This window comes from Micromonospora sp. ATLC20 (assembly GCF_057196585.1).
Genome location: NZ_JBXUOV010000037.1, coordinates 1 through 41,751, shown reverse-complemented (window position 1 = coordinate 41,751; position 41,751 = coordinate 1). Strand labels below are relative to the sequence as shown.

At 71.4% G+C, this 41,751-nt stretch carries 29 protein-coding genes; 9 read left to right on the top strand and 20 right to left on the bottom strand.

Annotated elements, in window-relative coordinates:
• Positions 1-2,234: putative bifunctional diguanylate cyclase/phosphodiesterase (locus AC2CHG_RS11235; RefSeq protein ID WP_484524685.1), on the bottom strand; the 2,234-nt coding region annotated here is incomplete at its 3' end.
• A gap of 128 nt (positions 2,235-2,362) precedes the next feature.
• Here AC2CHG_RS11235 and ilvD point away from each other — a divergent pair.
• Positions 2,363-4,210: a dihydroxy-acid dehydratase gene (gene ilvD, locus AC2CHG_RS11230; RefSeq protein ID WP_262014723.1), complete on the top strand. Its 1,848-nt coding sequence runs from the start codon at positions 2,363-2,365 to the stop codon at positions 4,208-4,210.
• 61 nt (positions 4,211-4,271) lie between these two features.
• Positions 4,272-4,994, top strand: a complete 723-nt coding sequence (locus AC2CHG_RS11225; RefSeq protein WP_281600558.1) for a hypothetical protein — start codon at positions 4,272-4,274, stop codon at positions 4,992-4,994.
• Here the strand turns inward: AC2CHG_RS11225 and AC2CHG_RS11220 are convergent.
• From AC2CHG_RS11220 to AC2CHG_RS11200, 5 genes are read right to left on the bottom strand one after another with little or no spacing between them, the layout of a single operon-like run.
• Positions 4,991-5,290, bottom strand: a complete 300-nt coding sequence (locus AC2CHG_RS11220; RefSeq protein ID WP_484524684.1) for a hypothetical protein — start codon at positions 5,288-5,290, stop codon at positions 4,991-4,993. The genes AC2CHG_RS11225 and AC2CHG_RS11220 overlap by 4 nt on opposite strands.
• 60 nt (positions 5,291-5,350) lie before the next feature.
• Positions 5,351-8,281, bottom strand: a complete 2,931-nt coding sequence (locus AC2CHG_RS11215; protein WP_281600556.1) for a type I restriction endonuclease subunit R — start codon at positions 8,279-8,281, stop codon at positions 5,351-5,353.
• Positions 8,278-9,450 carry a restriction endonuclease subunit S gene (locus tag AC2CHG_RS11210; RefSeq protein WP_484524683.1) on the bottom strand — a complete coding sequence of 391 codons (1,173 nt, stop codon included), beginning with the start codon at positions 9,448-9,450 and terminating at the stop codon, positions 8,278-8,280. Before AC2CHG_RS11210 ends, AC2CHG_RS11215 begins: the two co-directional genes overlap by 4 nt.
• Positions 9,440-10,936 carry a type I restriction-modification system subunit M gene (locus AC2CHG_RS11205; RefSeq protein WP_281600554.1) on the bottom strand — a complete coding sequence of 499 codons (1,497 nt, stop codon included), beginning with the start codon at positions 10,934-10,936 and terminating at the stop codon, positions 9,440-9,442. The genes AC2CHG_RS11210 and AC2CHG_RS11205 overlap by 11 nt, the downstream gene beginning before the upstream one ends.
• Positions 10,933-12,492 (bottom strand): type I restriction-modification system subunit M, encoded by a 1,560-nt coding sequence (locus AC2CHG_RS11200; protein ID WP_281600553.1) that lies wholly within the window; start codon positions 12,490-12,492, stop codon positions 10,933-10,935. The genes AC2CHG_RS11205 and AC2CHG_RS11200 overlap by 4 nt, the downstream gene beginning before the upstream one ends.
• Before the next feature lie 328 nt (positions 12,493-12,820).
• Between AC2CHG_RS11200 and AC2CHG_RS11195 the strand changes: the two genes are divergently transcribed.
• Positions 12,821-14,140 (top strand): AAA family ATPase, encoded by a 1,320-nt coding sequence (locus AC2CHG_RS11195; protein ID WP_281600552.1) that lies wholly within the window; start codon positions 12,821-12,823, stop codon positions 14,138-14,140.
• Positions 14,121-14,711 carry an RloB family protein gene (locus tag AC2CHG_RS11190; protein ID WP_281600551.1) on the top strand — a complete coding sequence of 197 codons (591 nt, stop codon included), beginning with the start codon at positions 14,121-14,123 and terminating at the stop codon, positions 14,709-14,711. Before AC2CHG_RS11195 ends, AC2CHG_RS11190 begins: the two co-directional genes overlap by 20 nt.
• A gap of 39 nt (positions 14,712-14,750) precedes the next feature.
• Here AC2CHG_RS11190 and AC2CHG_RS11185 read toward each other — a convergent pair whose 3' ends face one another.
• The 6 genes from AC2CHG_RS11185 to AC2CHG_RS11160 all read right to left on the bottom strand — a co-directional run bounded on the left by AC2CHG_RS11185 (position 14,751) and on the right by AC2CHG_RS11160 (position 22,544).
• A complete protein-coding gene (locus AC2CHG_RS11185; protein ID WP_484524682.1) occupies positions 14,751-16,463 on the bottom strand; it encodes a SulP family inorganic anion transporter in 1,713 nt (570 codons plus the stop codon).
• Positions 16,460-16,798, bottom strand: a complete 339-nt coding sequence (locus AC2CHG_RS11180; protein ID WP_013284484.1) for an ArsR/SmtB family transcription factor — start codon at positions 16,796-16,798, stop codon at positions 16,460-16,462. The genes AC2CHG_RS11185 and AC2CHG_RS11180 overlap by 4 nt, the downstream gene beginning before the upstream one ends.
• A gap of 77 nt (positions 16,799-16,875) precedes the next feature.
• Complete coding sequence (locus tag AC2CHG_RS11175) at positions 16,876-19,323, bottom strand: glycoside hydrolase family 2 protein (protein WP_484524681.1); 2,448 nt, start codon at positions 19,321-19,323, stop codon at positions 16,876-16,878.
• On the bottom strand, positions 19,320-20,180 hold the full coding sequence (locus tag AC2CHG_RS11170; RefSeq protein ID WP_262014719.1) for a carbohydrate ABC transporter permease: 861 nt from the start codon (positions 20,178-20,180) through the stop codon (positions 19,320-19,322). Before AC2CHG_RS11170 ends, AC2CHG_RS11175 begins: the two co-directional genes overlap by 4 nt.
• The gene (locus tag AC2CHG_RS11165) at positions 20,177-21,190 is read right to left on the bottom strand and encodes a carbohydrate ABC transporter permease (protein ID WP_484524680.1); all 1,014 of its coding nucleotides are present in this window, start codon (positions 21,188-21,190) and stop codon (positions 20,177-20,179) included. The genes AC2CHG_RS11170 and AC2CHG_RS11165 overlap by 4 nt, the downstream gene beginning before the upstream one ends.
• Positions 21,191-21,260: 70 nt before the next feature.
• A complete protein-coding gene (locus AC2CHG_RS11160) occupies positions 21,261-22,544 on the bottom strand; it encodes an ABC transporter substrate-binding protein (RefSeq protein WP_262014717.1) in 1,284 nt (427 codons plus the stop codon).
• Between the two features lie 339 nt (positions 22,545-22,883).
• Between AC2CHG_RS11160 and AC2CHG_RS11155 the strand changes: the two genes are divergently transcribed.
• Complete coding sequence (locus AC2CHG_RS11155; protein ID WP_484524679.1) at positions 22,884-23,909, top strand: LacI family DNA-binding transcriptional regulator; 1,026 nt, start codon at positions 22,884-22,886, stop codon at positions 23,907-23,909.
• A gap of 11 nt (positions 23,910-23,920) precedes the next feature.
• Here the strand turns inward: AC2CHG_RS11155 and AC2CHG_RS11150 are convergent, their stop codons facing one another.
• Complete coding sequence (locus AC2CHG_RS11150) at positions 23,921-26,263, bottom strand: EAL domain-containing protein (RefSeq protein WP_484524678.1); 2,343 nt, start codon at positions 26,261-26,263, stop codon at positions 23,921-23,923.
• 549 nt (positions 26,264-26,812) lie between these two features.
• On the opposite strand from AC2CHG_RS11150, the gene AC2CHG_RS11145 reads away from it, so the two are divergent.
• Positions 26,813-27,196, top strand: coding sequence for a PH domain-containing protein (locus AC2CHG_RS11145; RefSeq protein ID WP_318332824.1), 384 nt, complete (start codon positions 26,813-26,815; stop codon positions 27,194-27,196).
• Between the two features lie 8 nt (positions 27,197-27,204).
• Here the strand turns inward: AC2CHG_RS11145 and AC2CHG_RS11140 are convergent, their stop codons facing one another.
• Positions 27,205-28,131 carry a 2-hydroxyacid dehydrogenase gene (locus AC2CHG_RS11140; protein ID WP_366625264.1) on the bottom strand — a complete coding sequence of 309 codons (927 nt, stop codon included), beginning with the start codon at positions 28,129-28,131 and terminating at the stop codon, positions 27,205-27,207.
• 143 nt (positions 28,132-28,274) lie between these two features.
• Between AC2CHG_RS11140 and AC2CHG_RS11135 the strand changes: the two genes are divergently transcribed.
• The 3 genes from AC2CHG_RS11135 (at position 28,275) to AC2CHG_RS11125 (ending at position 33,009) form a co-directional block, all read left to right on the top strand.
• Complete coding sequence (locus AC2CHG_RS11135; protein WP_366625266.1) at positions 28,275-30,080, top strand: SpoIIE family protein phosphatase; 1,806 nt, start codon at positions 28,275-28,277, stop codon at positions 30,078-30,080.
• An 86-nt stretch (positions 30,081-30,166) separates the two neighbouring features.
• Positions 30,167-31,342, top strand: coding sequence for a PQQ-dependent sugar dehydrogenase (locus AC2CHG_RS11130; protein WP_366625268.1), 1,176 nt, complete (start codon positions 30,167-30,169; stop codon positions 31,340-31,342).
• 53 nt (positions 31,343-31,395) lie between these two features.
• Positions 31,396-33,009, top strand: a complete 1,614-nt coding sequence (locus tag AC2CHG_RS11125) for a metallophosphoesterase family protein (RefSeq protein WP_135243676.1) — start codon at positions 31,396-31,398, stop codon at positions 33,007-33,009.
• Between the two features lie 389 nt (positions 33,010-33,398).
• Here AC2CHG_RS11125 and AC2CHG_RS11120 read toward each other — a convergent pair whose 3' ends face one another.
• From AC2CHG_RS11120 to AC2CHG_RS11095, 6 genes are all read right to left on the bottom strand, one after another.
• Positions 33,399-35,756 carry a transketolase-like TK C-terminal-containing protein gene (locus AC2CHG_RS11120; RefSeq protein WP_484524677.1) on the bottom strand — a complete coding sequence of 786 codons (2,358 nt, stop codon included), beginning with the start codon at positions 35,754-35,756 and terminating at the stop codon, positions 33,399-33,401.
• A gap of 96 nt (positions 35,757-35,852) precedes the next feature.
• A complete protein-coding gene (gene gatB, locus AC2CHG_RS11115) occupies positions 35,853-37,346 on the bottom strand; it encodes an Asp-tRNA(Asn)/Glu-tRNA(Gln) amidotransferase subunit GatB (protein ID WP_366625272.1) in 1,494 nt (497 codons plus the stop codon).
• Between the two features lie 122 nt (positions 37,347-37,468).
• On the bottom strand, positions 37,469-38,620 hold the full coding sequence (locus tag AC2CHG_RS11110) for a putative Ig domain-containing protein (protein WP_484524676.1): 1,152 nt from the start codon (positions 38,618-38,620) through the stop codon (positions 37,469-37,471).
• A gap of 191 nt (positions 38,621-38,811) precedes the next feature.
• Positions 38,812-40,287 (bottom strand): Asp-tRNA(Asn)/Glu-tRNA(Gln) amidotransferase subunit GatA, encoded by a 1,476-nt coding sequence (gatA, locus tag AC2CHG_RS11105; RefSeq protein WP_366625276.1) that lies wholly within the window; start codon positions 40,285-40,287, stop codon positions 38,812-38,814.
• Between the two features lie 76 nt (positions 40,288-40,363).
• Positions 40,364-40,669: an Asp-tRNA(Asn)/Glu-tRNA(Gln) amidotransferase subunit GatC gene (gene gatC, locus AC2CHG_RS11100; RefSeq protein WP_135243672.1), complete on the bottom strand. Its 306-nt coding sequence runs from the start codon at positions 40,667-40,669 to the stop codon at positions 40,364-40,366.
• Positions 40,670-40,774: 105 nt separating this feature from the next.
• The coding region (locus AC2CHG_RS11095) for a putative bifunctional diguanylate cyclase/phosphodiesterase (RefSeq protein ID WP_484524675.1) at positions 40,775-41,751 on the bottom strand (977 nt) is incomplete at its 5' end.

Below are 41,751 nucleotides of genomic sequence, written 5' to 3'. Positions count from 1 at the left end.
GGCGCGGGCGGCGGCGCCGGCGGCATCGCGGTATACCGGTTGCCCGGCGCGGTGGCCGCCTCCAGCATCGCCTCCAGGTGCTCGGCCGGTACGCCCCAGCCGAACAGCGCGCCCTGGCCGAACCGGCACCCGGCGGCCACCACCGCGGCCAGCTCGGTCGGGTTGGTGACGCCCTCGGCGATCACCTCCAGCCCGAGCTGGTGACCCAGGCGCATGACGATGTCGACCATCGGGGCGAACGCCGGGCCGTCCCGCCCGACCGGCCGGACCGGCTCGTGCTCGGCGACCAGACTGTGGTCGATCTTCAGGATGTCGATCGGCAGCCGCCGCAGCTGGCCGAGCGACGAGTAGCCGGCGCCGAAGTCGTCCAGCGCGATCCGCACCCCGGTCAGCCGCAGCGCGGTGAGCCGCCGGATCAGCTCGTCCAGGTCGGTGGCGACCGCGTGCTCGGTCACCTCCAGCACCAGCCGCTGCGGCGGCACGTGGTGCGCGCGCAGCGCGTCGGCGACCTGGACCACGTACTCCGGGGCGTGCAGCTCGCGCGGCGACACGTTCACCGACACCCAGACGTCGTGCCCGTCGGCCAGCCAGCGGGAGAGCTGGAAGCAGGCCTGGTGCAGCACCCACGCGCCGAGCTTGGCGATCATCCCGCACTCCTCGGCGAGCGGGATGAACTCGTCCGGCCGGACGTTGCCCAGCTCCGGGTGCCGCCAGCGCAGCAGCGCCTCCGCGCCGACCGGCCGCACCGACGGCAGCGAGGCCACCGGCTGGAAGACCAGCCGCAGCTCGTCGCGCTCGATCGCGCCGCGCAGCTCGTGCTCCATCCGGGTGCGCCGGCTCAGCAACTGGTCGTACGTGGCGTCGTAGCGCTCGATCCGGTTCTTGCCCCGCTGCTTGGCGTAGCGCAGCGCCAGGTCGGCGTTGCGCAGCAGCAACTCGACGTCCTGCTCCCGCTGCCCGGCGGCCACCCCGATGCTCACCGACAGGAAGACCGGCCCGTCCCCCTGCTCGTACGGGCGGCCGAGCACCCCGAGCAGGCGGTCGGCGACCGGGCCGGGGTCGGCCGCACCGTGCATCAGCACCGCGAACTCGTCACCGCCGAGCCGGGCGGCCAGGTCGCCCGGGCGCAGGTTGCCCCGCAGCCGCCGCCCCACCTCGACCAGCACCGCGTCGCCGACGTCGTGCCCGCGCATGTCGTTGACGTTCTTGAAGCCGTCGAGGTCGAGCCCGAGCAGCACGCACGGCACGCCCGCCTCGGCGCTGCGGTGCAGGGCACGCAGCAGTCCGCGCCGGTTCGCCAGCCCGGTCAGCGGGTCGGTGTGCGCCAGCTCGCGGAAGTGCGCCTCGCGCTCGGCGAGCCGGATCGCGTAGCCGCGGACGTCGTTCAGGGCCAGATATTGCCGGGTCACCAGCGCGAACCCCTCGACCGTGCCGGCCACGATCGCGTACCCGTCGAACCCGCCGCCCTGCACCAGGTGGTACATCGCGGAGGCCGCCATGGCGAACATCGGCACGAAGGCGTACTCGCCGTCGCGGCGGATGAAGTCGACGTCGAGCTGCGTCAGGTCGGCGCGGCGCCCGGCCACGGCCGTGGCCATCAGCCCGGCGGCGGTCAGCACCGCGCCGGTGAGCACCATGCCCGGGCCGGCCTGGCAGAGCCCGGCGGACACGGCCAGCCCGCCGGCCGTCACCGCTGTCGCGCCGGCCGCGAGCAGCGTGAGCCACCCGCGCGGCGGCGCGACCCGCAGCACGACGATCACGGTGAGCCCGGTGGTGAGCGCCGCGCTGACGGTGGCCAGCACGATCGGCAGGCAGGCGACCGGGGTGGCGTCGCCGAGCAGCCGGGTCGGCTCGCTGATCGCCACCCAGCCGACGAACCAGAGCGCGCTGCCCATGATCAGGCCGTCGAGCAGCAGCCGGGCGGTGGCCGCCCGGGACGCGGCGGCGCCGGGCAGCCGCAGTACGGCGGCACCGAGACCGAGCGCGGCGAGCGTCGTGCCGACGGCGACCAGGATCGCCCATCCGGTCCGCTGGCCCTGCCGGTGCGCCCAGTGGTCACCGGCGGCCAGCAGACCGCCGAGGCCGACCAGGAGGCTGAACAGGGCGGCCCCGGCGGCGACCGCGAGCAGCAGGTGAGCCGGTCGGCGGGGGCCGGTGCGGCGCCGCACCGAGGCGGCGAGCAGCACGGCGGCGCCGGCCGCGGCGATCCCGCTCAACACCGCGACGGTGACCATCCCCGGGGACGACTGCACGCGTCAACTCTGCCGGATGAGCGCCTCCCGTGGGGCACCGGGTGTGCAACTGTTGGGACACAGGGTGCGCGCGGCGGGGTCGCCGCGCGGATGGTGTCAGACTGGTTGTCATGCCTGAGCTGCGGTCGAGGACCTCCACCCACGGTCGGACGATGGCCGGCGCCCGGGCCCTCTGGCGGGCCACCGGGATGACCGACGACGACTTCGGCAAGCCGATCGTCGCCATCGCGAACAGTTTCACCCAGTTCGTACCCGGTCACGTCCACCTCAAGGACCTCGGCGGCCTGGTCGCCGACGCGGTGGCCGAGGCCGGCGGCGTCGGCCGGGAGTTCAACACGATCGCCGTGGACGACGGCATCGCCATGGGCCACGGCGGCATGCTCTACTCGCTGCCCAGCCGGGAGCTGATCGCCGACGCGGTGGAGTACATGGTCAACGCGCACTGCGCGGACGCCCTGGTCTGCATCTCCAACTGCGACAAGATCACGCCGGGGATGCTGCTCGCCGCGCTGCGGCTCAACATCCCCACCGTCTTCGTCTCCGGCGGCCCGATGGAGGCCGGCAAGACGGTGGCGATCGAGGGCGTGGTGCACTCCAAGATCGACCTGATCGACGCGATGATCGCCTCCTCGAACGAGGCGGTCACCGACGACCAGCTCGGCGAGATCGAGCGCTCCGCGTGCCCGACCTGCGGCTCCTGCTCCGGCATGTTCACCGCCAACTCGATGAACTGCCTCACCGAGGCCATCGGCCTGGCGCTGCCCGGCAACGGATCCACGCTCGCCACCCACGCCGCGCGGCGGTCGCTGTTCGTCGAGGCCGGGCGCACCGTCGTCGAGATCGCCAAGCAGTGGTACGAGAACGACGACGCCTCGGTGCTGCCGCGCTCGATCGCCGGCCGGGAGGCGTTCGAGAACGCGATCGCCCTCGACGTGGCGATGGGCGGCTCCACGAACACCGTGCTGCACCTGCTCGCCGCCGCCCGCGAGGCGGAACTGGACTTCGGCGTCGCCGACATCGACGCGATCTCCCGCCGCGTGCCGTGCCTGGCCAAGGTCGCGCCGAACTCCCCGAACTACCACATGGAGGACGTGCACCGGGCCGGCGGCATCCCGGCCATCCTCGGTGAGCTGGACCGCGCCGGGCTGCTGCACCGCGACGTGCGGTCGGTGCACTCCCCCAGCCTCGACAAGTGGCTGGCCGACTGGGACGTGCGCGGCGGCGCGGCCCGGCCGGAGGCGATCGAGCTGTTCCACGCCGCCCCGGGCGGCGTGCGCACCACCGAGCCGTTCTCCACCACCAACCGCTGGTCGTCGCTGGACACCGACGCGGCCGGCGGCTGCATCAGGGACCGGGAGCACGCGTACAGCGCGGACGGCGGCCTGGCCATCCTGCACGGCAACCTCGCGCCGGCCGGCTGCGTGGTGAAGACCGCCGGTGTGCCCGAGGAGTGCCTGACGTTCCGCGGCCCGGCCAAGGTCTACGAGTCGCAGGACGACGCGGTGACCGCGATCCTCGCCAAGGAGATCGTCGCCGGGGACGTGGTGGTGATCCGGTACGAGGGCCCGAAGGGCGGCCCCGGCATGCAGGAGATGCTCTACCCCACCTCGTTCCTCAAGGGCCGTGGGCTGGGCCGTTCCTGCGCGCTGCTGACCGACGGCCGGTTCTCCGGCGGCACCTCCGGCCTGTCCATCGGGCACGTCTCCCCGGAGGCGGCGTCCGGCGGCCTGATCGCGCTGGTCCGCGACGGCGACGAGATCGTCATCGACATCCCGGGCCGGTCGATCGAGCTGAACGTGCCCGCCGACGAGCTGGAGGCACGCCGGGTGGCCGAGGAGAAGCGGGACCGCCCGTACACGCCGGTCGACCGGCAGCGCCCGGTGTCGGCGGCGCTGCGCGCGTACGCGTCGATGGCGACCTCGGCCAGCGACGGCGCCTACCGCCGCGTCCCGGAGTGAGCAACGCGGGGCTCTGCGGCAGGGCCCCGCGCGACGCCCGCCGCCGGTAGGGTCCGGCGGCGTGGAGACGACGGTGAGCTACGCGCGACTGGTCCGGCCCGCGATCGACCGGGTGTACGTGGGCGCCCGCTGGGGAGCCCGCGCCCGGATGGAGGCCTTCTACGCCGAGCGGGGCTGCACACTCGGCGCGGAGAACAGCTTCTTCTCCGGTGTGCTGGCCCGGCCGATGCCCGCCGAGGCGCTGGCCGACGGCCTGATCTACACGTCCGGCAGCATGGACGAGGAACTGGAGCAGGGCATCGTCGTCCGGGACGCCGACGGCGCCTGGCACCTCACCGACCTGGGCCGCGAGCTGACGCTGTTCGCCCAGCGGGCCAGCGGTGAGGCAGCCGAGGAACTGTGGTCGACGCTGCCCGGCGTGCTGCCCGGCCTGAGCATCGTGCCCCGCCTCGCCGACCTGGTCGGCCGGGTGCTGACGCACGCGCATGCCACCGGCGGGCCGGTGTTCCGGGCGATGTCCCCGCCGTACGAGCCGGAGGGCGCCTCCCCGGCGCTGCTGCTCGTCACCCGGCTGGGCTCGCTGCGCCACCACCGCGCCGACGCGCACCGGGCCGCGTGGCGGGCCGCCGGGCTGACCGCCGACGAGATCCGGACGCTGCCGGACGGGCCGGAGCGCGCGGCGATCGAGGCGGACACCGACCGCCGCGACGAGCCGGCGTACGCGGTCCTCACCGAGGCCGAGCGGTGGGAACTGCTGGCCGGCCTCGCCGCCCTGCCCAACTAGGCGTCCACCGGGCGTACGTCGTCGTGGCGGTCCACGGTGTGGCCGGCGCGGGTTACGCGCAGCGTCACCGCCCGGCCGGCGTGCGCGGCAGCCAGCCGGACCAGCGCGGGCACCGGGTCGGTGAGCGGCTCGCGGGCCGCCGAGGCGGGCACCGGCAGCGGCTCGTGCGCGTCGGTCGGGACCAGCTCGCTCAGGTCGTCGGCCAGGTGGGTGAGGCAGTCGTCGAGCGCCGCCGCGAGGCTTGGCCGGTCGGGCAGCTCGTCCGGGTGCACCGGGGCGTCGCGCAGCCGGAGCACCACCGACCACCACCGACCGTCCGGCCAAAACGGATGACCGCCGCACCCGGCGGCGGTCGTTCAGTAGTACTCGCGGATGTAGCCGAGCGCGCGCTCGTACACGTCGTTGTCACGGATTTTGAACTTGATGTAGAGCGTCTTGCGCAGGGACTGCTGGACCTCGCGGTCGCCGTCGCGGGTGTCCTGCCAGCCGGCGAAGCGCACCGCCCGCACGACCTCGTCCACCTCCTCGACGACCTTCTCCACGATGATCGGCGTTCCGTTGCCCTTGAGCGACTGGAACAGTTCGGTGAGCGCCGCCTTGCCCTGGTCCTCACGGGGGATCTGCGCGGCGGCTTTCTCCGCGGCAACGGTGTCCCGGGCGAGGGCGAATAGTTCCTTGAGGAACTCCAGGCTGGCCTGCTGGGCGTGGGCGTACTTCTCCCGCAGCGCCGCGAGCCGCTTGCCGAGTTCGACGAAGGCCGGGTTGCCCTTATGCTTGGCGATGCGGGCGGTGATCCACTTCTCGACCTCGACCGGGTCGATGTCCGGCCGCCGGCCGGACATGAGGTCCTCGATCACCTGGGCGTCGAGCACGATTGTGTCGAGGTCGGTGCGGGGCACCTCGACGGTGACGTGTTCGTTGATGAGTTCCAACGTCTTGGCGCCGAGGGTGTGCCAGACCAGCCGGCCGGCGATGTCCGAGGGCCGCACCGACTCGTACACGTCGGTGAGCCACCGGTAGTCGGCCGCGTAGGGCGAGACGATCGGGTCCGGGCTGAGGGTTTCCCAGAGCTGGGCGACGAGGCTGTAGGCCGCGCCGAAGGCGTCGCGGGCCTCGTCGCTGCTGATCGCGGTCTGCGCGGCGATGAGCCCCTCGTAGCCGCCCACGGTCCGGTCGACGCCGGGGAAGAAGGCCAACGCCGCCTCGATGGCCGGGCGGAGCTGATTCTTCAGCACGGCGATGTTGCTGATCACCTGCTGGACGCTCTTCTCGTCGAAGGCGAACGCCTTGGCGACGTTGTCGAAGATGCCCAGGTAGTCGACGATCAGGCCGTGCGTCTTGCTCGGCGGATAGACGCGGTTGGTGCGGGTGATCGCCTGGAGCAGGTTGTGTTCCTTGAGCGGCTTGTCGACGTACTGCGCGTAGAGGATGGGCGCGTCGAAGCCGACGAGCAGCTTCGCCGTCACAATGATGATTTTCAGGGGATCGGCCGGGTCGTTGAACCGGGCGGTGATGCGCTCCAACTCGTCCCGGTCAGGCGTGTATTCCTTCCAGTCCTCGGGGTCGCGAGCGGTGCGGCTCATGACGACCGTGGAGGCGTCAGGGCCGAGGATGTCGTCGAGTTCCGCCTTGTAGGCGACGCAGGTTTCCTTGTCATAGACGACCACCTGCGCCTTGAACCCCTGCGGCTCGACCTTGGCCCGGAAGTGTTCGGCGATGTCCTCGGCGATCCTGCGGACCCGCCCGGGAGACTTGATCAGCGACTCCAGCGAGGCGGCCCGCCTGGACAGCGTGGACTTGTCGGCCTCGGTGAGCCGGTGCTGCTCGGCCAGCTCCGCGAAGGCGGCGTCGATCGCGGCCTCGTCGAGGTGGATCTCCGACAGGCGCGGCTCGAAGTGCAACGGCAGCGTCGCCCCGTCCCGGATCGAATCCTGGAACGAATACCGTGACAGGTAGCCGCCTTCATCCTTTGTGGACCCGAACCACATGAACGTGTTGCGGTCGCGGCGGTTGATCGGTGTGCCCGTCAGGCCGAAAAGAAACGCGTTCGGCAGGGCCTCGCGCATCTTGCGACCGTAGTCGCCCTCCTGGGAACGGTGGGCCTCGTCGACCATGACGATGATGTTGTCGCGGGCGTCCAGCACGCCCGGCGCCTCACCGAACTTGTGAACCGTGGTGATGATGACCTTCCGCGCACCGGTGCTGAGCAGATCCTGAAGCTCCCGGCGGCTGTTGGTCGAGACGAGGTTCGGCACGTCCGAGGCGTTGAACGTGCCGGTGATCTGGGTGTCCAGGTCGATCCGGTCCACCACGATGATCACGGTGGGGTTGGTCAGGCCCGCCGAGGCGCGCAGCTTCTGCGCGGTGAACACCATGAGCAGTGACTTGCCCGAACCCTGGAAGTGCCAGATCAGGCCCTGCTTGATCCGCCCGTGCAGCACCCGCTCGACGATCAGGTTCGTCGCCTGGAACTGTTGGAATCGCGCGATGATCTTTATCTTGCGGTGCTTCTTGTCGGTGGCGAACACCGTGAAGAAGCGCAGGAAGTCCAGCACCGCCGCCGGTGACAGCACACCCTCGGCCGCCTCGTGCACCACCGCCAGACCGGACCGCGCCGGGGCGTCGTCGTCCGACTCCTCACGCCACGGCCCCCACAGGCCGACCGGCATGCCGACCGAGCCGTACCGGAAATCCTTGCCCTCGGTGGCGAAGCTGAACACGTTCGGCACGAAGAACGCCGGTACGTTGACCTCGTAGTCCTCGTTGATCTGCGCCGCCGCGTCGATCCAGGAGTACGCCGGCCGGACCGGCGACTTCGCCTCACCCACCACCAGCGGGAAGCCGTTGCACCAGAGCACCAGGTCGAAGCGGCGCTCGACCCGTCCGACCTGGTAGGTCACCTCCGTCGAGACGATCCACTGGTTGGTGCTCGGCTCCGGGTTGTCGAAGTCGATCAGACGAACGGTGACGTGCTCACCGACGGGGCCGAACGGCATCGACTTCTGGCCGGTCAGCCAGGCGGCGAACTGCTCGTTGGCGATGACCGGGTTTGGGGTCCGCCGCGCAGCCAGGATGACCGCCTGAAGCTGGTAGATGACCTCGTCGGCGCGCCGGGGGTCGGCTTCGATGGCAGGATTTAGCCGGATGAGGGCCTCTTTGAGCGGCCCCTCAAGCAGGACCTCGTCCTCCCGTCGAGGCAACTGCTTGCCGGCAATGAACTGGGTGTCACGCGAAGCAACAAGGTCACGGACGAAGTCCCGAACCGCATTCGCCTCATTAAATTTCAACTAAGTCCCCCGAAGACCTCACGTCTAAGCGTCGCGCTCAGTTCGCTAATAGCTGAAACCCGACTAGCTGCCGCACGCCGCGATTGACGAAGGGCGTCGATCCGGCTAACGATGGCGCGCTGGATTTCGATTGCAGGTATTGGAATCCGCACCATCTTGAGCTTGGTCGCACTGATATTCGCTTGCTGCACTCCCTTTGAGAGATGCACACGGATACGCCTCTGCCCGAGCCTTGAGTTAATGAAATAATTCAGATACTCGGAATCTAGAATACCGAACCGAGGCCTAAGTCTCACCAAGTACGAGGCAAAGACGAAATCCCCCTCAAGGTCAAACAAGCCCGACCGACCAACATGCTCGACGCTATTCGTGCGATTGAACAACACGTCGCCTGGCAACAATCGGTAAGCCTCGAGGTCTTCGGCGGAGATCTCGCAGTATTTGAGGTCCTGGCCAACCACAGCGCCCGCAAGCAAGTTTGTCATTCGAAGCAGTGGATATGGACCTTCTTCGTCAGCAGGTATCGAAAGGCCATACTGGCACACCTCAAGGACGTCAGCTAGAGGTCGTTCGGAGGCGCCTGATCGAGCGAGCGACGTGTCGGTTAAATCCTTGACCGCGTCATCTAATGCCACCACCACACGCTTTGCTGCCTGCCGATCCCGCTCAACGGCCCAGAAGAGGTCAGCGATTCGCCGTTGTTCGTCGACAGGCGGCAAATCGAACTCGTATCGCGCAACATCAGACCAGTTGAGATACGGGTTGACCGAACCTTTCGATTCTTGAATTGCGAAGGCATGAAACAGCTCGGTTGTCATCACGAAAGGCAAGAATTCTTGCAGCATTCGGTCACGGTCTTTAGTCTCGAGCACGTACGTGGTGTTAGCAGTCACACCGTCAAATTCTGCAACCGCAACCTTTCGCAGATAAGCCCTACGAGAACCATAGAGGACTTGACCAGGACGGAAGCGGCGATGGAAGGCGGGACCGAGGTAGCCGTCTCCCACTTGACCCCAGCGGTGAACCTTGAGATCGTCCGATTCCATATGTTCGCCGGCAACGTAGCGGTCGATCTTGCCAGAATTAGGATCCACTCTTTCTCTAGATGCCACCGCAGTGTCACCTAGCGCCACACGCTTCCATGCACTTCGGTCAAGGTCAGGAATCACGACTCACCTCCCGGCGCAGAAGTTCAAGAACATGTTCAATCGCAGCATCGGCTCCGACAGCCGCAACTCTCCACGCGTCGATCGCTTCAGCCCCGTTCATCCCTTGGGCGCGACTAGTCACAGAGGCCCTGGTAACGTATAGGGGAATCGCAAGACTGTACTGCTTTTCAGCAATCTGATCATGGCTGGCAGTGGCGGCGAATCCGTCAATACCGATGAACGCTTCATAGGCACGGCAAATTTTTCCCTGATGCTGCTCACGCAAGAACGATTGCGCCTGCTCGCGAGCAACCTCGTTGAGCGCGTCAATAAAGAGAACTTTACCGCACCGCTCGGCCGGCTTTTGGCTTCGGAGTGTTATTACGACGGCTTCCATCGGAGAATTGTAAAAAAGACCTGCTCCGAGCCCTATGACAGCCTCAAGCAGATCGGATCTGATCAGCTTCTCGCGAAGACCAGCCTCCTCGCGGCGGAAGAGGACCCCGTGAGGAAATAGAATCGCGGCCCTTCCGGTCTGCGGATCGAGGCTGGCGGCGATGTGTTGGAAGAACGCGTAGTCAGCGCGCCCCTGCGGCGGCACCCCCCACATGTTGCGGCCGTACGGGTCGTTGGTGAAGGCGGTCCGGTTCCATGCCTTGATGGAGTACGGCGGGTTGGCGAGCACCACATCGAACGTACGCAGCCGGTTACCGTCGAGGAAGGCGGGCTTGGTGAGCGTGTCGCCGTACGCGATCTCACCGTCGACGATGCCGTGCAGGAACAGGTTCATCCGGGCGATGGCCGACGTCCCGTAGTTCAGTTCCTGCCCGTACAGCCGCAGGTTGCGCCACTCCTTGCCCTGCCGGCGCAGCTCGGCGGCGGTGGAGATGAGCATCCCCCCGGTGCCGCAGGTCGGGTCGTAGACCGACTCCCCCGGCTCGGGCTTGAGCATCATCGTCATCAGGTGGACGAGCGTGCGGTTGGTGTAGAACTCCTGGGCGGTGTGGCCGGAGTCGTCGGCGAACTTCTTGATCAGATATTCGTACCCCTGACCTAGTTCGTCCTCCGGCAGGTTCGCCACCGACAGTGTCTTGGTGGAGAAGTGCTCGATGAGTTCCTTGACGGTCCGGTCGGGCAGCAGGCTCTTGTTGCCCCACTCGCCGTCGCCGAACACGCCGGTCAGCGTGTCCGGGTTGGCCGCCTCGATCGCCCGCATGGCGGCCAGGACCGCCGCGCCGACGTCGGTGCCGGCCGCGCGGATGTCCTTCCAGTGGGCGCCGTCGGGGATGGCGAACCGGTGGTTCTCCGGCAGGTCGGCCAGTTCCTCTTCGCCGTAGGTGGCCAACGCGGCGGCACGCTCCTCGTCGTAGACGTCGGAGAGCCGCTTGAGGAAGACCAGCGGGAAGATGTACTGCTTGTAGTCCCCGGCGTCGATGAGGCCGCGCAGCACGACTGCCGCGCCCCACAGGTAGGACTCCAGCTCGCGCTGGGTGATGCGGGTGCTCATGCCGTCACCTCTTTCGGCCCGAGGCCCCACTTGGTCAGTTCGGCCTCCAGCGCGGCGCGCGTCTCGCGGGCGGCGGCGTGGGCCGCTTCGAGGTCGGCCAGGGCCTGCTCCAGCGTGCGTTGTTCGCCGTCGTCGACGGGCGCGACGTACAGCGGGATGTTGAGGTTGAATCCGTTGGCCTTGATGTCGTTGAGCGTGGCGACCGCCGCCAGGCCCGGTGCGTCGGTGAATTCCTGGACGGTCCGCAGCAACGTGTCGGCGTGCTCGGGTTCGAGCGTGTTCTGGTTACGGCCACGCCGGAACAGCGTCTCGCCGTTGACGAACAACACCCGGCCCGCGCGCTCCTCGGCCTTACGCCGCCGCAGGATCAGCACGGACGCGGCCAGGCCGGTGCCGTAGAAGAGATTCGGCGCGAGGCCGATCACGGCTTCGACCAGGTCGGCCTTCAGCACGAACTCGCGGATGTGCCCCTCGGCGCCCTGGCGGAACAGCGCACCCTGCGGGAGGACGACGGCCACCCGGCCGGTGCCGGGCGCCGCGGATTCGATCATGTGCTGGACCCATGCCCAGTCGGCGTACCCCTTGGGTGGCACGCCCCCGAGCCGGTTGCGGCCCCACGGGTCGGTGCCCCACGCCACGTCACCCCAGTTCTTGAGCGAGAACGGCGGGTTGGCGATGACGCAGTCGAACCGGGTGAGGCGACCGCCGTCGAAGAAGGCCGGCGCGCGCAGCGTGTCCTCGTGCTCGATCTTGAAGTCCTGCACGCCGTGCAGAAGCAGGTTCATCTTGGCGAGGCCGGAGGTGGCGAGCACCTTCTCCTGGCCGAAGAGCTTGCCCCGGAGGGTCTGCGGTCGGCCGCCCTGGCGCTTCACGTGCTCGATGACCTCGATGAGCATGCCGCCCGTGCCGCAGGCCGGGTCGTAGACCGTCTCGCCCTCCTGCGGGTCGAGGATGTCAACGAGCAGCCGCACCACCGGACGCGGGGTGTAGTACTCGCCGGCCTTCTTGTTCGACTGGTCCGCGAACCGCTTTATGAGATATTCGTACGCCTGCCCGAACACGTCCGGTGCAACGACGGCGTTACTCAGCGTCCGGGTGGAGAAGTGCTCGATGAGATCGCGCAGCTTGGCGTCGGGCAGCTTGTCCTTGTTGGTCCAGGCCGCACTGCCGAAGATGCCGTACAGCACGTCCGGGTTGACCTTCTCTATCGCCCGGAACGCGGTCACCAGGGCCTGACCGATGTTCTCGGTACGGGCGCGCACGTCCTCCCAGAGGCTGCCGGCAGGAATGCCGAAGCGATGGTTCTCCGGGAACGACGCATACGCGTGGTCGCCGTCCGACTCCGCCAGCGCCCGCTCGTACTCCTCGGTGTAGACGTCGCTGATCCGCTTGAAGAACATCAGCGGGAAGATGTACGCCTTGAAGTCCGCCTGGTCGATGCTGCCGCGTAGCAGGTCGGCGGCGCGGGCCAGATATTGCTCCAGCTCCGAGAGGCTGAGCGGGATGGCGAGCGTGTCACGGGGTGTCGCGGAAGCCCGCGCATAACGCTCGGTCATGTCGCGGTCCGGTCATGGGTCATGCTTGGTGCTGTCTCCTCGTGCGCGGGCGGTCACGAATCCGTGCCGGTCCACCGTAGTCGCATGTGCGACTGGCAAGGATTCCCGGCACCGGGATGTTCCCGGCGTGCCATCCGACGCGTTGCTCACCCGATCGTGCGAGAGATCGGCCCGCAGTCAGCTACCGGACAGAAGCGCCGCAGGGCCCGAACCGATGACGTGGACCTCTCCGTCCGGCCAACTCCCGGCGGGGCGGCAGCTTCAGGCCGTTCCGCGTGGTTTACTCGCATGGAACGGCCGCAAGGCCCGGAAATCAGAGGGCACAGCAATGCTGTTGAGTTTCCGCTTCGCCAACCACCGATCGTTTCGGGACGAGCAGCACCTCAACCTGACGCCGGCCTATCGCAGCGCCGAACACGACCAGGCGGTCCGGGTGGTCGGCATCTTCGGCGCGAACGCCTCCGGCAAGTCCAACTGCCTGCATGCCCTGGGGTTCATGCGCCGCTTCGTGATCTTCTCCGACCGGGAGGTCGAGCCGGGCCTCGGTGTGGCCCGCGAGCCGTATCGAATGACGGCCGACTCGCTTGAGGCACCGTCCCACTACGTCGTCGACCTCGAACTGAATGGCATTCGGCACACCTACGGCTACACCGTGGACAACGACGGCGTCCTGGACGAGTGGCTATACCACTATCCGCTCAGGCGGAAGCGGCGGGTCTTCGAGCGCAACGGCGACTCCTTCGCCTGGGGCGATGAGTCAGGCCAGCGCGCCCTGCTGGAACGGATCGCCGAAGTCACCGCTCCCACTGCTCTGTTCCTCAGCACCATCGCCCGCTTCGACCACCGGCAGGCCGCACCGGACAGGGTCGAGCCCGAGCCGCTCCGCGATGTCTACCGCTGGTTCCAGCGAATGAGGAACCGGAGCCAGCCTCAACTGAGTGGTGGGTACCGATCGGGGTGGCCCGACAGCGATGCCGGCAGGCGGGCCTTGGTCGAGCTGCTGAGGGCAGCGGATGTCGGAATCGTCGACGTGGTAGAGGTGACCAGCACGGTGACCGACGAGCAGCCCTTGCTGTTCCGCCTCGAGGATCCGAGCATCGGACGGGGGATGCGCAGAAACGCCCGTAACCGGGTGGGCCAGGAGCGGAAGCGGCTGAAGTTCGCCCATCAGGGGCCGGCTGGCGAGGTGCAGTTCGAGCTGGCCGAGGAGTCGACCGGTACGCAACAGCTACTTGGCCTCGCGATCGAAGCAGCCGAGATCCTCGGCGAGGGCGGCACCATGTGCGTCGACGAGATCGACGCCAGCCTGCATCCGCTGCTCACGGCGCGGCTCATCGCTCTCTTCCGGTCCACCACCTCGAACCCTCGGGGTAGCCAGCTCATCTTCACCAGTCACGATGCGGCTCTCCTCGGCACCATCGACACCGAGGAAATCCTCCATCGGGACGAGATCTGGTTCACCGAGAAGGACGCCGATGGCGCATCCACGCTGTATCCGCTGACCGACTTCAAGCCCCGCAAGGAAGGCGAGAACCGGCAGCGCCGCTACCTGAACGGCAACTACGGCGCGGTGCCGGACCTTTCGGCATATCTGTTCGAGCAGGCTCTGGCGGCACGAGGACCGGTGGATGACGAAGCGGCGGACTGACCAGCAGCGCAAGAGCGCCACGAACCGCGAAACCGACCTTCGCCGTCGGCTCCCCACCCGGGAGCAGCGACGAACCGTCCTCGTCGTCACCAACGGTGAGTCGACCGAGCGCGCATATCTCGACGGGCTCCGGCGGGAGCGGTGGCTTGCACACCGTCTCGTCGTGGCCGTGGAAAAGGGGTCACCGGTCGACGCGGTGCGAGGCGCCGCTCGCCGCCGCGACGACAACGACTTCGACGAGGCGTACGTCGTCTGTGACGTCGACCATTACGCGCCGGCGGAGTCGGAGCGGGAAGCCCGGCGGCACGAGGTCACCCTGCTGTGGTCGAATCCCTGCTTCGAGGTCTGGCTGATTCTGCACCGCGACGCGTGCACCCGGCACCTGGATAACGCGGAGAAGGCCAAGGAACTGCTACGCCGATACGTACGTAACTGGGACAAGACCCGGCTCGACTTCGACGACTTCCGCGACGGGCTCGACTCCGCCATCGAACGGGCGCGAACGCTGAGTGAACCCCCCGACGCGAACCCCTCCACGGCGGTCTGGCGGTTGGTGCTGGCGCTTCGCTGACCTGGCGGGAGAACAAGACTCCGCTGGCGGGCTTGCCCCTCACAGGCGAGTAGGAGCGGGGCTTGCGGCGAGGGCGATGCCCCGGGCGTACCTGATGGCGGCCGGGGTGTCCGCGAACACCAGGCCCTCGCGGCGCAGCTCGTCGGCGACGCCGAGCGTGCTGAGCACCTGGTCGTGGCCCGGGGTGATGCCGGAGAGCAGCACCGTGATCCCCCGGGCGCGCAACCGGGCGATGGCGTCGCCGAGCACCTGCGCGCCCGTCGCGTCGACGGTGGAGACGCGGGACATCCGCAGGATCACCACCCGCACGTCGGCCACCTCGGCCAGTTCCAGCAGGAAGGTGTGCGCGGCGGCGAAGAACAGCGGCCCGTCCAGCCGGTACGCGACGATGTGCTCGGCGAGCAGCGCGTGCTCCTCGGCGCTGTGCTCGCCGGTGTCCAGCGGCACCTGTTCCAGCTTGGCGCTGCGGGCCACCGCGCGCAGCGCCAGGACCGCCGCGACGGCGAGCCCGACGACCACCGCCGTCACCAGGTCCCAGATGACAGTGACGGCGAACGTCAGCACCAACACCACCGCGTCGGCGCGGGTGGCCCGCATCAGCGCGAGCAGGGAGGCCGCCTCCACCATCCGTACCGTGGTGGCGAGCAGCACCCCGGCCAGGGCGGCCAGCGGGATGCGGCCGACCAGCGGGGCCGCGGCGAGCACGATCGCGGCGAGGGCCACCGCGTGGGTGAGCGCGGCGAGCTTCGAGGACGCCCCGGCGCGGACATTCACCGCGGTACGGGCGATGGCGGCGGTCGCCGGGATGCCGCCGAAGACCGGGGAGGCGAGGTTGGCCAGGCCCTGGCCGAACAGTTCCCGGTCCGGGTCGTGCCGCTCGCCTATTGTCATGCCGTCGGCCACCGTGGCGGAGAGCAGGCTCTCCAGGGCGGCGAGCGCGGCCACGGCCAGGGCGCTCGGCAGCAGTACGCCCAGCGCGCCGAGGTCCACGAAGTCCAGCGACGGCGCGGGCAGCCCCTGCGGCAGCTCGCCGATCCGGGCCAGGTCGATCGGGGTCAGCTCGGCGAGCAGCGTCGCAGCGGCCACTCCGACCAGGGAGAACGGCACGGCGGGCCGCCACCGGCCGCCGAGCAGCATCAGCGCCGCCACGCCGAGCGCCACAGCGATCGCGGCGGGCCGGGGCTGCGCGGCGAACCGGGCGACCGCGTCGGCTGCGACCGCCCACACCTTCTCGCCGTGCGCGCCGGTGACGCCGAGCGCGGCCGGTACCTGTTGCAGCGCGATGACCACGGCGATGCCGGCGGTGAAGCCCTCGATCACCGGGGACGGCAGGTAGCGGACGTACCGGCCGAGGCGGGCCACTGCGAGCGCGATCAGGATCAGCCCGGCCAGCGCGCCGACCATCAGCACGCCACCGGCGCCGAACTGCTGCACCACCGGCACCAGCACCACAGTCATGGCCCCGGTGGGACCGGAGACCTGGAGGTTGGAGCCGCCGAAGACCGCCGCGACGGCTCCGGCGACGACGGCGGTGACCAGGCCGGCCTGCGCGCCGAGCCCGGAGGTGACGCCGAAGGCGAGCGCCAGGGGCAGCGCCACCACGGCGACGGTGAGCCCGGCGAGCAGATCGCGCCGGGGTGAGCGGCGCGCTGCCGCCCAGTCGGCCCGGCCGGGCAGCAGCCCGCGGAACAGCCGGCCCGCCTGCCGGACGACGTCACCGGCCAGGAGGCGGCCGGACGCCGCCGCGCTCACCGGTCCGTCCCGGAGGCCCGCAGCTCGTCCAGCAGTGCGTCCCGGTCGGTGAGGACCGCACCGAGGATGCGTCGTCCGGCGGCGAGCAGGTCGGCCACGTCGGGGGTGCTGAGGGCGTACATGACCAGCGGACCGTCCCGGTACGAGGTGACCATGCCGGCGCGGCGCAGCACGGCGAGCTGCTGGGAGAGGTTCGACGCCTCCACGTCGATGGCGGCCAGCAGGTCGCGTACCGGCTTCGGCCCGTCCTGGAGCAGTTCGAGCACCCGGATGCGCACCGGGTGCCCGAGGGTGCGGAACAGCTCCGCCTTGGCCTGGTACAGCGGCACCGACATGACTCACCCCTCCGACGACTCTGAAGACTTTAGCACTTGCAGAAATCTTCAAATCGACGGAGATGGGGTGTGACCCCTCAGACGAGGTCGTTGACGCAGCGCAGCACCGGGCGGCGGGTGAGCGCGTCGGCGTCGAGCGGGCCCGGCGCGTGCACGGTGAACGTCGCGCTCTCCCCCGGCAGCAGCGTCACCAGGGCCCGGTCCACCTGCGCGGCCGGATCGAGGCGATCCGGGAACAGCGTCAGGTCGCGCAGCACGGTCCGGGCGGTCACCCTGACCCGCCGGCCGCCGTCGACCGGCTCGGCGGTCGCGTCCCACTGCGCCGCCGGCCACCGCACGTCGCGGTCCTCGGCGAAGAACCACAGCGCGCGCTCCGCGGCGTCCCCGGCGTCCGCGACGAGCAGTTCCGCGCGGCCGTCGTCCGGCCGCGCCAGCTCCGCCGGGAGTTCCACCACGACCGAGGAGTACGCGGGGACGTCGAGGTCGACCGAGGTCTTCGCCCTCGGCTCCCCGGTGAGGGCCAGCCGGGTGACGGTGGCCGGCCCGCTCCACGCATGGGCGGTCTCGTTCACCGCCACCAGCGCCAGCCCGCCGTCGCGCGGCTGCACGGTGAGCAGCCGGTCGGCGTAGGCGCGGCGCAGCGCGTGCCAGAGGGGTTTGCGGCGGCCGTCGCCGTCGATCGCCGACCACGACGTGACCGGCCAGCAGTCGTTCAGCTGCCACACGACGGTGCCGGTGCAGACCGGCCGGTGCGAGCGGAAGTGCTCGACGCCGAGCTGGATGGCGCGGGCCTGGTTGAGCTGGGTGAGGTAGTGCCAGTCGTCGAAGTCGGCGGGTGGCGGCAGGTGGGCGTCGAGCCCGCGCCGGAGCTTGCCGTCCCCGTCCGCGGCCTTCTGGTGGTGCGCCATGCCCGGCGAGTCGTGCGCGAGCGGGTCGTCGGACAGGGCCCGGCGCAGCGTCGCGTACGCGGGCGGCGCCTGGTAGCCGAACTCGGCCACGAACCGGGGCACGTAGTCCCGGTAGCGCGTGTAGTCGTCGGTGTTCCACACGTCCCAGATGTGCGTGGTGCCGTGCGCCGGGTCGTTGGGATGCACGTCCTCGCTGCCGGACCAGGGGCTCCCCGGCCAGTACGGGACCGTCGGGTCCAGCTCCCCGACGATCCCCGGCAGCAGGTCCAGGTAGTAGCCGCGCCCCCAGGTACGCCCGGCCAGGGGCTCCTGCCAGTCCCAGTCGTGCCAGCCCCAGATGTTCTCGTTGTTGCCGGTCCAGAGCACCAGCGACGGGTGCCCGGCGAGGCGGGTCACCTGCTCGCGCGCCTCCGCCTCGACCTCGGTGCGGAACGGTTCCTCCTCCGGGTACGCCGCACAGGCGAACAGGAAGTCCTGCTGCACCAGCAACCCGATCTCGTCGGCAAGGTCGTAGAAGTCGTCCGACTCGTACCGGCCGCCGCCCCAGACGCGCAGCAGGTTGACGTTCGCGCCGGCCGCCTGGCCGAACCGCTCGGCGAGGCGCTCCCGGGTGACCCGGTTTCCGAACGCGTCGTCGGGGATCCAGTTGACGCCCTTGACGAACACCGGCACGTCGTTGACGTGCAGCGTGAACGGGGTGCCGTGCGCGTCGGGTGTGGTGTCGAGCCGGACCGAACGGAACCCGATCCGCCGGGCGGCGGCGTCCAGCTCCCGGCCGTCGGCGCCGTGCAGGGTGACGTCGAGGTCGTAGCGCGGCTGGTCGCCGTACCCGATCGGCCACCACAGCGCGGGGTCCGCGACGGTGAGCGTCACGACGGCGGTCCGCTCCCCCGCCGGTACGACGACCTCGCCGCTGACGCCGGCGACGGCGGCGCGGACGGTCAGCGGCTCGTCGCCGGCCCGCTCGACCTGCACGTGCAGCTCGACCCGGCCGACTCCGTCGGCCACCGTCACGAGCGGCCGGACCGACGCGAACCGGGCGGTGGACCAGGCGTGCAGGCCGATGTCGCGCCAGATTCCGGCGGTGACGAGCGTCGGTCCCCAGTCCCAGCCGAAGTTGCAGGCGGTCTTGCGGATGAAGTGGAACGGCTCCGGGTACGCGTTGGGCCGGTCACCGAGCCGGTCCCGGTGCGCCTCGGCATACCGGTACGGGGAGGCGAAGCGTACGGCCAGGGTGTTGCCGTCCGGGCGCAGCAGCGCGCGGACGTCGAAGCGGTACGAGCGGTGCTGGTTCTCGGTGCGGCCGACCTCGACGCCGTTGAGCGTCACGGTGGCGACGGTGTCGAGCCCGGCGCAGACCAGGTCGACCCGGTCGCCGTCACCGGGTCGCCCGGTGAACGTGGTCTCGTAGACCCAGTCGGTGCGGCCGATCCAGGTGAGGCGGTTCTCGTTGTCGTCCAGGTACGGGTCGGGGATGAGGCCCGCCGCCAGCAGGTCGGTGTGCACGCAACCCGGGACCGTGGCCGGCACGGCCGTCCCGGCGATCTCCGGCGGCACCGCCGTACCGGGCTCGGCCCGCAGCGTCCATCCCTCGTGCAGCAGCGTTCGACGGCTCACGACTTCACCGCGCCTTCCATGATTCCGCGGACGATCTGACGCCCACCGATGAACAGCATGACCAGCAGGGGGACGGTGGCGATGAACGCACCAGCGAGCACCCGCCGGTAGATCACGTAGTTGCCGCTTGCGAGGTCGGAGACCGCCACCATCGACGTCGGGTAGTCGGTGCCGCTGAGCGTGATCAGCGGCCACTGGAAGTCGTTCCAGGTCGCCACGAACGTGAGCAGGCCGAGCACCGCCAGGGCCGGGCGGATCGCGGGCAGCACGATCGTCGCGTACACCCGCATGGTCGTGGCGCCGTCGACCCGGGCCGACTCGATCAGCTCGTCCGGGACGGTGTTCACGATGAACTGCCGCATGTAGAACACGCCGAACGCGGTGACCAGGCCGGGCGCGATGACGGCGAGCAGCGTGCCGTTCCAGCCGAGCTTGCCCATCACGATGTAGAGCGCGACGATGCCGAGCTGGTTGGGCACGGTCAGGGTGAGCACCACGAACAGCATCAGCGCGCGGCTGCCTTTGAAGCGCAGCTTGGCGAACGCGAAGCCGGCCAGCGAGCAGAAGAACAGCACCGAGGCGGTCACGACGGCGGAGACGATGACGCTGTTGACCAGTGACGCGGCGAAGTAGACGTCCTGGAGGGAGAAGACCTCGTCGACGTTCGTGAGGAAGCGGTCGCCGGGGACCACAGCGGGTGGCAGCTTCGCCAGCGCCTCGTCGTCGCTGGTGGCGATGACGAACATCCAGTAGAGCGGGAACGCGGCGAACAGCATGCTCACCGCGAGCAGCAGGTAGGTCCAGAGCCCGGCCGGGGTGTCCTGCGGCGCCCGGGCCACCACACGTCGCGTCGTCACCGGCGGCCTCCGGAGAGTCGGTTGGTCAGCAGGTAGTTGACGCCGGCCACGATCAGGATGATCAGGAACAGCGCCCACGACATCGCGGCCGCGTACCCGAGGTTGAGGTCCTTCCAGCCGACCTTGTAGATGAGCTGGGCGATGGTCTGCCACTCGCCGTCCGGCCCGCCGGTCGCCGCCTGCGCGTTCGGGTCGAACAACATCGGCTCGGTGAACAGCTGCAACCCGCCGATGGTGGACAGGATGACTGTGAACAGGACCACCGGCTGGATCATCGGCACGGTGATCCGCCAGAGCTGCTTCCACGGGCCGGCGCCGTCGATCGCCGCGGCCTCGTAGACGTCGCGCGGAATGGACTGCATGGCGGCCAGGTAGAGCAGCGCGTTGTAGCCGATCCACTTCCAGTTGACCATGGTGGCGATGGCGATCCAGGCGTGCAGCTTGTCCGCCCGCCAGTCGATCGGGTCCTCCGGGCCGCCGATGCCGAGCAGGCCGAGCGCCCAGTTCGCCATGCCGAAGTCGCGGGAGAAGAAGACGCTGAACACCATCGTCGAGGCCACGATCGGTGTCACGTACGGCAGCAGCACGCCCACCCGCCACCACGTCTGCGCCCGCAGCCTGCGGTTGAGCAGCGACGCGACGAGCAGCGCGAGCAGCAGTTGCGGCACGGTGGAGAGCAGGAAGATGCCGAACGTGTTGGCCAGGGCGTTCCAGAAGTCGTCGTCGGCGACCAGGCGGCTGAAGTTCTCGGTGCCCGCCCAGTACGGCAGCGTCGGGTCGTCGAGGCGGTAGTTGCGCAGCGACACGACCGCGTTGAACAGCAGCGGGAACAGCCCGAACACGAGGAAGAGCAGGAAGAACGGCGCGATCATCAGGTACGGCATGTAGCGCATGTCGAAGCGGTACAGCCGGTCGCGCCAGCTCATCCGCCGGTCGCCGGCGCCGGTACGGCCGGGCTTGCGCGCGGGTGGACGGCCTGGTGGCGCGGGCGCGGCACGGGTGCTGGACATCTGTTCACTCCAGGGCCGGGAGATCGGACGGTGACGGGGCGGACCGGGCCGCCCCGTCACCTGTGACGCGTCAGGACTTGGCGGCCTTCTCGGCCTCCTTGACCGCCTCGTTCCAGGCGGCGTCGGACTTGAGCGACTTGTTCTCCACCCGCCGGATGACGTTCTCGACCGCCACCCGGGTCGGGCCGTTCTTGCGGCCCAGGTACTGCGGGGTGAGGCCCTGCGCCATCTTCGGGAAGATCTGGCCGACCGGGGCGTCGTTGAAGAACGGGTTCTTGAAGTCGGCGATCGCCGGGTCGCTGTAGAGCGCCGGCTGCGACGGCAGATTGCCGACCTTCTTGAAGATCTCGATCTGCTGCTCCGGCGCGACCAGCCAGGTCAGCAGCTTGTACGCCTCGTCGACGTTCTTGCCCTGCTTGGGCAGCGTCAGGAAGGAGCCACCCCAGTTGCCGCCGCCACCCGGTACCGCGGCGATGTCCCACTTGCCCTCGGTGCCCGGTGCGGTGTCCTTGATGTGGCCGAGCATCCACGCCGGGCAGGCGAGCACCGCGAACGCGCCGCTGGTGAAGCCCTTGTCCCAGTCGGCCTGGAAGCTGACCAGGTTGGCCGACAGCCCGGCGCCGACCGCCTTGACCGTGTAGTCGAACGCGACCTTCGGGCCCTGCTCCATCCGGAGCTGGTCCTGCTCGTCGTAGAACCCGACCGGCTGCTGGCCCAGGATCGGATTGAACAGGTTGGTGCCGGCGTCGATGAACTTCTTCTTCGTCTTGGCGGTGTACTGCTGGCCGACCTCGATGAACCTGTCCCAGGTGGGCCAGAGCGCTGACACCTGGTCGCGTTCGGTGGGCAGGCCGGCGGCCTTGAACAGGTCGGTGCGGTAGCACATGGCCAGGCCGCCGACGTCGGTGCCGAGGCCGATCTGCGTCTTGCCGTCCGCCGACAGCGACTGCTTCCACTTCCAGGGCAGGTACTTGCTCTCGTACGAGCCGGCGCCCTTGTCGAGCAGGTTGACGAACTTGTCGGACTGGCTGCGGAACTGGACCATGAAGCCCTCGTCGATCGCCGCGATGTCGGGCGCGCCGTTGCCGGCGACGAGCTTCTTCTGCAGGTCCTCGTGCTGGGCGTTGTACTCGCCCGAGTTGAGCTGGATCTTGACGTTCGGGTGCTCGGCCTCGTACTTGGCCTTCAGATCCTGGAGCCCGAAGTCGCCCCAGAAGTTGATTTTCAGCGTGACCTGACCACCGGCCGAGTCCGAGCCGCCGGTGGTGCTCCTGCCGCTGCAGGCGGCGATCATGACCAGGCTGACGGCACCGACGGCGGCCACCCGCGCCAGGTGCGTCCAGGACCGTCTCATCTCATCCTCCGCGCCGAATGGGAACGCTCCCGAATATCGAGAGACGTTGACTGAACCGGATAAGTGACGCCACCGTACGGTCCTCATTCATGACTGTCAACGGTCGGTTACCGAGGTGCCGGTTCGGTAACCTCGCCGCCGCTCACGACCACGCTCCGGGCGGTCGTCGGCGGGCTCGCGCTCTAAGCTGAACCGCACAAGCGACTGCCACCGGATGCGGTCCACCGGCGCCGCCGGCGGCACCCGGGCCCGGCACCGCGTGCAGTAGCGTCACCAGACGCCGGTGATCCGGCGACCGGAAGCGCCCGCGAGGGCCGGACACAGTGGAGGAACGCTTCGGTGAAGCGGCCGACCATCGCCGACGTCGCCCGGCGCGCCGGGGTCTCCAAGGGCGCGGTGTCGTACGCCCTGAACGGCCAGCCCGGTGTCTCCGAGGCGACCCGGCAGCGGATCCTCGCCATCGCCGCCGAGATCGGGTTCCGCCCGAGCAGCGCCGCCCGCGCGTTGTCCGGCGCCACCGCCAAGGCGGTCGGGCTGGCGCTGTGCCGCCCCGCCCGGATACTCGGCATCGAGCCGTTCTTCATGGAGCTGATCAGCGGCGTCGAGGCCGAACTGTCGGCCCGCTCGTACGCGCTCACGCTCCAGGTCGTCAGCGACCAGGAGGCCGAGATCGCCGTCTACCGGCGGTGGTGGGCCGAACGCCGGGTGGACGGCGTGCTCGTCTGCGACCTGCGCACCGAAGACCGGCGCGTGCCGGCGCTGGAGGAACTGCAACTGCCGGCGGTGGTGATCGGCGGGCCCGGGCACACCGGGGGCCTGGCGAGCGTCTGGGCCGACGACGCGGCGGCCCTCGTCGAAACCGTGGAGTATCTGGTCGCGCTCGGCCACCGGCGCATCGCCCGGGTCGGCGGGCTGCAGTCGCTGCTGCACACCGAGATCCGCACCGAGGCGTTCACCGGCGTGTGCCGGCGGCTCGGGCTGGACGAGGCGACCACCGTCTGGTCCGACTACACCGGCGAAGAGGGCGCGCGGGCCACCCGGCGGCTGCTCAGCTCCGCCGGCCGCCCCACCGCGGTGATCTACGACAACGACGTGATGGCGATCGCCGGGCTCTCGGTGGCCCAGGAGATGGGCCTCACCGTGCCGGGCGACCTGTCCATCGTGGCCTGGGACGACTCGCCGCTCTGCCGGCTGGTGCACCCGCCGCTCACCGCGCTGGGCCGGGACATCCCGGCGTACGGCGCGCACGCCGCCCGTCAGCTCCTGGCCGTGATCGCGGGCGAGCCGGCCGCCGTCGTGCAGGACGAGACCGCGCATCTGACGCCGCGCGGCAGCACCGCCCCACCGCGTACGACGAACCGCTGAACCGGTTCAGCTCACCGCGCGGTGGACGGGTACTCCTCGAACCACGCCTCGACCCGTTCGGCGGTCGCCGGCCGGGCCAGCGCGAAGCCCTGGCCGTACCGGCAGCCGGCCCGCCGCGCACCCGCCACCTGGACCTCCGACTCCAGTTCCTCGACCACCAGCTCCACGCCGAGCCGGTCGGCCAGGTTCGCCACCACGTCGATCAGCGGACGCTGCCCGTCCCCGCCCGGGCCGACCAGGTGCGGGCCCACCTTGAGCAGGTCGATCGGCAGCCGGCGGAGCTGCGCGAGCGAGGCGTGCTCGGCCCGGAAGTCGTCCAGCGCGATCCGCACGCCGATCGACCGCAGACCGGCCAGCCGGGCCACCACTGTGGACGGCTCCGCGCCCACCACCGGCTCGGCCACCTCCACCACCAGCCGTTCCGGCACCACGTCGTACGCGGCCAGCGCGGTAGCGGTACGCGCCACGAAGTCCGGTGCGGCCAGCTCGCGCGGCGTCACGTTCACCGCCATCCACAGATCGCGGCCGCCCTCCGACCACGCGGCGAGCTGGCGGCAGGCCCGGTCCAGCACCCACCGCCCGATCTCGCCGGTCAGGTCGAGGTCGGCCGCCACCGGCAGCAGCTCGGCCGGCAGCACGGTGCCCAGCGCCGGGCTGCGCCAGCGCAGCAACGCCTCGGTGCCCACGGGCATCCGGTCGGCGAGCGCCACCACCGGCTGGTAGACCAGGTCCAGCTCACCGCGCGCCACCGCGCCGGGCAGCTCCCGCTCCAGATCCAGGCGGCGGACCAGCTGCTCCTCCAGGTAGGCGTCGTACCACTCGACCCGGTCCCGGCCGAGCTGCACCGCCCGGCGGCGGGCCAGGTCCGCCTGGCGCAGCACGTCCTCCGGATCGCCGCCGCTGGTCTCGGCCAGCCCGACGCTCACCCTCAACCGGGCGAGACCTCCGGGCCGGGGGTACGGCTCGGCCAGCGCCGCGAGCAGCCGCAGACCGAGCGCGTACGCGAGCACCGGCCCGCGGTCGGTGAGCACCGCGTACTCGGTGTCGCCGAGCCGGGCGACCAGATCCTGCGTCTCGGCGCCCGCTCGCAACCGGCGTGCGGCCTCGGTCAGCATCGGTCCCTCCGGCACCGCGCCACCCGTACCGTGCAGGTCGACGACGAGCAGCGCGCCGCCACTGCGTTCCGCCATCGCCCGGACCAGTTCGGCGCGCGTCAGCGGCACGGGCTCGGCCGCCCGGGCGTCCGGTCCGAGCCGGCGCCGCAACCACGCCTCGCGAGCCGCGAGCCGTTGCACGCGGCGCCGCTGGTCGGCGGCGGCGAGCAGCTCACCCGCCATGATCGGCGGAACGACGGCCAGACCCAGGGCCATCGCGGCGGTGCTGAACTCCCCCGCCGTCATCAGGTGGATCCCGGCGGCCAGCGCGGCGATCCCGGCCGGCGCGGTGAGGCGCGGCCACGCGGCAGGCGCCACGTCCCGGCCCGGTCGTTCACCCCCGGAGGTACGCCGGGCGCCGGCGGCGGTGAGCAGCGCCCCCGCCACCAGCGGCGCCGCGACGAGCGGCAGCGCCCGGTCCGGCGCACCGTAGGCCAGCAGCACCACCAGTAGCGTCAGCCCGCCGAGCGTCAGCGCGGAACCGGCGTGGCAGCGCGCGGCACCGGGCCGGCGCCGGCGTTCGGCGACGGCGGCCACCGCGAGCACGGCGAGCACCACCGCGCCGCCCGCCGCCACCATTGCGGCGACGGCCGGGACCGGGCCGCCCGGCAGCAGCGTCCAGCCCGCGAAGACCAGGCTCACGCCGAGCGCGAGCACGTCGACGGTACGGCGCACCAACTCCGGGCCGGACAGCCGGGATCGGCCGGGCAGGCGCAGCAGCGCCGTCACGTGCAGTGCCCCGGCGAGGCACAGCCCGGCCAGCGCGATCGGCAGCCGGTGCGCGGCGTCGCTCAGCGGCAGCACCGCGACGGTGAGCCCGGCGACCAGGACGGCACCGTCCAGGATGGCGGCGACCCGGCGGGACAGGGCCGCCCGGCGAGCCCGCCGCCCGGTCCTCGGGCCGAGCGCCGTCGCGCCGTGCGGCACAGCGAGGCCCCGAGCCTCGTCTGCCGGCGCGGGCCGGCCTGTCGGCGCGCGGTGGCCGGTCGGCGCGGGACGGTCGGTCGATTCGGAATGGCCGGTCGGTGCCGGATGGTCGGGCGGTGCGGGACGGTCGGGCGGTGTGGCGGCTCCGGCCAGCCAGGCGAGCCGGACGCAGGCGAGGGCGAAGCCTCCCGCGACGGCGAGCGCGGCGGCAGCGGGGCCGGGCAGGGCACCGGCGACGCCGGCGAGGAGGAAGGCCGTGCCGGTGAGCGACACGGCGACATCGGGCAGGACCGATCGCCGACGGGGAACGGCGGGAGGGGGGACGGGCACGGCGGGAGGGGGGACGGGCACGGCGGTCGCCTTCGTGAGGGGGCACGGGGGCGGTGCGGTTGCGGTACGCGGTACGACGTGCGGGGTCGGGGCGGTACGGGAACGCATCGGCGGGGACCGCTGCGGCCACGCCTAGAAACGATCCCGGAAGCGCCCGGTGACGTCACCCAGCCAGTGACATCCGTCACATCAATGGACGTCGCCCGCGACGGGCCCCGTTCAAGATCAACACCGCTGAGGTCCGCACGTCTCCCGACACGAGATCTTGGAAGGAAAAGGCCCCCAGAGGGGCCCCACGCTTCCAAGATCTCCAGCACGGGGAGATCTTGGTACCGAACCGCCCCGGGAAGGGCGGGGCCGTACCAAGATCTGCGGCGGGCACGCTGCGGCGGAGTGGCCGGGCGCGGAAGGGTCGGCGCGATCGAGTGGTCCGACTAGGGGGTGGGGACGCCCGCGGGGTGGCGGGGACCGGCCGGGTGGGATCATCGGGGGGTGAGCCGCGCCGATACCGTCCGTTTCCGTCACAACCAGGCCATCCTGGTCGCCGCGATCGTCGCCTTCATCGGCGCGCTGCCCCTGGCCTCCGCCCGCTGGTGGCTGCTCTGGGTGCTGCTCGTACCGCTCGCCGTCGCGGTGTGGGCGTGGCGGGCCGGCACCGACGCCGACGCCCGGGAGCTGCGGCTGCGGGCGCTCGTCGGGCAGCGCCGGGTGCCGTGGAACCGGGTCGCCGAACTCGCCGGTGATTCCCGCGGCCGGGCGATGGCCCGGCTCGACGACGGCGAGGTGGTGATGCTGCCGGCGGTACGCGCCACCGAACTGCCCCGGCTGATCGCCGTCACCGGGCAGGAACTACCGGACGCCGACGGCGATCAGTAAGCCGGCGATCAGTAGCCGTCGACCACCCGGTTCGTCAGCTCCTCGCCTGATACGTACCGGCGCAACTGCTCGCCCACCAGGCGGTACGCGCGGGGCAGCAGCCCGCGTACCGAGCCGGCGACGTGCGGGGTGAGCAGCACGTTCGGCAGTTCCCACAGGGGATGGTCGGCGGGCAGCGGTTCCGGGTCGGTGACGTCCATCGCGGCGCGCAGACGGCCCGAGGTCAGCTCGGCCACCAGCGCCGAGGTACGGGCCACCGGCCCGCGGGCGGCGTTGACGAGCAGCGCGCCGTCCGGCATCGCGGCGAGGAAACGTTCGTCGACCATGCCCCGGGTCTGCTCGGTCAGCGGCACCAGGAGCACCACCACGTCCGCCTCCGGCAGCAGCGCGGGCAGCTCGTCGACCCCGTGCACGCCCTGGCCCGGGCGCGGCGTACGGGCCACGAGCGTGAAACTCACCTCGAACGGGACGAGCCGGTCGCGGACCGCGGTGCCGATCGAGCCGGCGCCGACGATGAGCACCCGCTTGCCGGCCAGCTCGTCGGTGGGCGCCACCTCGTCGTACGCCCACTCGCGCCGCGCCTGCGCCCGGGCCAGCGGCGCGAACCCGCGCAGCGAGGCGAGGATCGCGGCGACCACCCACTCGGCGGTGGGCGAGTCGTGCACGCCCCGGGCGTCGCAGAGGGTCACACCGCCGGGCATCCGTCCCACCCAGGCGTCCGCTCCGGCGGAGAGCAGTTGCACCACCTCGACGTCGGGCAGCTCGGCGAGGAGCGCGCCGGCGTCCGGGCCGGACAGGAACGGCGGCACCCAGAACCGCACCCCGGCCGGGGACGACGGGAGCCGGTGCGGGTCGTCCAGCACCTCCACGGTGACGCCGGGCGGCGGCTCGCCGAGCAGCCGGCGGCCTTCGGGGTGCGGGATCCATACCTTCACGACCGCCGACGATATCGGCCCCGGACCGGCCGGCGCGGCGCGACCCGTGACGAACACCGCGCCGGGAATGGAGTGGCGGTCCGGCGGGGTATAACCGAGAACGGGATGCCGGTCGGGTGTTCCGCTTGCTGAGGGCGGTGGCGATGAGCGAGGACGGCCGGGGACGGGTGTCCGTGCCGATTCCGGCGCTCGCCGATCCCGACCGGTTGCGCTCACTCGACGAGACGCGGCTCGACGCCGTACCCGACGAGTCGTTCGACAGGTTCGCGCGGCTGGTCGGCGACCTGCTGGACGTACCCGTCGCGCTCGTCTCCCTGGTGGACGCGGACCGCCAGTTCTTCCCCGGCGCGACCGGGCTGCCGGAGCCGTGGGCGGCCCGCCGGGAGACGCCGCTGACCCACTCGTTCTGCCAGCACGTCGTCGACATCGAGATGCCGCTGGTGCTGCCCGACGCCCGCCTCTACCCGCGCGTACGCCTCAACCTGGCGATCGAGGATCTGGGCGTGGTGGCGTACGCGGGCATGCCGCTGACCGACCTGGAGGGGCGGGTGCTCGGCTCGCTCTGCGCGATCGACAGCAAGCCCCGGGCCTGGACGAAGGAGCAGTTGCGGACGCTCGCCGACCTGGCCGCCGCGTGCTCCTCGGAGCTGCGGTTGCGCATCGCGGTCCGGGGCGCCGAGCAGGCCCGCCGCCGCACGGAGGAGGCGCACGACCGGCTCGCCATGCTGGCCGGGATGAGCGAGATGCTCGGCGGCACGCTCGACGTGGCCACCGCTGTGGACCGGCTCGGGCACGCGATGGTGCCGCTGCTCGCCGACTGGTGCCTGATCACGCTCGTCGACCCGGCGGGCCGGCCGCGCACCGTCACCGGCGTGCACCGGGACGCCGAGCGTGAGGCCGACCTGGCCCGCTTCGCCGAGTTGCTGACCACCGGCCTCGGCGCGGAGTCGCAGATCCGGTCGGTGCTGCGTACCGGGCGGCCGGTGGTGCGGGCCGTGGCCGGCCTGGACGACGTGGCGCGCGGCACGACACGCCCGGAGCTGGTGCCGCTCGCCGAGCGGCTCGGCATCGGTTCCCACCTGACCGTGCCGATCACCGCCGCCGGGGACCGGGTGATCGGGGCGGTCACGCTGGTCAACCGTCCGGGGCGGCGCGGTTTCGACCCGAGCGACCTGCGCACCGCGCAGGACATCGGGGTACGCGCCGGACAGGCGGTCGGCAACAGCCGCCTCTACGGCGAGCAGCGCCACGTCGCCGAGGTGCTCCAGCACAGCATGCTGCCGACCCTGCCGGCCGTGCCGGGGATCGAGCTGGCCGCCCGCTACCTGCCGGCCGCCGACCGGGTGGAGGTGGGCGGCGACTGGTACGACGCGTTCGTCCAGCCCGACGGCGAGTTGATCGCCGCGATCGGCGACGTCGCCGGGCACGACATCGAGGCGGCGGCCACCATGGGCCAGTTGCGCAACCTGGTGCGTGGCAACGCGTACGGGCGTAACGACCCGGTGGAGGATCTGGTGGCCCACCTGGACCGGGCCATGGGCGGGCTGCGGGTGCCCACCGTGGCGACCGCCGTGCTGGCCCGGGTCCGTCCGGCCGCCGGCGGGCTGACGGTCTCCTGGTGCAACGCGGGGCATCCGCCGCCGCTGCTGGTCCGCGCCGACGGCACTGTCTCGGTGGCGGACGGCCGCGGACCGCTGCTCGGGCTGGCCCGGCCGCCCCGGCGTACCGGCCGGACGCTGACCCTGGCACCGGGCGACACGCTGCTGCTGCACACCGACGGGCTGATCGAGCGCCGGGACCAGCCGATCGACGAGGGCCAGGCCGAACTGCTCGCCCACCTCCGGGCCGGTGGACCGGGCGTACCGCTGGACCTGCTATGCGACCGGCTGCTCGCCGCCGCGCACCGGCGCGAGGACGACGTCGCCATGCTCGCGCTGCGGGCCGGCTGAACCGGCCCTCCCCCGAACGGCCGGAGGCGGGCAGGGGTGCGCGCGACGCGCCCGGTTCGCCGGTCCGCCCGGCTAGGCTGGGGCGGGTGAGCCCGCGTCTTGCGTACCCCCGTGTCCGCCGCCTCCGGACGGCGCTGGCGGCGTCCTGCGCGGCGCTGCTGCTGGGCACCGCCGGCTGCGCCCTCGGCGAGCCCGAGCCGGACCCGGCCGGCGCCCCACCCAACCTGCCCACACCGTCCGGCACCGCGAGCCCCGGCGGGGCCGGCCAGCAGGTGGTCGCCACCGTGCTGGCCAAGGGCCTGGAGGTGCCGTGGGGCATCGCGTTCCTCCCCGACGGCGGCGCGCTGGTCACCGAGCGGAACAAGGGGCGGATCCTCCAGGTCGGCCCGGAGTCCGGCCCGGACGGGCTGGCCGTGCGGCCGGTGCAGACCGTGCCGGACGTCGCTGCCGGCGGCGAGGGCGGCCTGCTCGGCATCGCGGTCTCCCCCGCGTACGCCAAGGACCGCACGGTCTTCGTCTACTACACGGCCGAGGACGACAACCGGATCGCGAAGATGCAGCTCGGGCAGGCGCCGAAGCCGATCCTGACCGGCATCCCGAAGTCCGGTACGCACAACGGCGGCGGGCTGGGCTTCGGCCCGGACGGTCACCTCTACGCGAGCACCGGCGACGCCGGGCGCACCGAGAACGCCCAGGACGCCAAGAGCCTCGGCGGCAAGATCCTGCGGATCACGCCGGACGGCAAGCCGGCGCCGGGCAACCCCACCGCCGGGTCGCCGGTCTGGTCGACCGGTCACCGCAACGTCCAGGGCTTCGCCTGGACGCCGGACAAGAAGATGTACGCGGTGGAGTTCGGCCAGAACACCTGGGACGAGATCAACCAGATCGACAAGGGCGGCAACTACGGGTGGCCCCGGGTCGAGGGGCGCGGCGACGACAGGCGCTACGTGAACCCGATCACGCAGTGGCCCACCGGTGACGCCTCCTGCTCCGGCCTGGCGGCAGCGGACCGTCTGCTCGTCGCCGCCTGCCTGCGCGGCCAGCGGCTCTGGCTGGTGGAGCTGGCCGGTAACGGCACCGTCCTCGGTCAGCCGCGCGACCTGCTCAACGGCCGGTACGGTCGGCTACGGGCCGTCGCGGCGGCGCCCGACGGCTCGCTGTGGGTGAGCACGTCGAACCGGGACGGGCGGGGTACGCCCACCGCCGAGGACGACCGCCTCCTGCGGCTCGTCTTCGCCGACGGTGGTGCCGGCCGGAGCTGATCCGGCCGGCCGGGTTTGTCAAGATCGCGCAGGGGGCAGGTCAGAATCTCAGCATGGACGGCCACGAGAACGAACAGCACCGCACCGGGGACGAGACGTCTCCGGAGCGCGGGCGCGCCCGCCGCCTGACGGCGTGGCGGCCCGGCCACCGGCTGCGCCGGCTGGGTGTCGTGCTGGCTCTGCTCGCGGTCACGCTCGGCGGCATCGTGATCGGCACGTACGCGGGCGGCCACGTCGGCACCGACATCGGCCCGTTCCGGGCCGAACTGAAGCTCAGCCCGTCGCTGTCCGGCGGCACCACAGTCGACATCCCGCCGCTGGGCGCGCTGCTGCTCGACAGTCACGACGGCCCGGCGTACCTCACCGTCGAGGTGGGCTCGCTGGACCAGGGGCGCACCGAGGCGCTCATCGACGACCCGGCCAGCATCAGCCGGGCCAGCCAGTCGGCCGTCCAGGACGTCCGCGACGGCGTGATGCGGCTCGGGCTGCGTACGCTCGCCTCGGCCGTGCTGGCCACGCTGCTGCTGGCCGCGCTGGTCTTCCGGGACGTCCGGCGCACCGCGTGGGCCGGCGGTCTGGCGCTGGTCGTGACCGCCGGCAGCCTCGGGGTGGCCGCGAGCACGTTGCGCCCGCAGGCGATCGAGGAGCCGCGGTACGAGGGCCTGCTCGTGAACGCGCCGGCGATCGTCGGTGACGCGCGGCGGATCGCCAACGACTACACCAAGTACGCCGAGCAGCTCCAACGGCTGGTCGGCAACGTCAGCAAGCTCTACACCACGGTCTCGGCGCTGCCCGTGGTGCAGCCGTCGCCCGGCACCACCCGGGTGCTGCACGTGTCGGACATCCACCTCAACCCGACCGGCTGGCAGCTGATCCGTACCGTGGTCGAGCAGTTCGGCATCGACGTGGTGGTCGACACCGGCGACATGACCGACTGGGGCAGCGAGCCGGAGGCGTCGTTCGTCGGGTCGATCGGCCTGCTCAAGAAGCCGTACGTGTTCATCCGCGGCAACCACGACTCGCCGCGTACCGCCGCCGCGGTGGCGCAGCAGCCGAACGCGATCGTGCTGAACAACTCGGTCACGACGGTGGGCGGGCTGACCATCGCCGGCATCGGCGACCCCCGCTTCACCCCGGACAAGGAGACCTCACCGGCCGGCAGCGGCCTCACCTCGGCCGTCGCCGACCAGGTGATCGGCGCCGGTGAACAGCTCGCCGCCACGATCGGGAAGTCGCCGCGCAAGGTCGACATCGCGCTCATCCACGATCCCGCCTCGGCCGGCCCGCTCTCCGGCACCTGCCCGCTGGTGCTCTCCGGGCACACCCACTCCCGGCAGGTGTCGAAACTGCCGCAGGTCGAGGGCAAGCAGCCGACCACGCTGATGGTGCAGGGCTCGACCGGCGGTGCCGGGCTGCGCGGCCTGGAGGGCGAGAAGCCGACCCCGCTCACCATGACGGTGCTCTACTTCGACCAGCAGAAGCTGCTCCAGGCGTACGACGACATCACCGTGGGCGGCACCGGGCAGTCGCAGGTCAACCTGGAGCGGCACGTCATCCGCGACCCGGCCAAGGGCGACCAGGTCCCGGTCACCCCGACCCCGACCCGCGGCCCGTCGGAGTCGCCGTCACCGGGTACGACCACGCTGAGCCCCACCCCCACGAGCTGACCGCCCCGCTTTCTCGCCGCCTCCCCTCGCGGTCATTCAGCCGGGCGCTCTGCCGCACTGACACCCGGTGACTCGGCGTCACGAAGCCCGTCCGGCACGGGGATGCTCCGCCGCCGACTTTGCTCTGCACCCATCGGCGCAGCAGGCACCGAGAGTCGCCGCCTGGGTGGATGCAGAGCGGTGGGCATTCCACTCCGCCCCAGCTCAGGGCGGTGATGCGGATGTGGCTGCAGAGCAAAGGGGCCGAGAGGTGAATCCCCAGGCCGCCAGAGGCGGTTACTCTCCGCAGCCAATCCAGCCGTCACATTCCGTGAGGGAAACCCAGCCGCCGCCCGGGCTGTCCGGCCGGCCCCCGTGGCGGAGTGCGGTCAGCGCAACGGACGCGCGCCTCAGCGCAGCGCGATCGCGGCCAGCGCGGCGTTGACGATGCTGCCGGGCAGCAGGTCGTGCAGCTCGTACAACTCCCGGACGCTGCCGGACTGGCCGAACTCGTCCACGCCGAGCGGCACCGCCGGGGCGCCGACCGCCGAGCCGAGCCAGGCCATCGCGTGCGACGCGGCGTCGTGCACGGTGACCACCGGCACCCGGTCGGCGAACGCCGACCGCAGCGCGCCGGGCACGCTCGGCACGGTCGCGGTCCGCACGCCCTGGCGCAGCGTCCGCTGCCACGCACGGTAGAGCCGGTCCAGGCTGGTCACGTCGACCACGTGCGCGGCGACGCCCTCCTCCGCCAGCTCCGCGGCGGCCGCCAGGACCTCCGGCAGCACCGCGCCGGAGGCGGCGAGCTGAACGACCGGGGCGTCAGCCAGATCGGGGTACGCCTGGTGCGCGTCGACGAGCCGGTACGCGCCGGCCACCACCTGCCGCCGCAGCACCGCGTCCCCGAGCCGCGACCGGGCCGCCTCGAACGGCGCCTGGTCGATCGGCCGGGTGCTGAGCCGGAAGTAGTACGCCCCGTCCTCGGCCGGTGCGGCGGTGGCGGTCGGAGCGGCGCCGCCGGCGATCTGCCCGAGCGCGTCGCAGAGCAGCCAGTCGAGGCTGCCGGCGTACGCGGGCTCCAGGAACGTCACCCCGGGCAGCTCCAGGCCGACCGACGCGGTGATGGTGGACTGGTGCGCGCCGCCCTCCGGGGCCAGCGTGATGCCGGACGGGGTGCCGGCCACCACGAACCGGGAACCGGAGTACGTGCCGTAGAGGAACGCGTCGAGACCGCGCAGCACGAACGGGTCGTAGACGGTGCCCACCGGCAGCAGCGGCTGGCCGGACAGGTCCCACGACAGGCCGAGCTGGCCCAGCAGCAGGAACAGGTTCATCTCCGAGATGCCCAGCTCGATGTGCTGCCCGGCGGGGCTCTCGGTCCAGCGCAGCATCCGGTCCTCGGTCCAGGAACGCTGCTCGGTCGGGGCGAACACGCCCGTCTTGTTGATGAACCCGGCCAGGTTCGTCGAGGTGGCCACGTCCGGCGCGGTGGTCACCAGGTAGGGCGCCACCTGCGGATCGCGGGCCAGGTCGACCAGCACCCGGCCGAAGACCTCCTGGGTGGAGACGGGCTTGTTCGCGCGTACCCTCGTGGTCTCCGGAACGGTGACGCCCAGCGCACGCTCGCGCGGCCGGCGGGACAGCGCCTCCCGGCGCTCGCCGGCCCGGATGCCGGCCGGGGTCGCCGGGTCGAGGCGGTCCCACTCGGTCTCGACGGTCAGGCCGTGCGCGGCGCGCAGCGCGTCGATCTGCTCGGTGGTGAGCAGGGCCGAGTGGTTGCGCGGGTTGCCGGCGATCGGCAGACCCCAGCCCTTCACCGTGTACGCGAACACGACGCTGGGCCGGTCGGTGACCGCGTCGCACTGGGCGTACGCGTCGAGCATGGCCTGCGCGTCGTGCCCGCCCAGGTCGGTGACGAGCGGGCCCAGCTCGTCGTCGCCGATGTCGGCGACGAACGCGGCCACCTCGGCCGGCGCGCCGTCCAGGAACTGCTTGCGCAGCGCCGGCCCGGCCAGCCCGAACAGCGACTGGTACTGCTCGTTGGGCATCCGGTCGATCCAGTCGCGCAGCGCCGCGCCACCCGGCCGGGCGTACGCCTCGGCGAGCCTACGGCCGTACTTGACCTCCACGACGTGCCAGCCGGCGGCCTCGAACTGGCCGCGCCACTGGTTGATCCGGATGCCGGGGACGACCCGGTCCAGTGACTGGCGGTTGAAGTCGACGAGCCACATCACGTTGCCGAGCCCGGTGGTGGCCGGGTCGGCGACCGCCTCCCAGATGTTGCCCTCGTCCAGCTCGGCGTCACCGATGATGGCGACGAACCGGGAGTGCGGGCGCGGGCCGAAGTGCGCGTCGACGTAGCGGCGGGTGACGGCGGCGAACAGCGGCGCGGCGGCGCCCAGGCCGACCGAGCCGGTGGAGAAGTCCACCTCGTCCGGGTCCTTGGTACGCGACGGGTACGACTGGAGTCCGCCGCGCGCCCGCAGCTTCGGCAGGTACGACTTGTCGAGGTTGCCGAGCAGGTACTGGATCGCGTGGAACACCGGCGAGGCGTGCGGCTTCACCGCCACCCGGTCCTCGGCGTCGAGGTGGTGGAACCAGAGCGCTGTCATCGCGGTGACCAGGGAGGCGCTTGACGCCTGGTGGCCGCCGACCTTCACCCCGTCACCGGTGTCGCGGTCGTGGTTGGCCGCGTCGACGATGCGGGTGGCGAGCCAGAGAACCCGGCGCTGGATCTCGTCGAGGACGTCGAGGTCGTGCTGGTTCACGGTGACTCCATCCGGGCGTCGCCGTTGACGCCCACTGCGGGGTGAGGAGCGGACGAAGGGCCCCTCCCCTGCCGGGAAAGGGCCCACACGACAGGATCAGGCGCCGAGGCGCGCCAGGATCAGCTCGCGGACGGTCTTCGCGTCCGCCTGACCGCGGGTGGTCTTCATGACCGCGCCGACCAGCGCGCCGGCCGCCGCGACCTTGCCGCTGCGGATCTTGTCGGCGACGTCCGGGTTGGCGGCGATCGCCTCGTCCACTGCGGCGGTGAGCGCGCCGGTGTCCGAGACGACCTCCAGGTTGCGGTTGGTCATGATCTCGGTCGGCGAGCCCTCACCGGCCACCACGCCCTCGAGCACGGCACGGGCCAGCTTGTCGTTGAGCTTGCCGGCGTCGACGAGGCCCTGCAGCTCGGCGACCTGCGCCGGAGTGGCGCCCACGTCGGCCAGTTCCACGCCGGTCTCGTTGGCGCGGCGGGACAGCTCGCCCAGCCACCACTTGCGGGCGGCGGCAGGGGTCGCACCGGCGGCCACCGTCGCCTCGATCAGCTCGACCGCGCCGGCGTTGACCACCGACTGCATGTCGAGGTCGGACAGGCCCCACTCCTGCTGGATCCGCTTGCGGCGCAGCCGCGGCAGCTCCGGCAGGGCGGCCTTCAGCTCGGCCACCCACGCGGTGTCCGGGGCGAGCGGCACCAGGTCCGGCTCCGGGAAGTACCGGTAGTCGGTGGCGGTCTCCTTGGACCGGCCCGACGTGGTGTCGCCGGTGTCCTCGTGGAAGTGCCGGGTCTCCTGGGTGATCCGGCCACCGGCCTCCAGCACCGACGCCTGCCGCAGCATCTCCGAGCGCACCGCCCGCTCGACCGAGCGCAGCGAGTTGACGTTCTTGGTCTCGGTGCGGGTGCCCCACTCCTCGCCCGGCCGGTTCAGGGAGGTGTTGACGTCGCAGCGCAGCGAGCCCTCCTCCATCCGCACGTCGGAGACGCCGAGGGAGCGGATCACGTCGCGCAGCTCGGTGACGTACGCGCGGGCGACCTCGGGCGCGAGCGCGCCGGTGCCGGGGATCGGCTTGGTGACGATCTCGACGAGCGGGATGCCGGCCCGGTTGTAGTCGACGAGCGACTCGGTGGCGCCGTGGATGCGACCGGTGGCGCCGCCGACGTGCAGCGTCTTGCCGGTGTCCTCCTCCAGGTGCACCCGCTCGATGCCGATGCGCACCAGCTCGCCGTTGACCTCGACGTCCAGGTAGCCGTCGAAGCACAGCGGCTCGTCGTACTGGCTGATCTGGAAGTTCTTCGGCATGTCCGGGTAGAAGTAGTTCTTCCGGGCGAACCGGCACCACTGCGCGATCGAGCAGTTCAGCGCCAGCCCGATCCGGATGGTCGCCTCGATGGCGGCCTTGTTCGCCACCGGCAGCGAACCGGGCAGGCCGAGGCAGACCGGGCAGACCCGGGTGTTCGGCTCGCCGCCGAAGTCGGTCGGGCAGCCGCACCACATCTTGGTGTTCGTGCCCAGCTCGACGTGGGTCTCCAGGCCGATCACCGGTTCGAAGCGCGCGACGACCTCGTCGTACGCGGGCAGTGTCGTCGTCATCTGAGCTCCAGGCGCGATCCGGACAGAACCGTTCCAGCCTAATCGGCTGGCCCGGCCACCCCGCTGCCGGGCTTCGAGATCACCGCACCAGGCCCGCCACGACGACCGGGCCCGGGCGGGTGTCACTCGGGTGTGGTGAAGGTCCGCCGCCGGTTGTACGCCAGCACGAGCAGGATGCCGCCGACGGAGAAGGCCACGACGCTCAACAGCAGGAGTACGAGCGGCGAACCCGGCCCGGTGATCGGCAGCCACGCGCCGCTCACCTTCGACGGCGAGGGCGTCGGCTGGGGCGCCGGGGTGCTGCTGCTCTCCGACGGCGTGGCGGCCGGGTCGCTCGGCGTCGGCGTCGCAGTCGGGTCGTCCGGGTCGGGCGTCGAGCCGGTCGGGGACGCCGTGGGGGTGGCCGGGGTGCGGGCGGCGACGGTCAGCGACACCTGCTTGGTGGCGCTGGTGCTGTATCCCTTCGCCGCGACGGTGAAGGTGAACGTGCCGGCGCTGCTCGGGGTGCCGCTGAGCTTGCCCGCCTCGTCGAGGGTGAGACCGTCCGGCAGGGCCCCGGCGGCCAGGGCGAACGTGATGTCCGAGTCGCCGTCGGCGGTGAACCGGAAGGAGTACGGCTTACCGACTGTGGCGGCGGGCGGTTCGCCGGAGGTGAACGCGGTCGCCGCCTCGGCGACGACGACTGTGGCGTTCTGCTCGTCGAAGCGGTCGTTCTTGTCGGTCATCCGCAGCGTGAACGTGTACGTCCCGGGCGTGGTCGGCGCACCACCGAGCGACGTCCCCACCACGAGCATCCCCGGCGGCAGACCGCCCGAGGTCACCGACAGCCGGTACGGCGCGGTCCCGCCTGTGGCCTCGACCGTGTGGATCGCGTACACCCGGCCGAGGTACATCGGCGACCGGGGCTTGCCCGACGTGATGACGACAGTCGGCTCGCGTACCTCGATGGTCGCCGTCTGCTCGCCGAACAGGTCGTTCTGGTCGGTCATCCGCAACGTGAACGTGTACGTGCCGGGCGTGGTCGGCGCGCCACCGAGGGACGTCCCCACCACGAGCATCCCCGGCGGCAGACCGCCCGAGGCCACCGACAACCGGTACGGCGCCGTGCCACCAGTCGCCTCGACCGTGTGGATCGCGTAGACCTGCCCGATGACCATGACCGACCGGGGCTTGCCCGAGGTGATGGTGACGGTCTCGGTGGCGGCGGCGGCCGGTTGCGCGGTGGCCGGTTGACCGGCGCCCAGCAGCAGCGCGACGACCATCGTCAGGGCCATGACCGGGCGAAGTGTCCCCATCGCACATCCAGCTCTCGGTCGGAACCGCTCGCGTCCGCCAGCGGGCCACAGTCCAGTCGATCCAGCAGACTCGGAGTCTATTCGACCAGTGCCAGTGACCCCCGGCAATCCACTGATCGGTGATCACCGTGTCGGTACGGAGGCGGCCGGGCCGCCTCCGTACCCGTAATTCAGAGCGCCGGCGGGGTGAGCGTGCCGACGGCGCCCTCCAGCGCGGCCGCGACCCGGTACATCCGGTCGTCGGCCATGGTCGGCGCCATGATCTGGAAGCCGACCGGCAGCCCCTCGGACAGGCCGCACGGCACCGAGATGGCCGGGCCGCCGTACAGGTTCGTCGGGATGGTGAACAGGTCGGCCAGGTACATCTGGTACGGGTCGGCGGTACGCGACCCGATCGGGAACGCCACGAACGGCGTGGTCGGCGAGATCAGCGCGTCGACCTGCTCGAACGCGCTGGTGAAGTCCCGCGTGATGAGCGTGCGGACCTTCTGCGCCTGGCCGTAGTAGGCGTCGTAGTAGCCCGACGAGAGCGCGTACGTGCCGATCATGATGCGCCGCTTGACCTCGGGGCCGAAGCCGGCCTCGCGGGTCAGCGACATGACCTCCTCCAGCGACCGGTTGCCGTCGTCGCCGACCCGCAGGCCGAACCGGACGCCGTCGAACCGGGCCAGGTTGGAGGAGCACTCGCTGGGCGCGATCAGGTAGTACGCCGGCAGCGCGTACTTGAAGTGCGGGCAGGAGATCTCGACGATCTCGGCGCCCAGCTTCGCCAGCGCCTCGACCGACTCGCGGAACGCGGCCATCACGCCCGGCTCCGCGCCCTCGCCGGTGAACTCGGTGACCACGCCGAGCTTCACGCCGGTCAGGTCGCCGGTGGCGCCGAGCCGCGCCGCGGCCACCACGTCCGGCACCGGGGCCGGGATCGAGGTGGAGTCGCGCGGGTCGTGACCGCCGATCACCTGGTGCAGCAACGCGGCGTCGAGCACGGTACGCGCGCACGGGCCGGGCGTGTCCAGCGACGACGAGAACGCGACCAGGCCGTAGCGGGAGGTGCCGCCGTAGGTGGGCTTCGCGCCGACGGTGCCGGTGACCGCGCCGGGCTGGCGGATCGAGCCGCCGGTGTCCGAGCCGATCGACAGCGGTGCCTCGTACGCGGCCAGCGCCGCCGCGCTGCCACCGCCGGAGCCGCCCGGGATCCGGTCGGTGTCCCACGGGTTACGGGTCGGCCCGTACGCGGAGTATTCGGTGGAGGAGCCCATCGCGAACTCGTCCATGTTCGTCTTGCCGAGCATCACCGTGCCGGCGTCGCGCAGCCGCTCGACGATCGTCGCGTCGTACGGCGGGCGCCAGCCCTCCAGGATCTTCGACCCGACAGTGGTCGGCACGCCCTTCGTGGTGAGCACGTCCTTCACCGCGACCGGCACACCGGCGAGCGGGCCCAGCGCGTCACCGGCGGCGCGGCGCTCGTCCACGGCCCGCGCGGCCGCCAGCGCCCCCTCGGTGTCGACGTGCAGGAACGCGTGCACCCGGTCGTCGACGGCGCCGATGCGGTCCAGGTGGGCCTGGGTGACCTCGACCGCGGAGGTCTCGCCGCTCGCCACCAGCCCGGCGATCTCAACAGCACTCAGCTTCGTCAGGTCGGTCATGCCGGCACTCCGCTTCGCTCCGTGCCGTCACGACCGACAACCACGCTGAGCCTGATGATTCGCTCGCTGCGCTCGCTCATGAGGCCACATCCTCGTCCAGGATCCGCGGGACGCGGAACCGCTGCTCCTCGGCGTCGGGGGCGCCCGACAGCGCCTCCTGCGGGGTCAGGCCCGGCCGCACCACGTCCTCGCGGAGCACGTTCGTCAGCGGCACGGAGTGGGACGTCGGCGGGATGTCCGCCGCGGCGACCTCGCCGACCTGCGCGACCGACTGGAGGATCACATCCAGCTGGCCGGCGAAGGTGTCCAGTTCCTCATCCGTGACGGCGAGCCGCGACAGTCGCGCGAGGTGCGCGACCTCCTCGCGGGAGATGGCGGCCATCAGTGCCCCCTTCGTGGCTGTCCTGAGACGTCTGCGACGGACCGGCCGCGCGTGCAGGCGTGCTCGATGACGCGCGGTGACCGGAGCGAGTCTATTGTCCCGCCGTCACGACGACGCCTTCGACTCCCCCTCCGGCGCCGGACCGCCGCGGCTCACCGCCTCCGCCGGGCGCACCGGACGGTAGCGGGACAGCCAGGCCACCAGGTCCTCGGCCGGCATCGGCCGGGCGTGGAACCAGCCCTGCGCCACGTCGCACCCGGCGGCGTGCAGCAGCCGCCAGGTGCGCTCGTCCTCCACGCCCTCGGCCACCACCCGCAGCCCGAGCGCGCCGGCCAGCTCGATCATCGAGCGGACGATCGCCGCGTCGTCCGGGTCCTCGGCCATCCCGAGGACGAACGACCTGTCCACCTTCACCTCGGACAGCGGGAGCCGGCGCAGGTGTTGCAGCGACGAGTAGCCGGTGCCGAAGTCGTCGAGCGCGATGCCGACGCCGATGCGGTGCAGTTGGGTGATGCTGGCGAGCACCCGTCGCGGGTCGGCCATCAGCGCCCCCTCGGTGATCTCCACCTGGAGGCGCTCGGGCGGCACGCCGTACCGGGTCAGCCGGTCGGCGATCTGGTCGGCGATCTCGCCGGTGTGCAGGTCCCGGACGCTGACGTTGAGCGCGGCCCGCAGCGTGAGCCCGGCTGCGGACCACTTGGCGAGCTGCTCCACCACGTCGTCGACCACGCGGCGGGTGAGCAGCCGCATCACCGCGCTCTGCTCGGCGACCTGGATCAGCTCGCCCGGGTCGACCATGCCCCGGCGCGGGTGCCGCCAGCGCAGCAGCGCCTCGACACCCACCACCTCGCCGGTGGCGATGGCGATCTGCGGCTGGTAATACATGGTGATCTCACCCGGGTGCCCGGCCTGCTCGTCCGCCTCGCCCGCGGTGCTCCCGTCGGCGGTCGGCCCGATGACGCCCGGCGCGCCGGTGCTCACGGCGGCCTCCGCGTCCTGGGCCAGGTCGGCGTCGGCGGTCTCGGTCTCCGGCGCGAACTCCGCGTCGCCGACCACGAGCGGACCCGCGCCCGGGCCGGCGC

Coding starts and splice junctions, on each gene's coding strand:
- ilvD (WP_262014723.1), top strand. CDS start 2,363: ATGCCTGAGCTGCGGTCGAGGACCTCCACCCACGGTCGGACGATGGCC.
- AC2CHG_RS11205 (WP_281600554.1), bottom strand. CDS start 10,936: ATGAGCACCCGCATCACCCAGCGCGAGCTGGAGTCCTACCTGTGGGGC.
- AC2CHG_RS11200 (WP_281600553.1), bottom strand. CDS start 12,492: ATGACCGAGCGTTATGCGCGGGCTTCCGCGACACCCCGTGACACGCTC.
- AC2CHG_RS11195 (WP_281600552.1), top strand. CDS start 12,821: ATGCTGTTGAGTTTCCGCTTCGCCAACCACCGATCGTTTCGGGACGAG.
- AC2CHG_RS11190 (WP_281600551.1), top strand. CDS start 14,121: ATGACGAAGCGGCGGACTGACCAGCAGCGCAAGAGCGCCACGAACCGC.
- AC2CHG_RS11180 (WP_013284484.1), bottom strand. CDS start 16,798: ATGTCGGTGCCGCTGTACCAGGCCAAGGCGGAGCTGTTCCGCACCCTC.
- AC2CHG_RS11165 (WP_484524680.1), bottom strand. CDS start 21,190: ATGTCCAGCACCCGTGCCGCGCCCGCGCCACCAGGCCGTCCACCCGCG.
- AC2CHG_RS11160 (WP_262014717.1), bottom strand. CDS start 22,544: ATGAGACGGTCCTGGACGCACCTGGCGCGGGTGGCCGCCGTCGGTGCC.
- AC2CHG_RS11135 (WP_366625266.1), top strand. CDS start 28,275: ATGAGCGAGGACGGCCGGGGACGGGTGTCCGTGCCGATTCCGGCGCTC.
- AC2CHG_RS11125 (WP_135243676.1), top strand. CDS start 31,396: ATGGACGGCCACGAGAACGAACAGCACCGCACCGGGGACGAGACGTCT.
- gatB (WP_366625272.1), bottom strand. CDS start 37,346: ATGACGACGACACTGCCCGCGTACGACGAGGTCGTCGCGCGCTTCGAA.
- AC2CHG_RS11110 (WP_484524676.1), bottom strand. CDS start 38,620: ATGGCCCTGACGATGGTCGTCGCGCTGCTGCTGGGCGCCGGTCAACCG.
- gatA (WP_366625276.1), bottom strand. CDS start 40,287: ATGACCGACCTGACGAAGCTGAGTGCTGTTGAGATCGCCGGGCTGGTG.
- gatC (WP_135243672.1), bottom strand. CDS start 40,669: ATGGCCGCCATCTCCCGCGAGGAGGTCGCGCACCTCGCGCGACTGTCG.